A 41,398-nucleotide genomic window follows, 5' to 3' on the forward strand; every position below is an offset into this window, starting at 1 on the left:
GTTGCCCGCGATCGGCGCGGGGCTTGTCTGGGTGCCGGCCGCGATCTACTTCGTGATGATCGGCGAAATCTGGAAGTGCGTGATTCTCGTCGCCTTCTGCGTCGGCGTGATCGGCATGGTCGACAACCTGCTGCGCCCCCTGCTCGTCGGCAAGGACACCAAGATGCCCGACTGGGTCGTGCTGATCTCGACGCTCGGCGGCATGGCGCTGTTCGGCATCAACGGCTTCGTGATCGGGCCGCTCGTCGCCGCGCTGTTCATGGCGAGCTGGGATATCTTCGCGCGTACCGAGCAGGGAGATTGACGACAGCCGCGCATGCGCGCGCGGGCGGCTGACGTTACGCGCCGAGCCGCGGCACAACCGCATGGCGGCTCGCGGGTATCACACCGCGCACATGCCGCCGTCGATCACCAGTTCTGCGGCGGTCACGAAACGGCTTTCGTCCGACGCGAGGTAGACGGCCGCATGCGCGACGTCGTCCGGCTCGCCGAGACGCCGCATCGGGATGCCGCGTGCAAGCTTGCGCATGGCGTCGCGCTCCCCGAGCTGCCGGAACATCGGCTCGACGATGCCGGTCCGGATAAAGGCCGGATGAATCGAGTTGCAGCGCACGTCGAGTTCCTTGCGTGCGCAATCGATCGCGATCGACTTGGTCAGGCTCGCGACGGCGGCCTTCGAGGCGTTATAGGCGGTGAACTCCGGCTCGACCTTGAACGCTGCGACCGACGAGAGGTTGATGATCGACGCCGGCTGGCTCGCGCGCAGATACGGCAGCGCGTGCTGGCAGCCGAGCATGATGCTCTCGACGTTGATCTCCATCACGCGCCGCCATTCCTTCAGCCCGATCTGTTCGAGCGCGCCCATCGAGCCGACACCCGCGTTGTTGACGAGCACCGACAGCCCGCCCATCGCATCGTTCGCCTGTGCGAGCAATGCCTGCCAGCGCGCATCGTCGCGCACGTCCTGCGTCGCCGCGAACGCGACGGGCTTTTCGTGCCCCGCATTGAGTTCCTGCGCGAACGCATCGAGCGTTGCCGCATCGACGACGTCCGTCAGGAACACGCGCGCGCCCTGCTCGACCATGCGGCGCGCGATCGCGCGACCCAGGCCGCCCGCAGCGCCGGTGATGTACGCGCACTTGCCTGCGAGGCGCGAAGAAACCCCTGCCATGTCATCCTCTCCTGAAAAATTGCGTTTGCCGCGTTGTTCGCGAGTATATCGAGACGCTCTTGATTGGTGACAAGCGAATCGGACACCGCGCCGAACGCGATCGGATATGCGCGATTCGACGCGTCGCCGTGAAACCGGCAAATTTCCTGCATGCGCGCTGGCGTCCGCTCACGTAGCGGGGACGTCAGCCGGCGATGCCGCTGATCAGCAGCAGGTTCGTCCCGGTAATGACGGCGAACAGCAGCCAGGCAGCGATCTGCATCGGGCGCCCGATCGCGTACTCCTTCATCACCGCGCGATCGCTGACCGAGCGGATCAGCGGCCACATCGCGAACGGCAATTGCAGGCTCAGCAGTACCTGACTCCAGACGAGCAACCGGCCGACCGCGCCGTCGCCCAGCCACAGCACGCCGGCCAGCGCGGGAACGAGCGCGAGCCCGCGTGTAATCAGCCGGCGCTGGTAGCACGGGATCTTCATGTTCAGGAAGCCGTCCATGATGACCTGACCGGCGATCGTGCCGGTCAGCGTCGAGCTCTGGCCGGACGCCAGCAGCGCGATGCAGAACAGCAGCGCGGCCGCGCCGCCGACGATCGGCGTGATGAGCCGGTATGCCTGCTCGATGTCGGTGACGCTGGTCTGGCCGCTCGCGTGGAACGCCGAACCCGCGAGCACGAGAATGGCCGCATTGACGAGCATCGCGACGAGCAGCGAGACGATCGTGTCGGCGCGCACGAGTGCGAGCGTGTCGCGGATCGTGCCGCGCACGCCGCCGACGACGCGTCGCGTCTGCACGACCGACGAATGTAGATACAGGTTGTGCGGCATGATCGTCGCGCCGACGATGCCGAGCGCGAGCACGATCGCGTCCTTGCGGTCGCGCCCCGGATCGCCCGGCACGAGCCCTTTGAACACCGCGTGCCAGTCGGGCGGCACCATCGCGACCTGCGCGACAAAGCAGAACGCCATCGTGCCGATCAGCGCGAGCACGATCGCTTCGATCTGGCGAAAGCCTTTGCCTTGCAGGCCGAGCACGATGACCGTGTCGAGCGCCGTCAGCACGATCCCCCACGCGACCGGCACGCCGAGCAACAGCTTGAACGCCAGCGCGCAGCCGAGGACTTCGGCGATGTCGCAGGCGATGATCGAGACTTCGGCGGTAACCCACTGGACGACGCGCCCGAACGAGCCGTAGCGGTCGTAGCTCGCTTGCGCGAGATCGCGGCCGGCGACAAGGCCGAGGCGCGCGGCAAGCATCTGCAGGAAGATCGCCGCGAGGCTGGAGAACGCGACAACCCAGAGCAGCGAATAGCCGAATTGTGAGCCGGCCTGGATGTCGGTTGCCCAGTTGCCCGGATCCATGTAGCCGATCGCGATCAGGAGGCCGGGGCCGAAGAAGCGTTTTGCCTTTGCCCAGCGGGATGCGCCGGCGTCGATCGTGATGCTGCCTTTGACTTCGGATGGACAGAAGGGCGCGGTGGGAATGGTGGGGAGGGGCATGACCGTCAGGGTGTCGAGCGATTCTCGGGATGCCGCGATGTATCGTGGCGTTTGCTGCGCGTAGTTTAAAGTCAAAGGCCGACGGCCACGCCCGAGGATGTATTGCAGAACATGCCGTTTACCGGATTGTTTTTCCTGCGGGCCGCCACGCAGACGCATGGCGGCCCGCGTATATCAGACCGAGCCCATGCCGCCGTCGATCATCCGTTCGGCGACCGTCACGAAACGGCTTTTATCGGACGTCAGGCGGACAGCCGCATGCGCGACGTCGTTCGGCTCGCCGGAACGCCGTCCGTCGAACGTTGAACGCCCGCCTCGCCTGACGCTGAACGGTCAAGCGTCCGGAACATTCGATACCGGGCTGTCTCCGGCCGCCTGCTCGCAGGCCGCAGCGGCCAGACACGAAGAGCAAAGGAGATGCCGGCTTCAGCTCTTTCGGGAGGTTTTCGGGACAAATGGTGTAGGTACGTGCTGAACGTTCTCGCTTCCGCACTTCGGACAATTCGGATGCGCTGTTTCATGTTCCGCGAGATGCTCGGCATGCTCGAACGTCTCACCGCACTTCTCGCAACGGTATTGGTAAGTCGGCATGGCAATCCTCCAACACGAATCCCGAACCTCGCGCCGACGTGAGACGACGGATAACGCGCGGCGGTCGAGTAAATCATTCTAGTGCAGGAAATTGCCCGCGTATGCGGGTTGTCATGCGCCTGTCGTCCTGGCGCGGCACGCCGTCGGACGCGCGTATACGCCGGACGCGCACCGACACATGCGGCCGGATTGAAGCGGGTATGCTGGCATCTCCGGCCGCCGCGCGACGCGGCCACGACGTCCACTTCCCCTGGAGATTCGCCATGCCCCTCATTCATGCCGCCGCTGTCCTGGATGCCGATGCGCCCGATTATGTCGTCACACTGCAGGCCGGCTCGCATGGTCTGACCGGCGACGAGGCGGAACGCGAAGGCGGCGGGAACCGCGGCCCGGCGCCGTATGAATTCGTGCTGGCCGGGCTCGCGCAGTGCACGGTCGCGACCCTGCGGATGTATATGCAGCGAAAGTCATGGCCGGCATCACGCATCGAGGCGCATACCGAATTGCATGTCGACCGCGACGGCCAGCAGTATGTGCGGCGCATCGTGACGATCGACGGTTCGCTCGACGACGCGCAGCGGCAACGCCTGGCTGAAATCTGCGAAAAAACGCCGGTAACGCTGTTCATCAGGCGCGGCACGCGCATTGAAACGACGATGCGTTGACGCATATCGGCACGCACTGCGGCAACCGCAGCCTGCCCGCACGGGATGCCCCGGCGAGGCGGGCGGGTCGCGCCTTGCACACGCACCGCCCGTTGCGACACGGCGCTGTCGCTACAGAGCGATCGCGGACAGATCCAGCTTGCCGTCCTTCATCGGCGGACACCAGAAATACGCGCCCGTCAGCGGCCGCGTAAAGCGGAACAGGCCATCGACAATCCCGTCGTCCGCGCCGCTCATCCGTCGCATTTGCACGTCGAACGCGCGGAACGAGTGGCCGAACGCCACGAAATAAAGGCCCGCGCGGCGCGCGTCCGACCACGGCGCCGAACGGCGCAGCATGAACGCCTCCGGCTCGAAGCTTTCCTGCGCGGTACGCTTCACGTGCGCCGATTCGGGCGCATCGTCGAGCTCCTCATTGTCGGACTTGCGGCGGCCGATGATGTTGTCCATGTCGTCCGCCGGGATGCGCTCCATCCTGTCGAAATCGTGCAGCCACTGCTGGACCGCCGCGAAGCTCGAACCGTCGAGGCCCGCGCCCTTGCCGGACACGATCGCGGCCGCCACCGCGTCGTCGCCGGTCGGATTCTCCGTGCCATCCTCATAACCGGACAGGTCGCGATCGTTTGCGTAACGGAACGCGTCGACCGCATCCTGCAGCGCGAATGCGGGCGCGAGCAACCGCTCGATCTCGCGCGAGCGCAACGTGATCTCGCCGCGATCGTCCGAGCGCAGCCACACCCACACGTCGGCCGGCGTCGCGGGCAGCTGCCGGTCCTTCACCGAGAAGGACGGAAAATCCGTCAGGCCGTCGATCGAGCGCCCGAGACCCGCCACCAGCGAATGCCCGAGGCCGACGACGGTGTCGCGCCCGTCGACGAACGCGCACAGCCCGGCAAGAGTCTCCGGCACCTTGTCTGCGTTCGAAATCGTGAAAGTGAGGTATCGGGCTGCCGCATCGATCGGAGCCAGAATGCCTTGCTGAACGTCGCTCATCGTTTCCTCAGAAATATTGTTTGAACCGGCACTGTCGCGCGCTCAGACCCGCGTGCCGCCCGGCACCGTAGAAACAGGGCCGCAGCGCGGAATACTAAACGTATCCGGCCGACCATGCGGCATTCGTCAGACATGGCGGCGCGATCCCGTCGAGCGGGATGCCGTCGGCGATGCCGGTGTTCATTCCCGGGCGTCCCCGATCGCGTCGTGTACCACATCGGGCAGCGCCTCGGCCTGAACCGGCAGCCTGAGTGCGACCATGAAGCCGCGCGGCGTATCGCACATCAGGATCTGGCCGCGATGCCGCGCCGCCGTCGCGCGCACGAATGCGAGCCCGAGGCCGAAGCCGCCGCGTGCCGCGCCATCCGCCGGCGCAAACCGCACGAACGACTCCGTCGCCGCTGCGCGCTGCGCCGGCGCAATGCCGGCGCCGCCGTCCTCGACGCCGATCAGCCACGCGTCGCCGTCGGCGCGGAGCGTGCAATGCACATCGGTGCCCGGCGGCCCGTACTTCAGCGCATTGTCGATCAGGTTGGCCACCGCTCGCGTCAGCATCATCCGGTCGCCCATCGTCACGCATTCGGCATCCGGCACCTGCGCGATCACCCGGCTGCCGAAGCTCGCCGCCTTCTCCCACAATTGGTCGGCCGCGTCGAGCGCCACCTCGTTGAGACTGACGGCGTCGTGCGCGCGCCGCTCCGATTGCACACGGGTCAGATGGATGAAGCCGTCCGCGAGCGCAAGGGCGCGCCGCGCATGCCCCGCGATCCGCTCCATGATCGGCGGCATGTCGCCGTGCTCGCTCCGGTAGGCGTCGAGCAGTGCAAGGATCGACATCTGCGGCGAGCGCATGTCGTGCGACAGGAAGTCGAGCGCCTCGTCGCGCTGCCGCGACATCAGATAGGAATTCGAGTGATAGCGGATGCGCGCAGCCAGTTCGATCGCGTCGGGCAGCGTGACGAGATAGTCGTTCGCCCCGGCAACAAATGCCGCGCGCTTGACGAGCGGCTCCTCCTTCGCGGACAGCACGATGATCGGCACGCGTGCGGTGGCGGCGTCCGCGCGCCACGCGCGAACGAGATCCAGCCCGTCGAGATCCGGCATCGCGAGATTCTGCAGAATCACCGTCGGCTTGACCTCGCGTGCGATCGCCATCGCCCGCTGCGCATCGGCGCACACATGCAGATCGATGTCGCGTTCGCTGCGCAACGCGCGGCGGATGACCTCGCCGACAAGGGGTTGATCGTCGACGAGCAGGACGGACAATCCGGATTCGACGCAATCCGATGCGTTTTCATCGCTCGATTCTTTCATAAAAACTAGCTAAAACACAAAATCCCAATTGATTACTTCATGGGAGTTATTTATCAGGCTGAATCGTTGTCTTTTTCGAATGAATAGACAGCTTGTTATCGCCGATCTGGCCCATCGGCATACCCGCGAATTGCGGGACGCCGGATTTTCCCCGCCTACGCCCGCCTTGCTTCTCGCGGGGTTCTCTATTAAACATAAGCAGCCGATTCTAAATGAAGTGAGAACGCAGCACCCATATATCGTCAGCCCGATTTTGCGAAACAAGAACCGTTAACAAATACGGCTGATTGCGAAATGCAGCCGAAAAACCGGAATATGAAACGTCGATGACGATGCGTGGGTGGGGATCGAGCATTTGACGCGCAAAACGTGCGCTATCGCCCGGCGGATGCCATCGCTGCCGCGCTCGGCAGATGGACGGCATCCTGCGTTCAGACATGCCGCGGGAAAATTCGCCGCAGGAGCGCACCGCTGGACATGGCCGGATCGTTGCCTGTCGATGCCGAATACGTCGCATCGCGCGAAGCGCGCGTGCGCGTCCGAATCGACGCCGATGCGCCCTCTTCTTGCGCTTTCGCAAGGCCCGTTTTGCGCTCTCGCAAGGAACTGCACGGCAGCGGGTCGAATGTCGCGTCAGGCCATGCCGACGCGGTCCAGGCGCCCCGGCGTTCGTGTATGCTGTCGCGCATGGCTACCCCCCCCATTTCCCGAGCGCCCCGCAAGAAGACCGGGCCACAAGTGCAGTTCAGGATGCGCATCCGCAATGGCGACACCGTCGCACTCGGACCGGGCAAGATCGCCTTGCTCGAAGCGGTGCGCGAGCATGGCTCGATCTCGGCCGCGGCTCGCAGTCTGGAAATGTCGTACCGGCGCGCATGGCTGCTCATCGACGAGCTGAACCGCTCGCTCAAGTCGCCGGCGACCATTTCCGAGCAGGGCGGCCAGAAAGGCGGCGGGTGTGTGCTCACCCCCGTTGGCCAGGATATCGTGCGCCTGTATCGCGACGTCGAGATGCAGGCGCACCAAGCCTGCGCGAAGCAGCTTGCGGCGCTGCTGAAGCTCATCGAGCCCTGAACGAACGCGTGGCCGCCCAGCCACGCGCTGTCAATTGACCTGCGCCGGCCACGCACATCATCCTTGGCCGGGGCACGCGACCTGCATCCCGGACAACACCGGGCGCTCGCCGCACCTCCCGAGCGCCGCGGCGCGTTCGCGACGACCGATGTCCTACTGACGTGCGACGGGCGTAAAGCCGTAGTGTGTCAGCACGTCCTGAGCCTGCGGACTCATCAGATACAGGGCCAGCCGATAGACGGCCTCGCGCGTGGCGCGGGTGTGCGGCGATTCGAGAACCGTCATCCCGTAGTCGACGGGGATGGCCAGGCTGGCCGGAAGCTCGACTTTGGCCAGCGTCGAATCGGCCGTGGTTTCGTGTGAACTGCAGTAGCCGATAAAGACGTCGATACGCCGGGTCGCGATCAGATACTTCACCGGATTCTGGCCGGCCGGCACCTGCGGCGCGACCGGGCCGCCGACGACCTGCCGAGCCTTCGACGCCAGCATGCGCGTCGCGCCGGGACGAAGGGAGTCGGCCCTGGCAAACATCGCCCACGCATAATCGCCGCCCGGATCCGCTTTCGGTGTCGACGTGCCGATCCTGACGCCCGGTTCGAGCAGTGTGTCGAGCAGATTCTCCGTCGTGAGGCCGGCATCCGGGCGCGCCAGCGCACAAAGCCGGTTTCTGGCGAAGACGACGGGCGCCGTCGCTTTTCCTTCCATTGCGAGCCGCTGCGGATGCGCCATGTTGGCGGACACGAAAATGTCCGCCTCGGCGGTCTGTTCGATCTTGTCGAGCAGCAGGCCCGCGGGCCCGGTCACGAGTTCGATCTTCTGGCCGGATTCGCTGGTGTACTGACGCGTGATGGCGGCCAGTGCGCCGCTCATGCTGCCCGCCGAATAGATCGTCACGACGGGTGCGTCGGACGCCGGCTGCGCCGCGGCATGGCACGCGATGGCACTGAGCACGAAGGCCAGGCCGCTGCCATGCAGCCGATATCGGAGTGTGTTCATAGGTCGACCTGCAGCGATGCGCGAACCGTGCGCGGAGCGCCCAGCGTGCCGGTACCGTTGCCGGTGCCGCTGTAGCCGTTCTGTCCGCTTGGCGCGATGTTGGCCCAGTAATGGCGGTTGGTGATGTTGTCGACCGCGACGCGCAGCGTCACGGATTTGCCGGCGATTTTCGTTCGGTAACGTGCGCCGAGATCGAAGACGGTGTAGCCGTCGACATAGTCGGTGTTCGTATTGTTGCCCGGGCGACGGCTGGCATAGCTCACGTTGACGTTGAAGCCGAGGCCGGGCACCGCCGGCACGGCGTAGTCGACCAGCGCATTGAAGACCACGTGCGACAGGCCGAGGATCTGCTTGTCGCTGGTCGCGGCCGATCCGGTGTCGAAGACGCGCGGATCCATCAGCGAGATGCCGGCGAAAACATTCAGATCGCGCGTCACGGCGCCGGTCGCCGTCAGCTCGAGACCACGGTTGACCTGTCGGCCGCGCTCGGCAAAGACGTTGTCGTCCCCCACATATGCATACGGCCGTTCGATGCGATAGAGCGCGGCGCCGAGCGTCATGCGGTCGATATCGACCTTGTAACCCAGTTCCCATTGTCTGCTTCGGTACGGCGCGAGACTGCTGCCCGCGTTCGCGGAGCCGGCGGGCGCGTTGTCGCCTTGCTGCAGACTATCCGCGTAGGTGAGATACGCGGTCATGTTTTCCAGCGGCTTGTACATGAGGCTGGCGGTCGGGCTGACGCCGCTCGCATCGTAACGGCTCGTCGACGCGCCGTGCCTGTTGTAGTTCTCGGTGTGAATCCAGCTTTGGCTGGCCGCAAGCAGCGCCGACCAATGCTTGCCGAAACCGACCGTATCCCCGACGCTGATCGATTGCTGAACCGTGTTGACTGACCGGTAGCGATTCGAGAAGTCCGGCAGCGGCGGCTTGGCGAACGACTGCGGCGCGTCGATGCTGGCGTTGCCGAGCGTGATCGCGCCGGTCTGAAACGGCCTGTACCGATTCCAGAAGAAACCCGTGTTCGACACGAAGACATCGTGCGACAGGCCGGCGAAGTCGACATGCCCGTTCAATGCGAGCGTGTTGCTGACAATCGTGTCGAGGCTGTAGGTGGTCGTCGCGGTCGTGGTCGTGTACGCGCCGGACTTGCGGGTGATCGTGTTCGTCGGGACGGTCGACGCGCGATCGCTCGTCTGCCGCAACACGCCCGCGCGAAGGTGCCAGTTTTCGTTGAAGTCATGCTTCAGCGCGGCGCTGAACAGGTTCGTGACGTTGTCGTCGCCGGCCCACGACTGACCGTAGCCGGGCCGCGTCGGATCCGGCGCGCTGGGGAACGGCACATTGCGCGCCAGCGCGAACGTCCCCGGAAAGCCCGTGGACAGGTAATGGTAGGTACTGAAATTGGTTTCGAGCGTCGTGTCGGGCGAGAAGCGCACATCGAAGGCCAGGCTCGCCAGCTGCCGGCGCAGACGGCTGCCCTCGACATCGCCCTCGCCATTCTGGTTGAGCAGGTTCAGCCGGTATCCGAAACGCTCGTCATTGCCGAAGTGGCCGCCCAGATCGAGATGCTCGATCAGCGACTGACTCGACATGTAGCCGAACGTCAGCGTGCGCACCGGCGTGGCGGTGGGACGCTTGAGCACATAGTTGAAGGTGCCGGCTGGGCTGGCGGGACCGTAGAGGGCGCCGGACAGGCCGTTCAGCACCTCGATCCGCTCGAACTGCTCGATCGGATAATCGGTCGTGGCCGCGATGCTCAAACCGTCGATCCGTGTGTTCTGGACCACGCCGGCCTGCAGGCCGCGCGTCTGCGGACGGATGTTTTCGCCCTGCACCGTCGGGATGAAGCGAAACGCTTCCCTCACGCTCTGAAGCTGCTGGTTCTCGGCGAGCGATGCGGGAACGATGCTGATCGAGTACGGCGTATCGAGCAGCGTCTTCTCGCCGAGCGGACCGACGCTCGTCCTGTCGACCCGATACGACGGATAGCGAAACGGAGAAAGCGCCGTGGTGACAATGGGCGTGAGCTGGATGCCGTCGACCTGGGCATGGACTGCGGACGTCACGAGCATCCCGGCGGATGCCAGTGCAAGTGCCTGAAAGGCGTGGAGCGGGCGAATCATGAACCTTGACTTCTGCATGGCGGAAGCGATGTATTTTGCCATATACATCGATGCGCGTGATTTTTGCGCAGGCCGGGCTTCGTCGGCGTGGCGCCGGAACGAAGCGGCGTCGGGTCATGCCCTGCGTCGATGCGTCCTGCGTCGATGCGCGGGCGGCCACGCGGCGCCCGCCGCCGACGTTCAGCTGCGCGCGTGTTGCGCGGAGAGTTCCTGCAAGTCCAGATCCCGTTCCAGACGATGCAGCATCTCGTCGTGGATCTGTCCCGAGCGATGCAAACGCAGCAGCTCGGCGCGACCCGCGGCAATCGCGGCCAGCACGACGTCGTAGTGCGCGATGCGGTCGTTTTCCGGGAACGACGCTTCATGCTGATATCGTGCGGTCACTTCCGCCCGGTACGTGTACTGCTCGAGCAGCCGCGGATGGATCACGACGCCGTTCGCGTCGCGCACGAGCGACTGGATCGCCGCCAGCTGCGCCGCATCGACACGCGCCCACGTCTGCGGCTCAGTCAGATGATGCACGGTATGCGTGTGGCGTTCCGACACGCGCAGCAGCCGGATCAGCGGACCGATCGTCGTGCCCTGCAGCAGCACGGTGACGAGAATGACCGCGAATGCGGCGATCAGGATCAGGTCGCGGCCCGGCATCGCATCGGGCAACGACAGCGCGATCGCGAGCGTCACGACGCCGCGCATTCCGGCCCAGCTCATCACCGTCGCCGCCTTCCAGTCCGGCGCGCCGCCGCGCCGCGTGACGCCGCGCACCGGCCATTTCAGCCACTCGACCGCATAGATCCAGACGAAACGCGACGCGACCACCGCGGCGAGCACCGCCAGCACCGGCGGCATCATCGTGCCGACCACCTGCTCGAAGCCGCCGAGCCGGTGCATCACCCCACGCAGCGACAGGCCGATCAGCACGAACACCAGCGCCTCGAGCAGAAACACGATGACCTGCCAGAACGCGGTGCCGCGCGTGCGCACCGCAGCCGAAAACACTTCGTGCTGATGCCAGCCGAGCATCATGCCGAGCGTCACGGTCGCGATGACGCCGGACACTTCGAGCATTTCGCCGACGATGTAGCCGATCCATGCGGCGATCACCGCGACGGTGACAACGAGGTAATCGTCGTCGAGCATCTTCAGGAAACGCACGACGAGCCAGCCGATCGCAAAGCCGACCGCCACACCGCCCAGCCCGAGTTCGGCGAAGCGGACGAGCGCCTGCTGGAAGCTGAACGCACCGGTCAGCGCGGCGGCGATTGCAAAGCGGAACAGCACGAGGCCGGCCGCGTCGTTCAGCAGGCTTTCGCCTTCGAGCAACACCATCAGGCGGCGCGGCAACGCCACGCGTTCGAGCACGGCCTTGGCCGCGACCGCATCCGGCGGCGAGACGATCGCGCCCAGCACGAAGCACGCGGCCAACGGGAGCGACGGGACGGCCCAATGCACGGCCACACCGACCGCGAACGTCGTGAATACGACCGCACCGATCGCCAGCAGCAGAATCCCGCCCAGGTTCCGCTTGAACTCCTCCCAGACGGAGAAATACGCGCCGTCCATCAGGAGCGGCGGCAGGAACACGATCAGCACGAGATCGGGATCGAGATTGACGGGCGGCAAGCCCGGGATGAACGCGATGCCCACACCGCCGACCAGCAGCGCGGCGGCAGGCGGCAGCCGCAGCCGTTTCGCGATGCACTCGAGCGCCACGATCGCAAGGAATGACAACAGGACCAGCTTGAATGCCGATACCGGAGACATGAATCGACCTCGATGAGAAAGAATTCGGTACGGCCGGGCGGCCGCGCAGACGTCCGCGCGATTACATCATGACGCCCGGCGTGCGGTCGAGCGCGCAATCGCGACGCATATCGTGCAGCGTCGCGCTCACATCCACTGCGCGCCGATCCAGTGCCCGAGCCACGACACCAGATACAGGCCGAGGCCGATCAGGCCGCCGACCAGCGTACCGTTGATCCGGATGTACTGCAGATCCTTGCCGATGTTGAGCTCGATCTGCCTCGACATCTCGTGCGCGTCCCAGTTGCGCACCGTGTCGCGGATATGCCGCATCAGGAAATCGGCGAAGTCCGGCGCCATCTCGCGCACCGCCTTCTCGATGTGCTCGTTGAGCGACGCACGCAATGTCGGACTGTCGGCCAGCCGTGCGCCGAGCCAGCCGCCGAGCATCGCGGCCTGCCGGTGCAGCGTCGAATCGGCGCGCGCGAGATCCGCCTTCAGCCACGCGCGCAATGCGTTCCACACGTCTTTCAGATACGCATTGAACGCATCGCCGTCACGCAGGTACCGCTTGACCGCTTCACCCTTCTCGATGAACAGCGGGTCGTGCTTGAGCCGCTCGATCAGGCGCATGACCAGCGAATCGAAGCGCTGTCTCAACTCATGCTCCGGATCCGCGGCGACCTGCGCGAGCACGCGGCTCACGGCGTTGGCGAGCAGTTCGGCGCCATTCTCGCCGAGCCAGTTCTTCGGCAGGACCTTCTCGACTCTCGGATACTGGCTCTTCAGCCAGTCGACGATATAGGCGGCGATGACCGCACGGTTTTCCGCCTTGTCGAGCACGTCGACCACCTGCGCGATCGCATCGTCGAGCAGCGTCTGATGCCGGCCGCCCTTCGTCAGCGTGTCGAGGATCGCGCCCGCCGATTGCGACAGGTCGATCCGGTCGATCAGCGCGCGGAATGCATCGTGGAAAAACGACTGGATCCGCGCGTCGTCGGTCATGTCGAGCGTGAAGCTCATCAGCTTCGTCACGTAGCCGCCGAGCACATCGGTGTTCGCAGGTTCGCCGAGCCATGCGCCGAGCAGGCGGGCCGGATCGTGCTGGCGGATCTGTGCGACCAGCGCATCGGGGCCCAGGAATTTTTCGCGGACGAAGCGCGCGAGGTTGTCGGCGATCTTGTCCTTGCTCTTCGGAATGATCTCGGTGTGGCGGGACACGAACGGGATCGGCACCCGACGGAACAGCGCGACGACCGCGAACCAGTCCGCGAGCGCACCGACCATCGCGGCCTCGGCCACCGCCTTGATCCCGTCGACCCACACGCCGCGCGGCAGGAAGATCGTGATCGCGAACACGGCGACCGCGATCAGCAGCAACAGCAGCGCGCGACGCTTGCTTCGGTTCAGTTCGAGGGCTTTGTCTGGCGTCATGGACGGCGGGCGAATCGGCGATGCCGCTAATATGCACCGGTTTTGCGACCGCCGACAAACCGGGCGGATGGCGGCATGCGCGCGCGGGCGTGCGGGCCTGTACTGCGCGCGTGACGCTCGCTGCATCGCGAATCGCCTGTCAAACCAACCGCTGACGCCACGTCCTTCATATCTGCGAAGTATGGAAGTAGTCGGAAAGAGTGTTGGACGATACCGGACCATTATTCCTGCCATGTGCATCAACAGGAGGAATCGCATGCCCGCCACGACCGCCACCATCGACCGAATCGAGACGTTGCTCATCGACGTGAACGCGAATGAACAGGGAAGCCATCGATGCACGGCCGGAGACCTTCCACGTACCGCCGGGCGAGCAGGCCGGGACACGGCGCGACGCGCCCGGCCGTCACGGCCATCGTCCCGCGCATCGCCCGTTCTTCGCTTCCGCGCCGGGATATCGTAAGCTGGCCAAGGCGCAGGCGAACAAAGTCGAATGCCCGTGTGTGCCCGAACGGCCGCACGACGAAACGATAACGCAAGGAGCAAGCGATGCTGTTTCATGTGGAAATGACCATCAATCTGCCGGTCGACATGGATCCGGTGAAGGCGGCGACGCTGAAGGCCGAAGAGAAGGCCATGTCGCAGCGGCTGCAGCAGGAAGGAACCTGGCGACACCTGTGGCGGATCGCGGGGCGGTATGCGAACGTCAGCATCTTCGATGTCGAAAGCCCGCAGCAACTGCACGATCTGTTGAGCCAGTTGCCGCTGTTTCCGTATATGGACGTCGAGGTCAGGGCGCTATGCCGGCATCCGTCGTCGATTCGGGACGATGATCGCTAAGTGAGCCGCGCATCGCGGCTGACGCTGCACGGCCGCGAAAATGCGCGACGCGCGCGACCTGTACCGTGTCGCCGGTCGCCCTCGCCGGTCGCCTCCAGAACTTTCCGTCATCCGGGGCTTGAAAGCGATCGATTCACTGTATATATTCACAGTGTTTTTGACCATATGACCCGATTTCCGTCACCTTCGACGGACGGACTTTGTGAGGCGACCATGTTCCAGCCATCCGCTTTCGATCCCGAACAACCCGGCTTCAACCCCGCGCAATTCGAGCGCGCCGCCCAGCGCGCGGCGCTCGACCTGCAACGCGTCGTCGGCGGTCCTGCGCAACGTGCGCTCGGCCTGCGCCGCCGCACGCATCCGGCCGCGGTTCGCACGTTGAGCTGGCGTGCGCTGCTCGATGTCGAGGAACTGGCATTCTCCAATGCAGGGTTTCTGGGCCGCAACGAGCCGGCGGTCGTCGACGCGTTCATCCGCCTGCGCGACAGCCGGATGGTGGCCGCGGACGTCGACGAGCCGGTGGACTGGCGGCGCGACGACGACGATCTTCCCGCCGTCTACCTGATCGTGCGGGCGATGCTCGAAGCGGAAGCGGCCGAAGCGGCGTGACGGCAGCAACGCGCGGCATGCGCCGGCACGCTCAAAGCCGCGCCGCCAGCCGCGCGCCCTGATCGATCGCGCGCTTCGCATCAAGCTCGGCGGCGAGTTCCGCGCCGCCGATCAGGTGCACCGACTGCCCGGCCGCCTTCAACGGCCCGTATAGCGCGCGCTGCGGCTCCTGCCCGGCGCAGAGCACGATCGTATCGGCCTCGATCACCTCCGGATCGGTGCGCTGCTCGCCGTGCGACACGTGCAGACCCTGCGCGTCGATACGCTCGTAGTTCACGCCGCCGATCATCTTCACCTGCTTCATCTTCAGCGTCGCGCGATGTATCCAGCCAGTCGTCTTGCCGAGGCCCTTGCCAAGCGGCGCGGCCTTGCGCTGCAGCAGCGTCACTTCGCGCGCAGGCGGCGTCGCCTGCGCACGCGTCACGCCGCCGCGCGTGACGGCCGGATCGGTCACCCCCCATTCCGCCTTCCACCCGTCGAGATCGAACGCCGGCGACGTGCCGTCCTGCACGAGAAACTCGGCGACGTCGAAGCCGATCCCGCCCGCGCCGATGACCGCGACGCGCTTGCCGACCTGCCGCTTGCCGGTCAGCACGTCGATATAGCTCAGTACGTTCGCGCCATCCTGTCCGGGAATCTTCGGATCGCGCGGCGTCACGCCGGTCGCGAGCACGATCTCGTCGTAGCCGGCCGCGATCAGTTCGTTCGCCTCGACGCGTCGATTCAGATGCAGGCTTACGCCCGCCAGTTCGAGCTGACGGCCGAAGTAGCGCAACGCCTCATGAAACTCCTCCTTGCCCGGAATCCGCTTCGCCATGTTGAACTGGCCGCCGATCTCCGGCGCTGCATCGAACAGGTCGACGCGATGGCCGCGCTGCGCCAGCACGGTCGAACACGCCAGCCCGGCCGGCCCGGCGCCGACCACCGCGATCCGCTTTGCCAGCCGCGCCGGCTCGTACCTCAGCTCCGTTTCGTGACATGCGCGCGGATTCAGCAGGCACGATGCGATCCGATTCCTGAACGCATGATCGAGACAGGCCTGATTGCAGCCGATGCAGGTGTTGATCTCGTCCGCGCGGCCCTGCGCGGCCTTGTTGACGAACTCGGCATCGGCGAGCAGCGGACGCGCCATCGACACCATGTCCGCGCAGCCGTCCGCGAGAATCCGCTCGGCGACTTCCGGCCGGTTGATCCGGTTGGTCGTCACGAGCGGAATGCCGACTTCGCCTTTCATCTTCTTCGTCACCCACGCGAACGCGCCGCGCGGCACCGACGTCGCGATCGTCGGCACGCGTGCTTCGTGCCAGCCGATCCCGGTGTTGATGATCGTCGCGCCCGCGCGCTCGACGGCCTTCGCGAGTTGCACGACTTCGTTCCAGTCGCTGCCGTCCGGAATCAGGTCGAGCATCGACAGCCGGTAGATCAGGATGAAGTCGCGGCCGACCGCCTCGCGCGTGCGCTGCACGATCTCGATCGGCAATCGGATACGGTTTTCGTAGGAACCGCCCCAGGCATCGGTGCGCTTGTTCGTATGCAGCGAAATGAACTGGTTGATCAGGTAGCCCTCGGAGCCCATGATCTCGACGCCGTCGTATCCGCCTTCACGCGCGAGCTTCGCACAACGGACGAATGCACCGATCTGCCGCTCGATGCCGCGCGCGCTCAGCTCGTGCGGCGTAAACGGCGAGATCGGCGACTTGATTTTCGACGGCGCGACCGCGAACGGGTGATAACCGTAGCGGCCGGTATGCAGGATCTGCAATGCGATCTTGCCGCCTTCGGCATGCACGGCGTCGGTGATCACGCGATGCCGGCGCGCGGCTGACGAGGTCGCCAGCGTGCCGCCAAACGGCTTGGTCCAGCCGGCCACGTTCGGCGCGAATCCGCCCGTGACCATCAGGCCGACGCCGCCGCGCGCACGCTCCGCGAAGTAGTCCGCGAGCCGCGGCAGCGTCTTGCGGCTGTCCTCGAGGCCCGTGTGCATCGAGCCCATCAGCACGCGGTTCTTCAGCGTCGTGAAGCCCAAATCGAGCGGGGCGAGCAGGTGTGGAAACGGCGGCGTCATGATGATCCCGGGGGAAAGCGATGAGCGTCATCGTAGGGTTCGCACCGCCTTGAACGTGAGGGGGCAAGCAGCCAAAATGCTTGTCATTTCCGGCCAATTCCATATGACCTTCCCGCCTCGCAAGGATCGCCTCGGGCTACGTCGACCGACAATTCCGGTTGCGTATCCGCGCCTGCTGCTGCAAGTGCTCGCCGAACGCGGCGTGGATCTCGCCGCGGTGCGGGCCGGCACCGGGCTGCGCGACGACGTGCTGGCCGAACCGGATGCGCGCGTCGCGCCATCTCAATGGGGACGTTTGATACTCAACGCGATCGAAATCGGCGGCGATCCGGGCGTCGGGCTCGAGTTCGGCCTTCGTCTCAAGACGACGGTGCACGGGTTTCTCGGCTACGCGACGCTGACCGCGCGGGACATCCGCGAATCGCTGCAGGTCACCATCCGGTATTTCCGGATGCGGAACCGTCAATACCGGCTCACCTATGCGGACAACCCGGAAGGCGCGACGCTTGAACTGCATGGCGTGCAGGCCAGCCCGGTTCTTCAGCATCACGTGATGTTCGAATTCGTGCTGACGGGCCTCGCACAGAGCATCGCGCAACTGTCCGGGCGCGCGTCGCCCGCCATCGAACTGCGATTCGCGTGGCCGGCGCCCCCGTATTTCGCGCGATATCGGGAACGGATGCCGCCGGTGCGCTTCGACTGCGCGGCCAATGCGCTGTGGATCGCACGCGACGTGCTCGACTGGCCGCTGCCGCTCGCCGACGAGGTCGCGCATCGGCAGGCGCTGGTGCAGGTCGAGCGCGAGTACGCGGAGGTCAGGCAGGAAGAAGGCGATCTCGTCGAGCGCGTGCGTGCGGAACTGGCACGCGCAGCCGGCGGATATCCGGGCCCGGACGAACTGGCCCGGACGCTGCTCGTGTCGACGCGGACGCTCAGGCGGCGGCTGGAGGACGGCGGCGCCAGTTACCGGCAATTGCTGGACGAGGCGCGGTACCGCGATGCGCGTCAATGGCTGGCGGCGTCGGATCTCGATCTGAAGACGATCGCGGAGCGGCTGCAGTTCACGGACCCGGCGAATTTCACGCGCGCATTTCGCCGCTGGGCGGGACAGACGCCCAGCACGTTTCGGGCAGCCGCGAGCAATGCGATCGACCTGACTCAGTAGTACGCGCTGCAATCCTGCCGGCTTGAATTGAGCGATGCCCGCTTCTTGATCGCGCTGATCCGGCTTGCCTTGGCCTTTGGACAGAACGTACTGGTTGCCAGGCTGTATTCGGCTTCGAACACCGGTTTGTTCAACCCGAGAAAATTCGAAAAGCTTCCGCATTCGTTGTATTCAAAGCACTGCTCGCTGACGACAAAGTCGAACGCGTTGTAGATCTTGCTGTCATGCGCCTGGTTGAAGTCGTTCTTGAGCGCAATGAGCATGCCTCGGGCATGCGCTTCACCCGCCACCCACAGGTTGAAATAGATCTGATCGTCATAACTGAGCGGAAAGCCGGTCGACTCGTGTGCCGTCGGATCGTAGCCGTCGTCATTGTCAGGCTCGATCGCATCGCATCCCATGTTCCTTGCACGATCGAAACGCGCATCGAGGATGTGCGCGAGCGCCGTGCCGGTTTGCGATTTGGCAGGATTGACGTCGCGAATATCCAGCCAGCGCTCGTCGGGGTAGCCCGAATACGCCGTGCCGAGAATGCTGGCCGGGAACGTCGACGCGTCGTCGCGCCAATTCTCCCAGGACCCCACGTCGACGTAGCAGATCACCCTGTATCCCTTGCCGTGCAGCGCCTGCACGGCGCTGCGATGTTCGTTGTCGAACATGTCGATTTCATAGATCCGAATGGTGGTGTCGGGGTTGATCACGATCGGCGTCGTGAGCTGCCAGTCCCATTTGGGCGGCTGCACCGCCGGATTCGGATTGAGAACCGGCGGCCAGTCGGCCGCCATCGCCGGACCAGGAACGGCAAGCGACGCGCCAAGCAGCAGCGCGACAGCGAAATGCCTTGCGATAGCGAGGTGGCAGTTCATGGATTCCCCCATTTCGAAATGTGTTCAAAATGGATCGCAACGGGAGCCATGTCTCTCGGTCGAAACAGCCCGCGCGCATCCGTTCCTGGCGCGACAGCGCCATCCCCGGGAATGTCCATTGAACGAATGCGGCGCGCACCGCAGCCCTGACGAATCGCCGTCGGGCCGAGACACCGCGAGAGGGGGCTGTGTCCGCCACACGCCAGCGTGCGGCAGCGGCACATCAACAAGCGTGCCGAAAGTTCGCATGCATTGCCGCTGCACCGCCGGATCGTCTCCGGGCGACAACGACACGCGACAAGCCCAAGAAAGATTGAGTGGTGATGGTTTATTTGTTCGTTAACCGTAGGCAGCAACCCGTCGGATTGCAAGTCGGTTTCGATTTATTTTTTATTCGATTTCGCCCATTAATTATTAATCGGATACAAAAGAAGTTGCTGACGCATCCTTATCCGATTATCGATGGCGGCCGGCGACATGCGGACACACATCCCTGTCCCGCAGACTGCCGGCATCCCTCCGCTCAATACTGCACGACGATCGTCACGCGCCGGTTTGCCGCCCTTGCCGCCGCATCGTCCGCGATCGCCAGCGGCAGATTATCCGCACGCCCGATCGCGGCCAGCCGATGCGGTTCGACACCCTCGTCCACGAGAGACCGAACGACTGCGCCGGCCCGGGCAGATGAAAGCTCCCAGTTGGATTCGTATTTCGCATTTGAAATCGGCGTGCTGTCCGTATGCCCTTCGACCAGGATATGGCTGGCCGGATGCGTCTTCAGCGCCTGAGCGATCCGGCTCAATACGCCGGACGCATCGGGCAGCAGCCGCGCATCGCCGACGTTGAACAAGATCTTCGCGTTGATGCCGATCTCGACGCCGTGCGCCGCGTTCACGACGGTGATCTGTCCTTGTTGCCGCAACGTGTCCAGCAGCGACGACAGTTCCTTGCCGGCATGCTGCTGCCGGCTGCTCGCCATCGCGGTGCTGCCGCCTTGCTGCTCGAGTGTCCGATACCTCGCATCGAGCGTGTTGTACTTCGCGAGCTGCATCACATACAGCGCCAGAAACAGCACCATCAGCGTCGTGACGAGGTCCGCGTACGAAATCAGCCAGCGTCCCGATTGCGCGCCTTCTCCGCCATCGTCGTCCTGATCCGTCGACGCGGACGTCAAACGTTTGCCATCTGTAGCCGATTGCATCCGGGATGCTCCCGTTTCGATTGTGTGTTGCGCCGTCCGGCGCGATTCAAGCCAGCGATTCGGCTGCGCGTCCGCGCACGTCGCCGGTCAGCCGCGTCTCGATCGTTTGCGGCGACTCCTTCCGCGAGATGGCAAGCAGCCCGTCGAGATACAGCTTGCGAAACCGCAACTCGCTCTCCACCTGCGCCTTCAGCTTCCCGTACAACGGCAGGAACACGAGGTTCGCCAGCGCCAGCCCGTACAGCGTCGCGACAAACGCGACGGCAATGCCCGGCCCGAGCTGCGCGGGTTCGAGAATATGGTTCGTCACCTGGATCAATCCCATCACCGACCCGAGAATGCCGAACGTCGGCGCATATCCGCCTGCCTGCTGCCACACGCGCGCCGCCGCCATATGGCTGCGCTCGTACGCATCCAGCTCGCGTTGCAGCGCATCCTCGAGCACCGCGGTCGATACGCCGTTCGCCAGCAATTCGAGCCCGCGTCTTGCAAACGGATGAATCCCGCTGACGTCCATCGACTCGAACGCCAGCAATCCATTCAGCTTGGCCCGATCGCCCCATTCAAGCAGGACCGACAGGCTCTCCCGGTCGACCTGTCGTGCCTTCGCAAACGCGAGTCGCAGTTGCTTCACCGCGTCGAAGAATCGCGCCCACGTGTTCTGGATCATCACCGCGCCGAGCGTGCCGCCCCATACGATGATGAAGGCCTCGAGCTGGAACAGCGTCGTGAAATGGCCGCCTTCCAGCGAAAAGCCGAACACGATCGCCGCGCCGCCGAACACCACACCGAATAGCGTCAACAAATCCATATCTCTCCCCGAACGGCTGCGCACGCGCGGCAGCCGTCATCGTCACCCCTCGACCGCAGTCACGTCCCGCTTCACAGCGCCGCATCGGAAAGCGGCGCAGGCGGCACCGGCGGCGCCTTGAGCGCGCGCACGGCATCCAGCAAACGCTGCTCGATCTCATCGACTTCGACGGGATCGATCCGGATATCGCGGCGCATCACCCACGACACCTCGTTGCGCCTCACCTCGGTCATCACCGAAAGCAGGCGATCCGCCACGGACTGATCGCCGACGCTTGCGAGCAGCTTCGCGAGATCGTAGGTATCGAAGGCGCTGACGGCGTCGAACAAGGTTCTCTGGTCGACGAAGGCGAGATCGTCCAGCGCATTCAGTTCGGCGCCCCGGCGCACATTTCGCCGCGAGAAATACGCGACGCCCTTCTGCTCGACGTAGTTGAGCACCTTCGATTTCCGGAACGCGAACACGTCTTCCGCAATCTCGCCGTGGGACAGCTTGTTCAGCAGCAACGCCTTGTCGACGCCGATCAGCGCTTCGAGGTCGCCCAGTTCGATCAGCTCGAGTTCGCTGTTGATCGAGATGTCGAGATCGTGATCGGCCACCTGCTGCGCGCGATCGGCAATGCGTGCGGGATCGAACGTGACGACCTGACGCGCGGCCGGACCTTCGTGTGCCGCATGGTCGGCGCTCAGGCTGCTCAGCTGCTCCGGCTGCGCGGCTTCGATCGTGACGAGGTTGAGCTTCTCCATCCGCTTGAGCATCGCCATCACGTGCGGGCGCGAATGACCGGCGATCGCGCGGCACCGCCGGATGACCTCGACGAGCGGCACCGAGACCTCGTCCGCATGCGTCTGCATCGCGCGGCGGCCCCAGCCGTCGCCGCTCTCGCGCCGCTCCGCCCCCGCCATCAGCGCGAGCACGTGCGCATAGGACAGAATGCCGGGCAGGAAATCGGCGTGCGTGTAGGTGGCGAGCTGATCGTCCTTGCGCTTCACGCGACGGATCATCGTGCGCACGATATGGCGCAGCAGCGCCGAGACGCGCCCGATTTCCTCGTCCAGCACGCTCGCCGGCACGACGGTCAGCTGGCAGAACGTGAGGGCTTTCGCGGTATGGCCGCGCGGCTCGGAAGCGAGCAATGCGCTCTCGCCGAAGAAATCCCCGCGGCTGAGCGTGGCGACGATGACCTTCTTCTCTTCGCAACGCGTGGAGAGTTCGATCCTGCCATCCGCGATCAGATAGACAACCTGTTCACCCCCGAATCCTTCGGAATAGATGACTTCGCCGGGCGACGCCGTGCGCGTCCACGACTGTTGACGATTCAAGATGTTCCCCTGCTGCGCTGACTGTTTTATCGACTGCGCCTCACGCGCGATACGTGGGGCAGCCGTTCCCCGTGCCCCCGTTTACGACAGGGGAAACCGGGTTCTTTAACGGATCGCAGCACGCATCGGCGCGGAATTCGATGCCAAACGTTTGCGTGTCGGGGCAGGCAGTGCGCATTGGATTACGGCGTCATGACGCCGCGATTCAGCGCGCATCGGCGGCGTCGCATGCAATGCGCCGCTCAGAACTCCATGTCGAGTTCGTCGATATCTTCCTTCTCGTCCTTCGCCGCCTCGATCCACTCCGCGACGAACGGATGCGCAAGCACCCGCATGCAGTACTCGGCGATGTCGGGTTCCAGCTTCACGTCGTATGTCAGGAAACGCGTGACGACGGGTGCATACATCGCGTCCGCGATGCTGATCTCGCCGAACAGCCAGGGCCCGCCATACTGCGCCAGGCATTCGCGCCAGATCGTCACGACACGTTCGATGTCGTGTTGCGCGCGCGACCAGATGCGAAAATCGGGGAAGTATCCGCGCAGGTTCATCGGCAATGCGGAGCGCAGTGCGCTGAAGCCCGAGTGCATCTCGCCGCAGATCGAACGGCAGTGCGCGCGCGCGTGACGCGCGGCCGGCAGCAGCTGCGCGTCCGGGCACATTTCGTTCAGATACTCGGCGATCGCGAGCGTGTCCCATACCTTGATGCCCTCGTGCGTCAGGCAAGGCACGAGAATCGACGGCGACAGCAGCAGCAACTCCGCGCGCGACGCCGCGTCGATCGGCACCTTCACGGTCTCGAACCGGATGCCGCTCAGCTTCGCGAGCAGCCACCCGCGCATCGACCACGACGAGTAGTTTCGGCTGCTGATGGTCAGCGTCGTTTCCTCAGGGGATTTCATCGCCTTTCTCCTCCGGATTCCGGTCGTACGCATGCACCGGAAGCGATCGTCGCAACGTGCACGGCGCACCACGCACGTGCATCCGGGCCGCCCGACCCTGCTCATCTGACGGATTGCGTACCGGATCGCGACCACGCATCGCGCCGGAACGGCATCGCGCACACGCCGGCGCGCAACACGGCACGTGTCAGCGTACATCCCGATAGCGTGCAACGTATGTGCCAGCCGTACACTGGCACACGTATTGCCTCGTTCGGAGCGCAGGAGCTCGAGGCGCGATTCCGATGAACATGCTGGCGTATCCCCTCTATCAATGGTTTGCCGAGTGCACGCGGCCCGCGCGTGCCTGGGCCGCATTCATGCGCGCGGCCATGTCGTTCTGGCCGCCATCGACAGCCATTGCGCCTGGCCGCGCGCTCGATGCGTGGTGCGAACTGCTCGAATGCAGCGCGTTCTCGCATCGACGCCCGCCGTTCGGCATCGATGCGATCGCCATCGACGGCGCCCTCGTGCCGATCGTCGAGGAAATCGCAACCGGCACGCCGTTCGGCGCGCTGCTGCACTTCCGCAAGACGGCGCCGGTTGCGCGACAGCCGCGCGTGCTGATCGTCGCACCGATGTCCGGGCATTTCGCGACACTGCTGCGCGGCACGGTACGCACGATGCTCGCCGAGCACGACGTGTACATCACCGACTGGCACAACCCGCGCGATATTCCCCTGTCGGCCGGACGCTTCGGTTTCGACGAGTACGTCGCGCACGTGATCGATTTCATTCGTCATATCGGCCCGGATACGCACGTGTTGGCAATTTGTCAGCCGACGGTGGCCGCGCTCGCGGCGGTCGCGCTGATGGCGGCCGACGGCGACCCGGCGCAGCCCGCAAGCCTGACGCTGATGGCCGGCCCGATCGATTGCCGGGTCAATCCGACCAACGTCAACGTGCTCGCGACGAGCCATTCGCTCGACTGGTTCGCACGCAACCTGATCAGCGTCGTGCCGGCCGGCTTCCCCGGTGCGCAGCGCTGCGTGTATCCGGGGTTCGTACAGGTCGGCGCGTTCATGTCGATGAATCCGGATCGTCACGCGTCGTCGTTTTCCGACATGTATTTCGAACGCGCGAACGGCGATCCGGCCAAGGCCGACATGCTCCGGCACTTCTACGACGAGTACTTCGCGACGGCGGATCTGACCGCCGAGTTCTATCTGGAGACGGTCGAGAAAGTGTTCCAGCAATATGCGCTGGCGCGTGGCGAGCTGACGGTCGGCGGTCGGCTCGTGGAGCCGGCGGCGATCCATCGCACCGCGCTCCTGACGATCGAAGGGGAGAAGGACGATATCTGCGCAGTCGGGCAAACGGTCGCCGCGCAGGAGCTGTGCTCCGGCTTGCCGGCTTACCTGAAGACGCATCATGTGCAAACGGGTGCGGGACACTACGGCGTGTTCAACGGCAACCGCTGGGAAACGCAGATCTATCCGATCGTGCGCGCCACGATTCACGACAACGAGCCGTACGACATCACGGCAACCTACGCCGGTGGCGCGGCAGGCGCACGATATGTGACGCTGCATGCGTTGCTCGACGCCGAAGCGTCCCGCCAGGCCGACGTGTACTGAGCCGGCAGATGCGCCGGGCGCCGGATTACTTCAATCGCCCGGACAGGAACTGGCCCAGCCGCTCGCTCTTCGGATTGACGAGAATGTCCTGCGGATGCCCCTGTTCCTCGATCTTTCCCTGATGCAGGAAGATCACATGGTTCGACACGTTGCGCGCAAACCCCATTTCGTGCGTGACGACCACCATCGTCCGTCCCTCCTCGGCCAGCTGCTGCATCACTTTCAGTACTTCGCCGACCAGTTCCGGATCGAGCGCCGACGTCGGCTCGTCGAACAGCATCACGTCCGGCTCCATCGCGAGCGCCCGCGCGATCGCGACGCGCTGCTGCTGGCCGCCCGACAGGTGCGACGGATACATGGTCTCGACCCGCGCCGGCAGCCCCACTTTCTCCAGATACTTCCGCGCGCGAGCCTGCGCCACTTCCCTGCCGATGCCGAGCACGGCCATCGGCGCCTCGATGACGTTTTCCATCACCGTCATGTGCGTCCACAGGTTGAAGTGCTGGAACACCATCGCCAGCCGGGTCCGTATGCGCTGCAACTGCTTCGGATCCAGGACGCGCAGCGCGCCGTGCTTGTCGCGTGCCGTCCGGACGGCTTCGTTGCCGACCGTGATCTGCCCCGAGCAGGGCTGCTCGAGAAAATTGATGCAGCGGAGAAACGTGCTCTTGCCCGAGCCGCTCGAACCGATGATGCTGATCACGTCGCCGGCCTTCGCCTTCATCGAGACGCCCTTGAGCACCTCGTTGTCGCCGAACTTCTTGTGCAGATCCTCAACGATGAGCTTGTACATGCGTGTTTCCTTCCCGATTCGTTAATGGCCGCGCGGCGCAAGGAACGCGAGCCAGCGCGTCTCCAGCTTCCGGAATGCCCAGATGAGTGCAAAGACGATCGCCGCATACAGCAATGCCGCAAGGCCGTACGCCTGGAACGACATGTAAGTGGCCGAATTGACGTCGCGCGTGACCTTCAGGATGTCCGGCACGGTCGCCGTGAATGCGAGCGTCGTCGCGTGCAGCATCAGGATCACTTCGTTGCTGTAGCTCGGCAGCGAACGGCGCAGCGCGGACGGCAGGATGATCCGCGTATAGAGCGTGAAGCGCGACATTCCGTACGCCTGCCCAGCCTCGATCTCGCCGGCGGCCGTCGATCTGATCGCGCCGGCGAAGATCTCGGTCGCGTACGCGCACTCGTTCAGCGTGAACGCGAGCAGCGTGCAGTTCATCGCGTCGCGGAAAAACGCATCGAGCATCGCGTGATCGTGCACGACCTGCAGGCTGTAGATGCCCGTGTAGCACATCAGCAGTTGCACATAGAGCGGCGTGCCGCGGAACACGTACGTATAGAACCAGACCGGCCCCGACACCCAGCGGTTGCTCGACGCGCGCGCAATTGCGAGCGGCACCGCGAGACAGAATCCCAGTGCGATCGACGCGACGAGCAGCCACAGCGTGATCGCGAGCCCGCTCAGCCGGTAGCCGTCGGTGTACAGATAGTTCTGCCAGTACTGGCTGATGATTTCGATCACAGTGCAAGCCTCCGGACGCCGACCGAGTAACGCTTCTCGAGATGGTGCAGCACGACGTTGGACACGGTCGTGATCGCGAGATAGATCGCGCCCGCCGCCAGCGTGAAGAAAAAGAAATTCAGCGTGCTCTTGCCGGCATCCTGCGACGCCTTGACGACATCCGCCAAACCGATGATCGACACGAGCGCGGTCGCCTTCACGAGCACCTGCCAGTTGTTGCCGATGCCCGGCAGAGCGAAGCGCACCATCTGCGGGAACAGGATGCGGCGGAACACGCGCCAGCCGCTCATCCCGTACGCATAACCGGCTTCGAGCTGACCGCGCGGCACCGACAGGAACGCGCCCCGGAACGTCTCGGTGAAATAGGCGCCGTAGATGAAGCCGAGCGTCACGACACCGGCGACGAACGGATCGATGTCGATCTGCTCCCATCCCAGCGCATCGGTGACGTTGTTGAGCAGGATCTGTATCCCGTAGAAAAGCAGCAGCATCAGCACGAGATCGGGCACGGCGCGGATCAGCGTCGTGTAGAACTTGCCGGCCGCGGCAAGCGCACGGTTCGGCGACAGTTTCGCAGCCGCCCCGGCGAGCCCCAGCAGGAGCGAGGCGGCGAGCGACAGCACCGCGAGCTTCACGGTCTCGACCGTGCCGGCCCACAACAGCGGGCCAAATCCATGAAAGAACATGTCAGCGTCTCCAGAAAGGCGCGCGGCGCCCGCTCAACCTGCGCACCCTCCGAATGGCCGCCCGAGTTGTACATACAACTTTGCCGTTTGCGCGCCTTTGCCAGCAATCCGTATTTCTATCTAATTGTCGGCGGATTGCTTGCACGGCCAGAATGGCCTTTCATTTCAATTCACTGACCGTCATCCTGCGTTGAAATCACGTTGTCCGCATTCGCGATGACACGAAACCGGCCCCAATCATCTTGTCTATACTTTTTGGCGGATGACGAGTGTGCACGCGTCCTTCGCACGGCGTATCCGCAGGCTGCGCCCATTCGTCGCCAGCGATGCATGCGCCGCCACCTGCGCACGCCCCCGCATGGACGCGCGCCGCATAAACGGCGATCATTCACCGGTATTCGGGCCGGCGCGTCAGGGAAACCGGTACACTCCGCACCGGCCCGCACGCCGGCATCGCGGCAGGATGCACGGCGTTTCGACAGCGGGCGGCCGCCGCCACAGACACAGCGATGCAATGACCACACCGATCTATCAGGAAATCAAGGATTTCATCCTGGCGCGCATACACGCCGGCGAATGGGCGGAAGGCGATCAGGTGCCGTCGGAGAACGAACTCGCACGCGAATTCAACGTCGCGCGCATGACGGTCAATCGCGCGCTGCGCGAGTTGACGGCCGAACAGGTGCTGACGCGCACGCGCGGTTCGGGGACGTTCGTCGCGACGCCGAAGTACGAATCGACGCTTGTCTCGATCCGCAGCATCTCGGACGAAGTCGCCGCGCGCGGCCACGCGCATCGCGCGCAGGTGCTGCAGGTCGGCGCGACGGTCGCCGACGCGAAGCTCGCCGACGAGATGCAGCTCGGCCCCGGCAGCCCGATCTTCCATTCGCGCGTGCTGCACTTCGAAAACGACACGCCGGTTCAGTTCGAGGAGCGCTGGGTCAATCCGGCCGTCGCGCCCGAATACGCATTGCAGGATTTCACCGCGACGACGCCGAACCATTACCTGATGCGCGTCGCACCGCTACAGCGCGTCGAATACCGGATCGAGGCCACGATGCCCGATGCGGAGATACGCCGCCTGCTGGCGATGGACGAACGCGAGCCGTGCCTGATGCTGCACCGGCACACGTGGTCGCAAGGCGTCGTCGCGTCGATCGTCAATCTCTGGCATCCGGGCAGCCGCTATCGTTTCACCGGGCATTTCTGACGTAGGCAGCGCGGCGTCAGCGCGCCGGGCACACGCACGGGCCCGGCTTCGGCCACGCCGGTCGGCCATGCGGACGACGGCCGGCAATCAGCGGCTACAGCCCATGCCGGCGCAGAAACGCGGCCACCGCATCGAGCACGGCCCGCGGCTGCTCGCGATGCGGCACATGTCCGCATCCCTTCAGGATCTCGACCGCCGACGGGCCGCCTGACAACGTCGCGATGCGATCCGGATGCCGCACCGATCCGTATTCGTCCTGTTCGCCGTGGATCGCGAGCGTCGGGCAGCGCACATCCGGCAGCACATCGGCGAGACTCCAATCGCGAAATGCCGGCGCAAGCCACGTATCGACCCACGCATTCAGCACCCACTCCGCCTTGTCGCCGTGATAGCGCGCCAGCCGGTCGAGCTGCCCCGGCGCGGCGAACTGGCGCGCCGCATCGCGGATGCCCGCGATCGTGCGATCCTCGAAGAATGTCTGCGCCGCCACGGTCACGAGCGCGCGACAGTGCGCCGGGAATCGGGCAGCGCAGCCGACCGCCATGCCGCCGCCGACACTGTGGCCGAACGCAATGAACGCGTCGATGCCGAGCTGTTCGCGCAACGCACGGAACGCGTGATCCGCCTCGTCGGACACGAACGTGCCGTCCAGCTGAGCCGGATGGCGGTCGGACCTGCCGAAACCGAGCCGGTCGTAGGCGATCACGTCGCGCTGCGTCGCCCGCGCAAGCTGCGCGGGGAAGTCGCGCCAGAGTTCAACGCAGCCGAGCGAATCGTGCAGCAGCACGACCGGGCTCGCGGCGGAACCGGCCGCCGCCCGGCAACGCCAGCGTTTCGCAAAAAGACGCCCTTGCGGCGTCTCGACCCATGTCTCCTCGGGAATCGTCTCTGTCATGTCGGTTCGTCGTTCGCGAAAAAGCGGCCGGCGGATCGCTGGGCGCGCCGTATTCAGGCCATGTTGGCCGGGTGATGTGCGCCGCGTCAAGCCGGCGCTTCGCCGCTCATGTCTGCCGGGCCGGCAGGTACGGCACGGCATGTTCGCCTCGGTGTCGAGCCGGTAGATCAGTGTCTGCATCGCGCGGACGTCTTTCGACTCGTCGGGCACCCGCATGCTCATGATGATCGGCGATACGAGGTTCGGATCGTCGAGCGGCTTGTAGCTGATGTTGTCGCGTTTCAGGCCGTACACGCTGTGCGGCACGAGCGACACGCCCTCGCCCGCCGCACGCGAGGGCGCGATGCTGTGGTGCTGCCACGCCGTGCTGCCGGGCAGGCGTCGCGCGGTGCGCACGCGGCGTGACGCCGCCGCCATCCGTGCTGCCGGCCAGACGACGTGCGTTACACCTCGGCCGCGAACAGCGCGTCACGCTGATCGTCGTTCAGCGTCCCGACCGGCACGCTCGCCCAGCGGAAGCAAATCATCGCGCCATAGACTTCGGCGAGACAGTTGCTCGCCGGATCGAGCCGGTAGCCGTCCGCGCCGTCCGGCGCCGGCGGGTACACTTCGCGCCACGCATTGATCGCGGCTTCGATTCGCGCGATGGAAACAGCGTCGGCCGTCCGCTCGGCAGGTGATGCGCTCATGAATTCCTCTCGGTTGCGCCCGACGAACCGTGCCGGTTCCGGCGGGCGATTGAAACGCCGGGTGTCGGCCGATCGATGCGCGATCAGCGCATTGCTGGCCGATCTGTCGAGCACAGTCGGCGCCGATCGACGGCAGCCCGGAAAGGTCGGGAAATATAACCGGCTTTGACCCCACGCAGATCAATGCGGGCAAAAAAAACGGGAAGCATCGCGGCTTCCCGTGTCATCGCTCATGCGCGGCGCAATACCGCCGCGGTCAAGCCACCGTCTCCGGCGCCGCCTGCGGCTGCATGCTTCGCTGCGCTGCCCGGTTCTCGGCCACCCACGGCGCGATCTCCATGTCCTCGTAGCCCACCAGCCGGCTCCGGTGCATCAGCCGGTAACCCAGCCACACCGCGAGGAACAGCGGAATGCCGATGTACGTCGCGACGACACCCGCCCAGTCGATCCTGTCGGCGACGAACGCCTGATAGTCCTGACCGAGCGCGATCACGAGACACAGCGCGAACGCGAAGATCGGCCCGTACGGAAACCACGTCGACGCATACGGCAGCTGGTCGACCGCGTAGCCCTGCTTCACGTAACCCTTGCGGAAACGGTAATGGCTGACCGCGATGCCGAGCCAGGCGATGAAGCCCGTCATCCCCGACGTGTTCAGCAGCCACAGATACACCGTCTTGTCGCCATACAGCGACGTCAGGAAACACAGCGCGCCGACCGCGGTCGTCGCATACAGCGCATTGCGCGGCACGCCGCCCGGCGACAGCTTCGCGAACAGCCGCGGCGCGCGGCCCTCGACCGCCAGGTTGTAGAGCATGCGCGTCGACGCGTACATGCCCGAGTTGCCCGCCGACAGCACGGCGGTCAGGATCACCGCATTCATCACGCCCGCCGCGAATGCGAGGCCGGCATGACGGAACACGAGCGTAAACGGACTCACGCCGATGTCGGTCACATTGCTTTTCAGCAGGTTCGGATCGGTATAGGGGATCAGCATGCCGATCACGAAGATCGCCAGCACGTAGAACAGCAGGATGCGCCAGAACACCTGACGCACCGCGCGCGGAATCGTCGTGCGCGGATTCTCCGACTCGCCCGCCGCCACGCCGATCAGTTCCGTGCCCTGGAACGAGAAGCCCGCGATCATCGCGACGCCCATCATCGCCGGCAGGCCGCCCGCGAACGGCGCGTCGCCGATCGTGAAATTGCTCCAGCCGGCGCTCGGGCCGCCCTTCAGAATCCCGAAGATCATCAGCAGGCCGACGCCGATGAACGCGATCACGGTGACGACCTTGATCAGCGCGAACCAGTATTCGGCCTCGCCGAAGCCGCGCACGGTCAGCACGTTGAGCAGGAACATCACCGCGAGGAACGCCGCGCTCCACCAGACACCCGGCACATCGGGGAACCAGTAGTGCATCACGAGCTGCGCGGCGACCAGTTCGACCGCGATCGTCACCGCCCAGTTGTACCAGTAGTTCCAGCCGAGCGCGAAGCCGAACCCCTCGTCGACATATTTCGCGCCGTAGGTCGCGAACGAGCCCGACACCGGCATGAACGCCGCCATCTCGCCCAGGCTCGTCATCAGGAAATACACCATCAGGCCGATCAGCACGTAGGCGAGCATCGCGCCACCGGGGCCGGCCTGCGAGATCGACGCGCCGGACGCGACGAACAGGCCGGTGCCGATCGAGCCGCCGATCGCGATCATCGTCAGATGGCGCGCCTTCAGCGCGCGTTGAAGCGTGGGTGGGTTCGCGGACGAACCAGATTGGTCGGGATTCGGAAGTGCGGACATAAAACGAGACGAACGTTGAGCGGACCGGCGGCATGCAAAGCCGGCGTCCGTGCGGATTCGGGGTGCGATGCGCCCCGGAAAGGCATCCGGTACGGCACCGTGCCCGGTGCCTGCGGCGAAGCGCGGATTCTACCCGATTCGTCCAGGCGGGAGGGGCCGCGCGATGCCCGGCCACGACGCGCACGCTTCGCAGAATCAACGAGTTGGATCGTGAAGCGTCCCGGTGCGGCGGCCGGGATCATGCATTGCCGGCGCGTCAATTGTCTGACGAAAATGATGCGCAGCGCCCGCCTTGATTTAAATCAAATGTCTGACGCACCGAAGTGTAATCATTTGTAACAATGCCGGATTCATTTTAAATTGCCGCAGACATGGCCCATGTAGTCGGTTTGTAATGATTCGCGAGATAATACGGGCCGCCCTGAAATGACTGCCGTGCGGAACGGTCGAATTCGCGCATCTTCCGCCGCTCCACCACCTGAAGGACGATGCATTTTCCGCTGCCGCAAACGTTTCGCCGCTACATCCTGTCAACCGTCGCCCGGATCCTGTCGCCGCGCGGCGTCATCGTCGCGGGCCTCGTTCTGCTGGTATTCAGCTGGACCCTGTGCGCATCGGTGCTGATCGAGTTGCGGCGGGACGCCTATGACCACGCGATCGAAAATGCCCGGAACCTGATGCTGCTCATCGAGCGCGACATCGCCCGGAACATCGAGCTCTACGACTTGTCGCTGCAGAGCGTGGTGGACGGCGTCGGCGATCCGGAAGTCATGTCGCTGTCCCCGCATCTTCGCAATCAGGTCCTGTTCGACCGCGCCGCGACCGGCAGCTATCTCGGCTCGATCTTCGTGATGGACGCGCGCGGCGATATCGTGATCGATTCCGGTGCGACGCCCGCACGGCAAGGCAATTTCACCGACCGCGACTATTTCACCGTGCACCGCGACCGCCTGGTCCGCGGTCTCTATATCAGCAAGCCGTACGCATCGCGCCTGCGCAACGGCGCGTTGACGATCGCGCTCAGCCGCCGGATCACGCGCCCGGACGGCTCGTTCGGCGGCATCGTCGTCGGCACCCTGAGCATCGACTATTTCCGCGCGCTGCTCGACGGCATCGCGGTCGGCAAGCACGGCACCGCCGCGATCATCGAAGAAAACGGTTCGCTCGTCTGCCGTCTGCCGTACGACCCGACCCTCGTCGGCCTCGACCTGCACAAGGCGCCCCTGTTCATCAGAGCGCAAGCGCATCGCGAAGGCGTGCTCACCGGCCTGGCCGCGATCGACGGCATCCGGCGCATCTTTGTATACAGGCATCTCGCCAACCTGCCGCTGATCGTCGATGTCGCGCCGGCCGAAGAGGACATCTATGCGCCGTGGCGCCATCGCGCGATATGGCTGCTCGCGCTGTTGGGGCTCTTCAGCGCATTCACCATGATCGGCTCGCTGCTGCTGTCGCGCGAACTGAAACGGCGGCAGATCGCGGAATCGATGCTGTACCGCCTCGCGCATACCGATTCGCTGACCGGGCTCGACAACCGCGGCACCTTCGACGCGGTCATCTCGAATGAAACGCAGCGCGCGGCGCGCAGCGGGCGGCCGCTGTCGGTGCTGTTCGTCGACGTCGACCACTTCAAGGCGTTCAACGACTACTACGGCCATCAGGCGGGCGACGACGTGCTGCGCCAGGTCGCGCAAGGCGTGTCGGCTTGCCTGCGCCGCCAGGGCGACCACGTCGCGCGCTACGGCGGCGAGGAGTTCGTCGTCACGCTGCCCGACACCGACGCGCGCGGCGCGGCGACCGTCGCGGAAGCGATCCGGCGCGCGGTCGCCGCGCTCGACATCGAACACGTGGAGAGCCCGTACGGTCGCGTGACCGTGAGCATCGGTACGGCGACCAGCAGCGGCGCCCGCGGAATGAGCGCCGAGACGCTCGTGAAGCTGGCCGACGAAGCGCTCTACCTGGCGAAATCCGGCGGCCGCAACCGCGTATGCGAGGCATCGCTGGCCCGCACGGAGGCGTGATCCGGGCGGCCGTGCCCGGCCCGGCAACGCCGCGTCGCCGCACCGTGGACAGCCCGTGCGCGTTCGGCTAGCGTGACGTCTGATCGAAGCCGCGATACGGCGGCGTCCGCGCCGCCGGCGCGCCCGACTCGCCAACCGTTTCCCGCCATGACCGCATCGCTTCATTCCCGGCTGCCGACCCTGATCCGGAGCGCGCTCCGCCCGCTGCTCGACCCATATCGCCGATACCGGCATGCCAAGCTGATCCACGCCGCGCGCGTGGCGCTCGCGGTGCTCGCGTCGATCGGCCTGTCGACCGCGCTGCGCATGCCGCACAGCGAATGGTCGACGATCACCGTGCTGATCGTCGTCGGCGGCCTGCAACACCACGGCAACATCCGCAAGAAGGCCGCCGAGCGCGCGCTCGGGACATCGATCGGCGCCGCCGCCGGCCTGCTGATGATCCTGCTGCATTCGGCCGTGCACGCGCCGCTCGTCATCTATGCCGCGATGGCGGTCGCGTGCGGCGTGTGCGCGTACTACGCGATCGGCAAGGCCGGCTATATCGCGCTGCTGTCGGCGATCACGATGGTGATCGTCGCGGGACATGGCGACAACGAGATCGTCGACGGTCTGTGGCGGGCGGTGAACGTGCTGATCGGCATCGCGATCGCACTGGCGTTCTCGTTCGCGCTGCCGCTCTACGCGACCTATTCGTGGCGCTACAAGCTGGCGGATGCGCTGCGCGCCTGCGCGGTCGTGCAGGCGCGCATCGCGGGCAGCCGCGACATCAGCGACGAGGCGCACCTGAAGGAGATGGCCGCGCTGAGCGCGCTGCTCGTGCAGCTGCGCTCGCTGATGCCTTCCGTGTCGAAGGAATGCGGGATCTCGATGCAACAGCTCGAGGCGATCCAGCGCGGCCTGCGACTGTGCATCAGCTATCTGGAGATTCTGGCGAGCGTGCGGCCGGCCCGCGACGACGCTGCCGGCCGCGAGTTCGTGCGTCACGCGATGCGAGGGGAAAACCGGCGCCTGCGCGACCGGCTCGTCGCCGCGAGCCGCGCGCTCAAGTTCGGCACGCCGAGCCGTCTCGGCCCGGGCAGCAAGCGCCGCCAGGAAGCGCCGCCCGACGCACCGCCGCAGTTGTCCGGCTACGTGTCGATTTCAGCGAAGCTGGCCGCGGAAACCGATCAGTTGCGCGAGCGGCTGCTCGATACCGCGCGGGCGTGGAACATCTGATCCGACACCGGTACGAACGGATCGCCGCACCGTTCTGGTGCAATCATGCGGCGCATGATGCGCCGCGATTCATGAATCGTCCGCCTTTCCGATCCGGCCCTTGGACAACATTCGTCCGACTCGGCCGCGAGGGTGCGTCAAATCGCGCCGGCGGGCCGCCGCCGGCCGCAATCAGGCCTTGCCCCATCTTCCCGGACAGCCGATACTCGCATATTCCCCGAAATCGACCTCCCCGGACTTCAATCCAACGGTAATTCGTATGAGCACGATTCTTGAAAGCCTCCCGGCCGGCCAGAAGGTTGGCATCGCATTCTCCGGCGGCCTCGACACCAGCGCGGCGCTGCACTGGATGAAACTCAAGGGCGCCGTCCCGTATGCATACACGGCGAACCTCGGCCAGCCCGACGAGGACGACTACGATTCGATTCCGAAGCGCGCGCTCGAATACGGCGCAGCCGGCGCCCGCCTGATCGACTGCCGCGCGCAGCTCGTCGCCGAAGGCATCGCCGCGCTGCAAAGCGGCGCGTTCCACATCACGACGGCCGGCGTCACGTACTTCAACACGACGCCGATCGGCCGCGCCGTGACGGGCACGATGCTCGTCGCCGCGATGAAGGAAGACGGCGTCAACATCTGGGGCGACGGCAGCACGTACAAGGGCAACGACATCGAGCGCTTCTACCGCTACGGCCTGCTCGTGAACCCCGATCTGAAGATCTACAAGCCGTGGCTCGACCAGACGTTCATCGATGAGCTCGGCGGCCGTGCGGAAATGTCGGAATTCATGCGCCAGGCGGGCTTCGCGTACAAGATGTCGGCCGAGAAGGCCTACTCGACCGATTCGAACCTGCTCGGCGCCACGCACGAAGCGAAGGATCTCGAAAGCCTCGAAAGCGGCATCAAGATCGTGAACCCGATCATGGGCGTCGCGTTCTGGCGCGACGACGTGAAGATCGACAAGGAAGAAGTGACGATCCGCTTCGAGCAAGGCCAGCCGGTCGCGCTGAACGGCGTCGAGTTCAAGGATCAGGTCGAGCTGCTGCTCGAGGCGAACCGCATCGGCGGCCGCCACGGCCTCGGCATGAGCGACCAGATCGAGAACCGCATCATCGAGGCGAAGAGCCGCGGCATCTACGAAGCCCCGGGCCTCGCGCTGCTGTACATCGCGTACGAGCGTCTCGTCACCGGCATCCACAACGAAGACACGATCGAGCAGTACCGCGAGAACGGCCGCCGTCTCGGCCGCCTGCTGTATCAGGGCCGCTGGTTCGACCCGCAGGCGATCATGCTGCGCGAAACGGCGCAACGCTGGGTCGCACGCGCGATCACCGGCGAAGTGAAGATCGAACTGCGCCGCGGCAACGACTACTCGATCCTGAGCACGACGTCGCCGAACCTGACGTACCAGCCGGAGCGTCTGTCGATGGAGAAGGTCGTGTCGACGTTCTCGCCGCGCGATCGTATCGGTCAGCTGACGATGCGCAACCTCGACATCACCGATACGCGCGACAAGCTGCGCGTCTACACGCAAGTCGGCCTGCTGACGCCGGGCGAATCGTCGGCGCTGCCGCAGATCAAGGGCGACGGCGAGCAGTAAGCCGCTTCGTCCGATGCCGGGCCGCGTAGCCGATACGCGGTCCGGCCGGGCAGGCAGGGCGTGCGTCGTGGCATGCCCTGCCTGCCGCTTTCTCCTCCGTTCCTCCGCTCCTCCTGCTTTACTCCCGCCATCGCGTCACGCGCAAACGGCGCTGCAACGCGGCCGCAATCGTGGCAAGCTGACAGTCGTCCGATTTCCGGCCCGGCTCATGCCTTCCCTCGTCGTCATACCCCTGAACGGCCCGATCAACAGCGGCAGGACGACGCTCGGTCGCGCAAGACGGAAGCCGTGCGCATCGACGTCAAACTGACCCGAACGACGGCGAGATCGCCGTCAAATGGGCGCTGGACGGACACGGCATCCCGATGCGCGCCGCATCGGACATCAGCGACTATCTCGCGGACGGTCGTCTCGTCGTCGTGCCGCAGGACTACGTGACGCGCGGCGCGGACATCTACGCGGTCTATGCGCAGCGTCGTCAGATGTCCGCTCGAATTCGCGCCTTCGTCGACTTTCTCGCAGCCGAGCTCGGCCAGTCGCAGAAGCGGTAGGCGAACCGGCCGTCACCCGGCATTCGCGGGCGCCGGCCGGATGCCGAGCGGCCCATCGGCAATCCGCCACACAACGAACGCGGCGGCACAACGCCAAACGCAAGCAGGTACGGCAATGAGTGAAAGCGGACTGGATTATCAACTGATGGAACTGGCGAACGGCAAGCCGGTGAAGATGTGGACGAACGGCGTCGCGCTCGAGCCCGAGGCGCGCGAGCAGTTGCGCAATACGGCGCGCATGCCGTTCATCTTCAGGCATGTGGCCGTGATGCCGGACGCGCACCTCGGCAAGGGTTCGACGATCGGCAGCGTCATTCCGACGAAGGGCGCGATCATTCCGGCGGCAGTCGGCGTCGATATCGGCTGCGGGATGATGGCCGCACGCACGACGTTGACCGCGGCCGATCTGCCGGATTCGCTCGCGGGGCTGCGCAGCGCGATCGAATGCGCGGTGCCGCACGGCCGTTCGCCGGGCCGGCGCGATCCGGGCGCGTGGGGCCACCGCACGCCGCCAGCCGTCGACGCGATGTGGCAGGCGCTGCTGCCGGAATTCCGGCGGATCGCCGACAAGTATCCGGCGCTCGAGAAAACGAACCACCACGTGCATCTCGGCACGCTCGGCACCGGCAATCATTTCATCGAAGTGTGCATCGACGAGAACGATGCCGTGTGGTTCATGCTGCACAGCGGCTCGCGCGGCGTCGGCAATGCGATCGGCAACCTCTTCATCGAGCTCGCGCAGGCCGACATGCGGCGGCACCTCGCCAACCTGCCGGACCGCAACCTCGCGTATTTCAGCGAAGGCAGCCGCCACTTCGACGATTACGTGCACGCGGTCGGCTGGGCGCAGGACTACGCGAGGCGCAACCGCCAGATCATGATGGACGCCGTGATCCGCGCGGCACACGACGCGATCGGCAAGCCGTTCGGAATCGACGAGCACGCGGTGAACTGCCACCACAACTACGTGCAGAAGGAACGGCACTTCGGCGAAGACGTATTCGTGACCCGCAAGGGCGCGGTGTCGGCGCAGAAGGGACAACTCGGGATCATTCCGGGATCGATGGGGGCGAAGAGTTTCATCGTGCGCGGGCTCGGCAATCCGGAAAGTTTCTGCTCATGCAGCCACGGCGCCGGACGGGCGATGAGCCGCAGCGAGGCAAAGCGGCGCTATACGGTCGCGGATCAGGTGAAGGCGACCGCGGGCGTCGAATGCCGGAAGGATGCGGGCGTGATCGACGAGATCCCGATGGCATACAAGGACATCGACGCGGTGATGGCGGCGCAGCGCAGTCTCGTCGAGGTGGTGCACACGCTGCGACAGGTGGTGTGCGTCAAGGGATAACCGCGCACGGCGGACCGCGCCGCCACCGACCCGCCTCACCCGCCATGCGCGCAACTCATGCGCGCCATGAGAACTTATCGATTGTTGGCAGCCGCGATCGACGACGACAATCGGCGCATACCCAGCGCCTGCGCCATCTCGGGCGCGCCGACGCCGCAGGGCGACCTTCACTCCCAACAGGCACGTCACGATCGATGAACCATCCGGCACCTCTCCTTTGCGCGGCCGGCCCCAGCCCGGCCGCGAACACCCCGCATCCCGCCCCCGCCCGCACGTGTGGCGAAGCGCTCGTCGCCCTGCTCGGGCGATACGGCGTCGAATACGTGTTCGGCATTCCCGGCGTGCACACCGTCGAACTCTATCGCGGTCTCGCCGCGTCGCCGATCCGGCACGTCACGCCACGCCACGAGCAGGGCGCCGGCTTCATGGCGGACGGCTACGCGCGCGTCACGGGCAAGCCCGGCGTCTGCTTCATCATCACGGGGCCCGGGATGACCAACATCGCGACCGCGATGGCACAGGCATACGCGGATTCGATTCCGATGCTCGTGATCTCGAGCGTCAACGCGCGGCGCGAACTCGGCAGCGGCGACGGCCGTCTGCACGAACTGCCGTCGCAGCGCGACGTGTTCGCGGGCCTCACCGCGTTCTCGCACACGCTGCTCGACGCGGACGACCTGCCGCAGGTGCTCGCGCGCGCATTCGCGGTATTCGAAGGCGCGCGTCCACGGCCCGTGCATATCGAGATTCCGCTCGATGTGATCGTCGCCCCGGTTCACGATCCGCTCGCGGCGCCAGCCGCGCTGCCCGCGAAGCCCGCACCCGACGCAGCCGCGCTCGCCGCGGCCGCCGATCTGCTTGCGGGCGCGCGCCGGCCGCTGATCCTCGCCGGCGGCGGTGCCGTGCACGCGGCGGCCGAACTGCGCGAACTCGCCGAGCGCCTGCATGCACCGGTCGCGCTGACGATCAACGCGAAGGGGCTGCTGCCCGCCGGTCATCCGTTGCTGATTGGTTCCACACAGTCGCTGCCCGAGACGCGAGCGATGGTGCGTGACGCCGACGTCGTGCTCGCGGTCGGCACCGAACTCGGCGAAACGGATTACGACGTCACATTCGACGGCGGCTTCGCGATCGACGGCCAGCTGATCCGCATCGACATCGACGCGCAGCAGCTGATGCGCAATCGCCGCGCGGATCTGGCGATCGCCGGCGATGCGCAGCGCGCGCTCGGCGCACTGTCGACACGCCTGCACGAACGGCCCGCGTCGGCGCCGCAGGCCGCCTGGGGCGCCGCGCGCGTGGCGGCCGTGCGCGCCGCGATCGCATCCGGCCACGACGCGCCGACGCGCGCGCAGGCGCGGCTGATCGAAACGATCGTCGCGGCGCTGCCGGGCGTGATCGTCGCGGGCGACTCGACGAGCCCGGTCTACGTCGGCAACTTCGTGCACGATGCGCCAGCGCCGCGGACATGGTTCAACTCGTCGACGGGCTACGGCACGCTCGGCTACGGGCTGCCCGCCGCGATCGGCGCGAAGCTCGCCGCACGCGAGCGTCCTGTCGTCTGCCTGATCGGCGACGGCGGCCTGCAGTTCACGCTGCCGGAACTGGCGAGCGCGGTCGAGGCCGGCGTGCCGGTGATCGTAATCGTCTGGAACAACCACGGCTACGGCGAAATCCGCAAATACATGGTGGCGCGCGACATCACGCCGGTCGGCGTCGATCCGTACACGCCCGACTTCCTCGCACTCGCGCGCGGGTTCGGCTGCGCAGCGTGCGCGGTCGCGACGCCCGACGCGCTTGCGCGCGCATTGCGCGACGCGGCGTCACGCACGCGCCCGACGGTGATCGAGATCGTCGAAGCCGACTGGTTCGCCCAGGTGCAGCGATGAATACGGCCGCCGATCCTCGCTTCGACGCGCCGCTGCCGACGCGGCTCTACATCGACGGCGCATGGTGCCGCAGCGCCGGCGGCGCCACGCTGCCCGTCGTCGATCCGTCGACGGAAGCCGTCATCGCGCACGTCGACGCAGGCGGCGAAGCCGACGTCGAGCGCGCCGTGCAGGCCGCGTCCCGCGCGTTCCCGGGCTGGAAACGCACGACCGGCGCCGCACGCGCGGCCTTGCTGCGCGCGATTGCACGCGGCGTCGATGCGCAGCGCACGCGGCTCGCGACGCTGCAATCGCTGAACAACGGCAAGCCGTTCGCGGAAGCCCTGCTCGACGTGGCGGACGTGATCGCGACCTTCGACTATTACGCGGGCCTCGCCGAACGGCTCGACACGGATGGCGAAACCGCGCTCGACCTGCCCGGCGACGACCATCGCGCATGGCTTCGCCGCGAACCAGCCGGCGTCGCGGCACTGATCGTCCCGTGGAATTTCCCGATGGTGACAACCGCATGGAAGCTCGCGCCCGCGCTCGCGGCGGGCTGCACGGTCGTGCTGAAGCCGTCGGAGATCACGCCGCTGCCCGAACTCGCGCTCACGGAGATCGCGGCCGATGCCGGCCTGCCGCCCGGCGTGCTGAACGTCGTGACCGGCACCGGCGCCGACGTGGGCGCGCGCCTGTGCGCGCATCCGCGCGTCGCGAAGGTGTCGTTTACGGGCAGCACGGCCGTCGGCGCGCAGGTGATGAAAACGGCCGCCGACACGATCAAGGGCGTCGGCCTCGAACTGGGCGGCAAATCGTCGATCATCGTGTTCGCCGACGCCGATCCCGATCTCGCGGTCGAGCTGATCGCGGGCGGCGGCCTGTTCAATGCCGGGCAGATGTGCTCGGCCACGTCGCGCGTGCTCGTGGCCGCGCCTATCGCCGACGCGCTGCTCGCGCGCCTCGCACAGCGGATCGACTCGACCGTCGTCG

Annotated in this window: 36 protein-coding genes and 2 pseudogenes; 15 read left to right on the forward strand and 23 right to left on the reverse strand. The window is 65.6% G+C overall.

What is annotated here, in order from left to right; translation table 11 throughout:
• The coding region (locus tag KH616_RS03155) for an AI-2E family transporter (protein ID WP_292236330.1) at positions 1 to 304 on the forward strand (304 nt) is incomplete at its 5' end.
• A gap of 78 nt (positions 305 to 382) precedes the next feature.
• Here KH616_RS03155 and KH616_RS03160 read toward each other — a convergent pair.
• The 4 genes and pseudogenes from KH616_RS03160 to KH616_RS03175 form a co-directional block, all read right to left on the reverse strand.
• Positions 383 to 1,171, reverse strand: a complete 789-nt coding sequence (locus KH616_RS03160; protein WP_292236333.1) for an SDR family oxidoreductase — start codon at positions 1,169 to 1,171, stop codon at positions 383 to 385.
• A gap of 184 nt (positions 1,172 to 1,355) precedes the next feature.
• The gene (locus tag KH616_RS03165) at positions 1,356 to 2,669 is read right to left on the reverse strand and encodes an Nramp family divalent metal transporter (RefSeq protein WP_292236337.1); all 1,314 of its coding nucleotides are present in this window, start codon (positions 2,667 to 2,669) and stop codon (positions 1,356 to 1,358) included.
• A gap of 174 nt (positions 2,670 to 2,843) precedes the next feature.
• Positions 2,844 to 2,960 (reverse strand): annotated as a pseudogene (locus KH616_RS03170) (SDR family oxidoreductase); the annotation flags it as partial.
• A gap of 135 nt (positions 2,961 to 3,095) precedes the next feature.
• A complete protein-coding gene (locus tag KH616_RS03175; RefSeq protein ID WP_292236339.1) occupies positions 3,096 to 3,260 on the reverse strand; it encodes a zinc ribbon domain-containing protein in 165 nt (54 codons plus the stop codon).
• Between the two features lie 263 nt (positions 3,261 to 3,523).
• On the opposite strand from KH616_RS03175, the gene KH616_RS03180 reads away from it, so the two are divergent.
• Entirely contained in the window at positions 3,524 to 3,925 is a 402-nt protein-coding gene (locus KH616_RS03180) for an OsmC family protein (protein WP_292236342.1), read from the forward strand.
• A 111-nt stretch (positions 3,926 to 4,036) separates the two neighbouring features.
• Here KH616_RS03180 and KH616_RS03185 read toward each other — a convergent pair whose 3' ends face one another.
• A complete protein-coding gene (locus KH616_RS03185; protein WP_292236345.1) occupies positions 4,037 to 4,918 on the reverse strand; it encodes a Dyp-type peroxidase in 882 nt (293 codons plus the stop codon).
• A gap of 180 nt (positions 4,919 to 5,098) precedes the next feature.
• The gene (locus tag KH616_RS03190) at positions 5,099 to 6,232 is read right to left on the reverse strand and encodes a hybrid sensor histidine kinase/response regulator (protein ID WP_292236348.1); all 1,134 of its coding nucleotides are present in this window, start codon (positions 6,230 to 6,232) and stop codon (positions 5,099 to 5,101) included.
• A gap of 687 nt (positions 6,233 to 6,919) precedes the next feature.
• On the opposite strand from KH616_RS03190, the gene KH616_RS03195 reads away from it, so the two are divergent.
• Positions 6,920 to 7,306 (forward strand): winged helix-turn-helix domain-containing protein, encoded by a 387-nt coding sequence (locus KH616_RS03195; RefSeq protein ID WP_292236352.1) that lies wholly within the window; start codon positions 6,920 to 6,922, stop codon positions 7,304 to 7,306.
• A 153-nt stretch (positions 7,307 to 7,459) separates the two neighbouring features.
• Here KH616_RS03195 and modA read toward each other — a convergent pair whose 3' ends face one another.
• The 5 genes from modA to KH616_RS03220 all read right to left on the reverse strand — a co-directional run bounded on the left by modA (position 7,460) and on the right by KH616_RS03220 (position 13,936).
• Positions 7,460 to 8,302, reverse strand: a complete 843-nt coding sequence (modA, locus tag KH616_RS03200; RefSeq protein ID WP_292236355.1) for a molybdate ABC transporter substrate-binding protein — start codon at positions 8,300 to 8,302, stop codon at positions 7,460 to 7,462.
• Positions 8,299 to 10,425: a TonB-dependent siderophore receptor gene (locus KH616_RS03205; protein WP_292236358.1), complete on the reverse strand. Its 2,127-nt coding sequence runs from the start codon at positions 10,423 to 10,425 to the stop codon at positions 8,299 to 8,301. Before KH616_RS03205 ends, modA begins: the two co-directional genes overlap by 4 nt.
• Before the next feature lie 180 nt (positions 10,426 to 10,605).
• Positions 10,606 to 12,189, reverse strand: coding sequence for a Na+/H+ antiporter (locus KH616_RS03210; protein ID WP_292236361.1), 1,584 nt, complete (start codon positions 12,187 to 12,189; stop codon positions 10,606 to 10,608).
• Positions 12,190 to 12,315: 126 nt separating this feature from the next.
• Positions 12,316 to 13,602, reverse strand: a complete 1,287-nt coding sequence (locus KH616_RS03215; protein WP_292236363.1) for a DUF445 domain-containing protein — start codon at positions 13,600 to 13,602, stop codon at positions 12,316 to 12,318.
• Positions 13,603 to 13,768: 166 nt separating this feature from the next.
• A complete protein-coding gene (locus tag KH616_RS03220; RefSeq protein WP_292236366.1) occupies positions 13,769 to 13,936 on the reverse strand; it encodes a hypothetical protein in 168 nt (55 codons plus the stop codon).
• Between the two features lie 215 nt (positions 13,937 to 14,151).
• Here KH616_RS03220 and catC point away from each other — a divergent pair, with 215 nt between their 5' ends.
• On the forward strand, positions 14,152 to 14,442 hold the full coding sequence (gene catC / locus KH616_RS03225; RefSeq protein ID WP_292236368.1) for a muconolactone Delta-isomerase: 291 nt from the start codon (positions 14,152 to 14,154) through the stop codon (positions 14,440 to 14,442).
• A gap of 213 nt (positions 14,443 to 14,655) precedes the next feature.
• Positions 14,656 to 15,051 (forward strand): DUF2471 family protein, encoded by a 396-nt coding sequence (locus tag KH616_RS03230; RefSeq protein WP_292236371.1) that lies wholly within the window; start codon positions 14,656 to 14,658, stop codon positions 15,049 to 15,051.
• Positions 15,052 to 15,082: 31 nt separating this feature from the next.
• On the opposite strand, the gene KH616_RS03235 is transcribed toward KH616_RS03230, so the two are convergent.
• On the reverse strand, positions 15,083 to 17,116 hold the full coding sequence (locus KH616_RS03235) for an NADPH-dependent 2,4-dienoyl-CoA reductase (protein WP_292236374.1): 2,034 nt from the start codon (positions 17,114 to 17,116) through the stop codon (positions 15,083 to 15,085).
• 76 nt (positions 17,117 to 17,192) lie between these two features.
• Between KH616_RS03235 and KH616_RS03240 the strand changes: the two genes are divergently transcribed.
• On the forward strand, positions 17,193 to 18,281 hold the full coding sequence (locus KH616_RS03240) for an AraC family transcriptional regulator (RefSeq protein ID WP_292236376.1): 1,089 nt from the start codon (positions 17,193 to 17,195) through the stop codon (positions 18,279 to 18,281).
• Here the strand turns inward: KH616_RS03240 and KH616_RS03245 are convergent.
• The 5 genes from KH616_RS03245 to KH616_RS03265 all read right to left on the reverse strand — a co-directional run bounded on the left by KH616_RS03245 (position 18,275) and on the right by KH616_RS03265 (position 23,383).
• Positions 18,275 to 19,147, reverse strand: coding sequence for an endo alpha-1,4 polygalactosaminidase (locus KH616_RS03245; RefSeq protein WP_292236379.1), 873 nt, complete (start codon positions 19,145 to 19,147; stop codon positions 18,275 to 18,277). The genes KH616_RS03240 and KH616_RS03245 overlap by 7 nt on opposite strands.
• A 523-nt stretch (positions 19,148 to 19,670) precedes the next feature.
• A complete protein-coding gene (locus KH616_RS03250; RefSeq protein WP_292236381.1) occupies positions 19,671 to 20,348 on the reverse strand; it encodes an OmpA family protein in 678 nt (225 codons plus the stop codon).
• A 46-nt stretch (positions 20,349 to 20,394) separates the two neighbouring features.
• A complete protein-coding gene (locus KH616_RS03255; protein ID WP_292236383.1) occupies positions 20,395 to 21,159 on the reverse strand; it encodes a flagellar motor protein in 765 nt (254 codons plus the stop codon).
• A gap of 71 nt (positions 21,160 to 21,230) precedes the next feature.
• Positions 21,231 to 22,481, reverse strand: coding sequence for a cyclic nucleotide-binding domain-containing protein (locus KH616_RS03260; RefSeq protein WP_292236386.1), 1,251 nt, complete (start codon positions 22,479 to 22,481; stop codon positions 21,231 to 21,233).
• A gap of 242 nt (positions 22,482 to 22,723) precedes the next feature.
• Positions 22,724 to 23,383: a glutathione S-transferase family protein gene (locus KH616_RS03265; RefSeq protein WP_292236388.1), complete on the reverse strand. Its 660-nt coding sequence runs from the start codon at positions 23,381 to 23,383 to the stop codon at positions 22,724 to 22,726.
• Positions 23,384 to 23,667: 284 nt separating this feature from the next.
• On the opposite strand from KH616_RS03265, the gene phaZ reads away from it, so the two are divergent.
• Positions 23,668 to 24,999, forward strand: coding sequence for a polyhydroxyalkanoate depolymerase (gene phaZ / locus KH616_RS03270; RefSeq protein WP_292236390.1), 1,332 nt, complete (start codon positions 23,668 to 23,670; stop codon positions 24,997 to 24,999).
• 25 nt (positions 25,000 to 25,024) lie between these two features.
• Here the strand turns inward: phaZ and KH616_RS03275 are convergent, their stop codons facing one another.
• From KH616_RS03275 to KH616_RS03285, 3 genes are read right to left on the reverse strand one after another with little or no spacing between them, the layout of a single operon-like run.
• Entirely contained in the window at positions 25,025 to 25,792 is a 768-nt protein-coding gene (locus KH616_RS03275; RefSeq protein WP_292236393.1) for an ATP-binding cassette domain-containing protein, read from the reverse strand.
• Between the two features lie 21 nt (positions 25,793 to 25,813).
• Positions 25,814 to 26,527: an ABC transporter permease gene (locus KH616_RS03280; protein ID WP_292236395.1), complete on the reverse strand. Its 714-nt coding sequence runs from the start codon at positions 26,525 to 26,527 to the stop codon at positions 25,814 to 25,816.
• Positions 26,524 to 27,213 (reverse strand): ABC transporter permease, encoded by a 690-nt coding sequence (locus tag KH616_RS03285; RefSeq protein ID WP_292236398.1) that lies wholly within the window; start codon positions 27,211 to 27,213, stop codon positions 26,524 to 26,526. The genes KH616_RS03280 and KH616_RS03285 overlap by 4 nt, the downstream gene beginning before the upstream one ends.
• 514 nt (positions 27,214 to 27,727) lie before the next feature.
• On the opposite strand from KH616_RS03285, the gene hutC reads away from it, so the two are divergent.
• Complete coding sequence (gene hutC / locus KH616_RS03290; protein ID WP_292236399.1) at positions 27,728 to 28,423, forward strand: histidine utilization repressor; 696 nt, start codon at positions 27,728 to 27,730, stop codon at positions 28,421 to 28,423.
• 94 nt (positions 28,424 to 28,517) lie between these two features.
• Here the strand turns inward: hutC and KH616_RS03295 are convergent, their stop codons facing one another.
• The 3 genes from KH616_RS03295 to KH616_RS03305 form a co-directional block, all read right to left on the reverse strand.
• Complete coding sequence (locus tag KH616_RS03295; RefSeq protein WP_292236418.1) at positions 28,518 to 29,318, reverse strand: alpha/beta hydrolase; 801 nt, start codon at positions 29,316 to 29,318, stop codon at positions 28,518 to 28,520.
• A 443-nt stretch (positions 29,319 to 29,761) separates the two neighbouring features.
• Complete coding sequence (locus KH616_RS03300) at positions 29,762 to 30,007, reverse strand: DUF3717 domain-containing protein (RefSeq protein ID WP_292236400.1); 246 nt, start codon at positions 30,005 to 30,007, stop codon at positions 29,762 to 29,764.
• 256 nt (positions 30,008 to 30,263) lie between these two features.
• Complete coding sequence (locus KH616_RS03305) at positions 30,264 to 31,805, reverse strand: amino acid permease (RefSeq protein WP_292236401.1); 1,542 nt, start codon at positions 31,803 to 31,805, stop codon at positions 30,264 to 30,266.
• A 488-nt stretch (positions 31,806 to 32,293) separates the two neighbouring features.
• On the opposite strand from KH616_RS03305, the gene KH616_RS03310 reads away from it, so the two are divergent.
• The 7 genes and pseudogenes from KH616_RS03310 to KH616_RS03340 form a co-directional block, all read left to right on the forward strand.
• Positions 32,294 to 33,826, forward strand: a complete 1,533-nt coding sequence (locus tag KH616_RS03310; RefSeq protein WP_292236403.1) for a sensor domain-containing diguanylate cyclase — start codon at positions 32,294 to 32,296, stop codon at positions 33,824 to 33,826.
• 147 nt (positions 33,827 to 33,973) lie between these two features.
• The gene (locus KH616_RS03315) at positions 33,974 to 35,044 is read left to right on the forward strand and encodes an FUSC family protein (RefSeq protein ID WP_292236406.1); all 1,071 of its coding nucleotides are present in this window, start codon (positions 33,974 to 33,976) and stop codon (positions 35,042 to 35,044) included.
• A gap of 259 nt (positions 35,045 to 35,303) precedes the next feature.
• Positions 35,304 to 36,641 (forward strand): argininosuccinate synthase, encoded by a 1,338-nt coding sequence (gene argG / locus KH616_RS03320; RefSeq protein WP_292236409.1) that lies wholly within the window; start codon positions 35,304 to 35,306, stop codon positions 36,639 to 36,641.
• Between the two features lie 270 nt (positions 36,642 to 36,911).
• Positions 36,912 to 37,192, forward strand: a pseudogene (locus KH616_RS03325) (LysR substrate-binding domain-containing protein); the annotation flags it as partial.
• A gap of 115 nt (positions 37,193 to 37,307) precedes the next feature.
• Positions 37,308 to 38,537: an RtcB family protein gene (locus KH616_RS03330; RefSeq protein WP_292236411.1), complete on the forward strand. Its 1,230-nt coding sequence runs from the start codon at positions 37,308 to 37,310 to the stop codon at positions 38,535 to 38,537.
• A gap of 194 nt (positions 38,538 to 38,731) precedes the next feature.
• Positions 38,732 to 40,426, forward strand: coding sequence for a 5-guanidino-2-oxopentanoate decarboxylase (locus KH616_RS03335; protein WP_292236414.1), 1,695 nt, complete (start codon positions 38,732 to 38,734; stop codon positions 40,424 to 40,426).
• Positions 40,423 to 41,398: aldehyde dehydrogenase family protein (locus KH616_RS03340; RefSeq protein WP_292236416.1), on the forward strand; the 976-nt coding region annotated here is incomplete at its 3' end. The genes KH616_RS03335 and KH616_RS03340, both read left to right, overlap by 4 nt.

Source organism: Burkholderia sp. (genome assembly GCF_018375725.1).
Classification (GTDB): Bacteria; Pseudomonadota; Gammaproteobacteria; order Burkholderiales; family Burkholderiaceae; genus Burkholderia.

What these genes read in the sequence shown, in the direction of transcription:
- KH616_RS03160 (WP_292236333.1), bottom strand. Translation starts at nt 1,171, where the DNA reads ATGGCAGGGGTTTCTTCGCGCCTCGCAGGCAAGTGCGCGTACATCACC.
- KH616_RS03165 (WP_292236337.1), bottom strand. Translation starts at nt 2,669, where the DNA reads ATGCCCCTCCCCACCATTCCCACCGCGCCCTTCTGTCCATCCGAAGTC.
- KH616_RS03175 (WP_292236339.1), bottom strand. Translation starts at nt 3,260, where the DNA reads ATGCCGACTTACCAATACCGTTGCGAGAAGTGCGGTGAGACGTTCGAG.
- KH616_RS03180 (WP_292236342.1), top strand. Translation starts at nt 3,524, where the DNA reads ATGCCCCTCATTCATGCCGCCGCTGTCCTGGATGCCGATGCGCCCGAT.
- KH616_RS03185 (WP_292236345.1), bottom strand. Translation starts at nt 4,918, where the DNA reads ATGAGCGACGTTCAGCAAGGCATTCTGGCTCCGATCGATGCGGCAGCC.
- KH616_RS03190 (WP_292236348.1), bottom strand. Translation starts at nt 6,232, where the DNA reads ATGAAAGAATCGAGCGATGAAAACGCATCGGATTGCGTCGAATCCGGA.
- KH616_RS03195 (WP_292236352.1), top strand. Translation starts at nt 6,920, where the DNA reads ATGGCTACCCCCCCCATTTCCCGAGCGCCCCGCAAGAAGACCGGGCCA.
- modA (WP_292236355.1), bottom strand. Translation starts at nt 8,302, where the DNA reads ATGAACACACTCCGATATCGGCTGCATGGCAGCGGCCTGGCCTTCGTG.
- KH616_RS03205 (WP_292236358.1), bottom strand. Translation starts at nt 10,425, where the DNA reads ATGATTCGCCCGCTCCACGCCTTTCAGGCACTTGCACTGGCATCCGCC.
- KH616_RS03210 (WP_292236361.1), bottom strand. Translation starts at nt 12,189, where the DNA reads ATGTCTCCGGTATCGGCATTCAAGCTGGTCCTGTTGTCATTCCTTGCG.
- KH616_RS03215 (WP_292236363.1), bottom strand. Translation starts at nt 13,602, where the DNA reads ATGACGCCAGACAAAGCCCTCGAACTGAACCGAAGCAAGCGTCGCGCG.
- KH616_RS03220 (WP_292236366.1), bottom strand. Translation starts at nt 13,936, where the DNA reads ATGGCTTCCCTGTTCATTCGCGTTCACGTCGATGAGCAACGTCTCGAT.
- catC (WP_292236368.1), top strand. Translation starts at nt 14,152, where the DNA reads ATGCTGTTTCATGTGGAAATGACCATCAATCTGCCGGTCGACATGGAT.
- KH616_RS03230 (WP_292236371.1), top strand. Translation starts at nt 14,656, where the DNA reads ATGTTCCAGCCATCCGCTTTCGATCCCGAACAACCCGGCTTCAACCCC.
- KH616_RS03235 (WP_292236374.1), bottom strand. Translation starts at nt 17,116, where the DNA reads ATGACGCCGCCGTTTCCACACCTGCTCGCCCCGCTCGATTTGGGCTTC.
- KH616_RS03240 (WP_292236376.1), top strand. Translation starts at nt 17,193, where the DNA reads ATGCTTGTCATTTCCGGCCAATTCCATATGACCTTCCCGCCTCGCAAG.
- KH616_RS03245 (WP_292236379.1), bottom strand. Translation starts at nt 19,147, where the DNA reads ATGAACTGCCACCTCGCTATCGCAAGGCATTTCGCTGTCGCGCTGCTG.
- KH616_RS03250 (WP_292236381.1), bottom strand. Translation starts at nt 20,348, where the DNA reads ATGCAATCGGCTACAGATGGCAAACGTTTGACGTCCGCGTCGACGGAT.
- KH616_RS03255 (WP_292236383.1), bottom strand. Translation starts at nt 21,159, where the DNA reads ATGGATTTGTTGACGCTATTCGGTGTGGTGTTCGGCGGCGCGGCGATC.
- KH616_RS03265 (WP_292236388.1), bottom strand. Translation starts at nt 23,383, where the DNA reads ATGAAATCCCCTGAGGAAACGACGCTGACCATCAGCAGCCGAAACTAC.
- phaZ (WP_292236390.1), top strand. Translation starts at nt 23,668, where the DNA reads ATGAACATGCTGGCGTATCCCCTCTATCAATGGTTTGCCGAGTGCACG.
- KH616_RS03275 (WP_292236393.1), bottom strand. Translation starts at nt 25,792, where the DNA reads ATGTACAAGCTCATCGTTGAGGATCTGCACAAGAAGTTCGGCGACAAC.
- KH616_RS03285 (WP_292236398.1), bottom strand. Translation starts at nt 27,213, where the DNA reads ATGTTCTTTCATGGATTTGGCCCGCTGTTGTGGGCCGGCACGGTCGAG.
- hutC (WP_292236399.1), top strand. Translation starts at nt 27,728, where the DNA reads ATGACCACACCGATCTATCAGGAAATCAAGGATTTCATCCTGGCGCGC.
- KH616_RS03295 (WP_292236418.1), bottom strand. Translation starts at nt 29,318, where the DNA reads ATGACAGAGACGATTCCCGAGGAGACATGGGTCGAGACGCCGCAAGGG.
- KH616_RS03300 (WP_292236400.1), bottom strand. Translation starts at nt 30,007, where the DNA reads ATGAGCGCATCACCTGCCGAGCGGACGGCCGACGCTGTTTCCATCGCG.
- KH616_RS03305 (WP_292236401.1), bottom strand. Translation starts at nt 31,805, where the DNA reads ATGTCCGCACTTCCGAATCCCGACCAATCTGGTTCGTCCGCGAACCCA.
- KH616_RS03310 (WP_292236403.1), top strand. Translation starts at nt 32,294, where the DNA reads ATGCATTTTCCGCTGCCGCAAACGTTTCGCCGCTACATCCTGTCAACC.
- KH616_RS03315 (WP_292236406.1), top strand. Translation starts at nt 33,974, where the DNA reads ATGACCGCATCGCTTCATTCCCGGCTGCCGACCCTGATCCGGAGCGCG.
- argG (WP_292236409.1), top strand. Translation starts at nt 35,304, where the DNA reads ATGAGCACGATTCTTGAAAGCCTCCCGGCCGGCCAGAAGGTTGGCATC.
- KH616_RS03330 (WP_292236411.1), top strand. Translation starts at nt 37,308, where the DNA reads ATGAGTGAAAGCGGACTGGATTATCAACTGATGGAACTGGCGAACGGC.
- KH616_RS03335 (WP_292236414.1), top strand. Translation starts at nt 38,732, where the DNA reads ATGAACCATCCGGCACCTCTCCTTTGCGCGGCCGGCCCCAGCCCGGCC.